This is a genomic window from Streptococcus australis ATCC 700641 (genome assembly GCF_000186465.1).
Taxonomy (GTDB): Bacteria; Bacillota; Bacilli; order Lactobacillales; family Streptococcaceae; genus Streptococcus; species Streptococcus australis.
Genome location: NZ_GL636091.1, coordinates 830,952 through 886,848, shown reverse-complemented (window position 1 = coordinate 886,848; position 55,897 = coordinate 830,952). Strand labels below are relative to the sequence as shown.

Genomic DNA, 55,897 nt, shown 5'->3' with positions numbered 1-55,897 from the left:
CAACAGCCCAGCATCTTTTTTATAGAATTCCTTTTTCTTTTTGAATAATGAAGTCCTTTAGAGTGATCAAGAGGACCGCTAACAGAATCATGCCCATACCCAAGAAGTCAATAATAAAGAAATGCTCCTTCATAATGACAAAGGCAAAGAAAACTGCCGAAATAGGCTCAAAGGAAGCCAGCAAACTTCCTTTAACGGCTCCGACCAAAGAGGTGCCTTTCAGAAAGGCTGTATAGGCAAAAATCGTTCCAATAACCACCAAGCCAAAAAGGGCCATCCAGGTATCGAGTCTGTAGTTTCCAGAAGAAGAGAGAAGGCCACTAAAAGGGATCATTAGGATTCCTGGAATAGCCATCCCAACTCCAATAACCAACATACTTCCCCATTTTTGAATCAAGTTCAGAGGTAGAATGATATAAAGGGCATAGGCAAAGGCAGACACCACTCCCCAAGCCAAACCTTTTGGATTGATGGCCAGGTGGTTGAGCTGACCATGTGTTGCAATTAAGAATGTGCCTCCAATCGCTAAAAGCATCGAAACTACTTCCGCTAGTGTAGGGGCCACCCTATCCTTGACACAGGTATAGGCTAAAATTCCCACTGGACAGAGATACTGTAACACCGTAGCTGTCCCAGCATTTGTTTCAGCAATCGCCTCTAAATAAGTCAGCTGAGTCAGTAACAATCCTAAAAAGGAAAAAGTAAAAGGGGAATGTAGGAAGATTTATCATTGACAAAGGCTAAAGCCTTCTCCTTATCCGCTACGTAGGAAAATATAATAAGGACAATACCTGAAAAAAGTAGACGAAGATTTGTTAACCCGATAGCCGAAAATCCATGAGCCATTAAATATTGCCCGCTAACTCCGGATAGTCCCCAAGCAATCCCTGCTATTAAAGTGATCAAAGTCCCTTTTAGAGTTGTAGACATACTGCCTCCAAAAATATTATTTACATCCTCATTGTAACACAAAAACCAGCCCAAATGGGCTGATTTTATGCAGGATTTAAAAAGTATTTTTAAGGTCCTATCTAGAAGAGCTTAGTCTTCTTCTCTCCCTTTCTTAGCCATTCCTAACCCGAGACTTCCTAAGAGAAGAAGTCCAGCCAGACTGGTGAGGTTGGAGCTCGCTTCTCCTGTTTCAGGAAGCGCGCGAGCTGTACTTGCTTCTTCTCCATGTTCAACTGACTCGGAGTCATGATGAGGAGCCAAATCTTGAACCTCTGGCTCTTCGTTCTTTTGAGCAAGGAGTTGTGGCGTCGGTTTAGCAGTTTGCGAAGGAAGGACTTTCTCTGGAGATGGAGATACCGGTGTATGGTATTCAGGTCGATCCGGAAGTGCTGGATTTTCAGCTTCTTCCTTAGCAGACAAACGCAAAACAGTTGCAGTCAAAGCATCCAGTCGAAGTCCTCTTTCTGTCCAGCTAAGACCTTTTGGATCCGTTAAATTGATAACACCTGCGCGTTCCCCATCCACTAGAACATCTGCATTTCTAAAGCGTTCTAGGTCAGTTCCTAGAGCAAAGTCACGCGCCTTGGTATCTGCATTTACCAATACCAAGTATACTTCCCCATTGCTTGCAGTGATTTGGTAGCCAATCACCTGATCCTCTTCTTCCACACCATTCTCACCTGGAATCGTCAAGGGCTTGACACGACTCTTCACTTCATCCATATTATCCATCCGGAAGGCATCTGTCGACTTACGAAGGGCAATTAACCCTTTGGTGAAGGCCCGAGAGCGCGTATTCTCTGGATAGAGGTCTTCATTGGTTGCTTTTTCCCAATCAAAGTGGTTGATGGCATCACTTGAGTCATAGGAATCATGGATAAAGTAAGGGTAGTCGAATGGTTTTCCGTTTTCATCGACCAACAAATGAGATTTGTTTGGAATCTTGTCATCGGAAACAGGCGTGCGGTAAGCTGGATCCTTGAACTGCTTGGTCCGACCATATTCTTGACCAGAATGAAGGAAAGGTGTCCCTTGAGCTGTCAAGACAAGCAGATTTCCGAGACGCAAGCGACGATGGATCTCTGCATTATTTGCTGGAATGTTTGGATCCTTCTTGATAGACAGAGCGATAATATCAAAGAGGGTCAAGTTATCATGGGCTGCAATGTATTGGATAACATCACCTGGACTATCTGCCTCAAAGTTGGTTGGTTGTGCGATGAGATTCTTAAAGATAGTCGCAATTTTCCGTTTTCCATTGGTGATAAAGGCAGGTTGCCCCTCATTTGGATAGCCAGATTTTAGATTGTTTCGAACATCATCTGAGAATACTGCAACAGTATCTGTTTTCTTCATCCAAGATTGGTCAGCTGGTTGTACTGGGCTGTTTTCATCACCTGCATAGGTCACCCAGCCTTCTCCCAACATGATGAGATTTGGATTCAGAGCCCGGGCTGCCTTGTAGGCTTCTTCGATAGAGGCTGCATCATGGTCTCCCATCATGTCAAATCGGAAACCATCCACCTTATATGTATCCACTAAATACTTGATTGAATCAACCAAGACCCGTTTGGACATGTAGTGGGTTGTTCCCAAGCGTCCACCACCAAAGCTTGTCCGAGGCGTACCGTCCGCATCCATGAAATGATAGTAATTCGGCTCGATATACTCAAAGATATCCACATTAGCTGTGTGGTTATAGACAACGTCTAGTACCACTCCCATTCCACGTTTGTGGATTTCATTGACCAAATTCTTGAATTCTTCAATCCGTTTTTGAGGATTGCTTGGATCTGTTGAATACATCCCTGACAAGGCGAAGTAGTTCTGTGGATCATAGCCCCAGTTGTAGTTGCTATTGCTTGATGCATACTCTAACAAGCGCTCGCTATTTTTTAATTCATTGACATGGTAATAAGACAGAACTGGTAAGAGTTGAACGTGCGTTACACCAAGATCTTTGAGGTAATCCAATTTTTCAACAAAGGAAGCAAAGGTCCCAAACTGGCTCTTAAGCTCTGACGCCAAAGCCGGATCAGAAGTGAAGTCGCGGACATGGGCTTCATAGATGATGGCATCTTCCCTTTTCTTGAAGTTTGGAATGGACGCATAGGTTAAGTCACTCGGACCTAATTTACTTGGATCTACAAAGGCTGCTTTTGCTACCTTATGGACATCATCTGTCTTGGCCAATTCACTGTTCCAAGCGGCTAACGATTTGGCATAAGGATCAAGGACTGTGAAGGTTTTCCCTTGGCGTTCAATTTCATACTGGTAGAAATAGCCCGTATAATCTTGGATATCCAGTCCTGAATCAGCAGAAAGGGTCTGCTTCCAAGTACCTCTCTCCCCTTTTTCTAAAGCCACACGACCAACTAGTTTTTCAGAATCATTCTTATCATAGACGACAACGGATACTTTATCCGCACTTGGTGACCAGAGGGTAAGATCCACTTTTTTCCCAGCTTCATGAAGATGAGCTCCGAGAGTTCCATCATAGCTATAAGCTTCATCCTTGAGGCGCCAGTTCATTTTGGTTGTGAAGCGATCATTGTCGTATTGAACCGTATAGGATTGATCAACCTGAGAGAAATCCCCTGTATAGGTTACTTTCTTCCCTGCTTCATCTAGAAGAAGGTCCGAGATGGTGACAGGATTTCCCTGAGCATCTGTGATCTTGGTCCGCTTGAGCAACTCCTCTTTCTGTGCTCCTGCCAAGGTCGAGAAGCTGGCTTCAATCTTTTCCTTACCAACATGCTGGGCACCTGTCATACGGATATCGTTGACATAGTATGGGTTAGTATAAACGGTCGGATCATCGTCCCGTAAGAAAATCTGGCTGTGGTTCTTCAAATCAGCAAATTTATAATCTTCTTGTCGAATCTTCACATCGTCTCCAGACTTGCTTTCATCCAATAATAAGAAACCAAATTCTTTTGCAGCTTCCTTTAGGGGGATATCGATGTAACGACCGTATTTCCCTGTCGCTACAAAATCTGTCCCATCCGGCCAAGCAGCACTGCTCGGATTTTCTACATCTCCCCAATACCAGAGAGATTTTTTGTCATAGTTGCCATCTGTCCGGTAATAATTCACTCTGACAGTCCCCTCTGCTTGAGGCTGATAAGAATAGACCTTAAATTTGTCGTCCAACCAAGCTTCATTCATTTTTGGAGAGAGCAATTCAATGGACTTGTCGCCTGTGATATTGTCCCCTTTAACATTGTTGATAAGGAAGCTAATCTTCTTAGCCTGGTCATTTTTGAGCTTGACATCTAGATAATAGCCGTAGTCATCCGTCTTAGCGTCCTTAAAGGATTGGGCACCTGTCGGCCAGTTTTCCGATGGTTTTTCAACATCATCCCAGGTCCAGAGACCATGCGTTTCCTTGTTTTCTTCTGGTAGCTTTTTCACGTGAATCCGGATAGTCTGATCAGCAATCGGCTCTTCTGCCTTCTCAGCCTTAGGGGATACCACCTCTTCAGTGAGTGCGCTTACATTTTCGGGCGATGTGACACTTTCATCCGCCACTTTTGGGGTTTCACTTGTCTCAGTGGTCGTAGCTGGTTTCGCATCAGATGAAGAACTAACCTCTTCATTAGAAGGGGCTGTCACCACTTCTGAGGCTTGTGCAGGGGTGTTGATCCCTTCATCCGCACTGACCGGACCAGCAAAGGCTGTTAATAAAGCCAAGCTCGTCGCAATCGCCACCGAACCAACGCCATTTTTCAATCGACGAATCGCATAGACGACTTGTTTATCGCCTGTCACAGAAGGTTTCTGTTTCATATCTGTCTCCTTAAAATAATCAGTGTTCAACCAGTATAGCATGTAAAAATTATTTATGCAAGCGTTTTCGTAATTTATACTATCTTTTTATATTGTTCTCTCTCATTAAAAAAAACCAGCCCATATGGACTGGTTTCATACTATAAGTTTGGTACATTACGGCTCAACTAAAATCTTGATTTGAGATTTATCTTGCGTCAATTCGATAAAGCCATCTTGAACAATATTTTCCAATTTGATTTTCTTGGTAACCAATTTTTCAGCAGAGAAGTAGCCTTGTTCCATTAATTCCAATACTTTAGGGAAGATGTGGCGATAAGCGATAATCCCTTTGAGGGTCTTTTCTTGAATAGCGAATTCATTTGGATTGATGCTCGCTTCACGTTCCCAAATGGATACGACCATACATTCACCAGCCTTATGAACAGCTGCCAAAGCTTGTCCAAGAACAACAGGAACCCCTGTTACTTCATAAGACACATCGACGCCACCACCTGTTAAACGATGGATCGCTTCAACGATTGATTCACCTTCTTCTGGACGAACCACAATGGCACCCAATTCTTCAGCCTTAGCTTGGCGTTCCGGAGACAATTCAACTGCATAAATTTTTGAAGCACCAGCCGCACGAAGGGCTTCCACAATCAAGAGACCGATTGGCCCCAAACCAAAGATAACGGCTGTATCCCCAGTTTTCAATGCAGATTGACGAACGGCATAAACAGCAACGGCAGCAGGTTCTGTAAGCGCTGCTTGTTCATAGCTCAAGCTATCTGGAATCACATGCACAAGATCACCATCAAGCACACAATACTTCGCAAAACCACCATCTGCCGCAAGGCCGACGAAGTTCAAGTTTGGATCAAGGTTGTAGTCACCGATTAGGTTATGTTTTGCCAAAATTGGTTCAATCGTCACGCGATCCCCAACTTTGACACGAGTCACATCGCTTCCAACCTCAACAATTTCTCCAGCAAACTCGTGACCGAGGGTAACGGGTGCTTTTTGACCAGAATAAACATGCTCTTCTGTTGGAATGAAGATTGGCCCATCCAAGTATTCATGCAAGTCTGTTCCACAGATTCCTGTGAATTTAACCGCAACCTTTACTTGATGAGGTTGTACTTTAGGGACTTCCACTTCCTCGATACGAACGTCCTTCTTGCCATGCCAGCGGGCAGCTTTCATTGTTTCCATGTGTTTCTCCTTTGTATTTCCATGAATTGCATTTCCCTTTCAGGAAACCCGACAACTATATTGTAAGCCTTTTCACAAACTTTGTCAAGAAGAAACAGATAGTTAATATCTTAATTATCGGTCCGAGATGACTCTAATTTCCAACCGACAATCCAGCCCAGAACAAGAAGATAATTTTCAAAAGCTCCAATTGCATTTACTGGCAAATGATAGTTGAGATAAGCAAATAAATGATTGGTCCCAATCCCAAGCCCACCAATGATCAAGGCCAATAGTACTGTTCGAAGATAGAACCAATCATATTTGAGATTGACAGCAATGAGAATCACAAGAACTGCCACATTCCAAATCCCAATCTCTCGCTGTCAACCGACAGAAACACCATATCCCGAATGACTTCCCATATAGGATGGAAAGAAGAGCTGAAAAATAATGGCTCCAGACATGGCGATGATAACTAGGACAAATAAGGCTCTTAAAAATTTGTTCATGTAACTTCTCCTAATGCTAGTTGATATGTAATGGTCTTTCCTATTCTAACACAATTTTATGGATAGAAAAAACCAACCTCTCGGCTAGTTTTTCTCTATTACTCTTCTTTCAACTTCGCCAATTCTTGGGCAAGTAACTTGAGGGCTACTTGTGGATTGGCTTGGCCTTTGGTTGCTTTCATAAGGAAGCCGGTGAAGGCCTTGTCCGCATTCCGCTTCCCGGACTTGAAGTCGGCTACGGCTGCTTCGTTGTCTACAAAGACTTGGTGGATGATAGGGATCAAGACTTCCGGATCTGAAATCTGTACCAATCCAGCTTTTTCGACGTAGTCACGAGCACCGCCACCGTTTTTCGCTAAGTGAACGAAGACTTTCTTAGCAATCTTAGATGAGATGGTTCCATCTTCGATGATGGCAATCATTTCGACCAAGTTTTCTGGTGTCAATTGGATTTCTTCCAGTGTTTTTCCTTCAGCATTCAAGAATTGTGCCACTTCACCTTGGAGCCAGTTTGACACTTGTTTGGCATCGCCTCCAAGGGCTACCGCTGCTTCAAAGAAGTCAGAAGTAACTTTCGTCGCTGTCAATTGGTTGGCATCATAGTCAGATAAGCCAAGCTCCGCCACGTAGCGAGCACGGCGATCTTTTGGAAACTCTGGCAACTCTGTACGCATTTCCTCGATCCACTCATCTGAGATTTCAAACAAGGGAAGGTCTGGTTCTGGGAAGTAACGGTAATCTGCCGCTCCTTCTTTGACACGCATTAGAATCGTGCTCTTGTTAGCTTCATCATAACGACGTGTTTCTTGACGAATGACCCCACCTGAGCGCAAGATTTTCGCTTGACGCTCCACTTCGTATTCAAGCCCCTTACGGACATTTGAGAAAGAGTTCAAGTTTTTCAACTCCGTCTTGGTACCAAATTCCTCTTGACCATATGGGCGAAGGGAAATGTTGGCATCGACCCGCATCGATCCTTCTTCCATCTTGACGTCTGAAATACCTGTGTATTGGATGACTTCTTTGAGAGCTGTCAAATAAGCATAAGCTTCTTCTGGAGAACGCATATCTGCTTCAGATACAATCTCAATCAGTGGTACCCCTTGACGGTTGAGGTCTACATAAGAGAAGCCGTCTGTACCATGCGTGTTCTTACCAGCATCTTCTTCCAAGTGGGCCCGTTCAATCCCGATTTTCTTAGTTGAGCCGTCTTCTAGTTGCACTTCAATCCACCCATTGTAACCGATAGGCTCATCAAATTGCGAAATTTGGTAAGCTTTTGGATTATCAGGGTAGAAATAGTTCTTACGGTCAAAGTGCATGTGCTGGTGGATATCCATATTTAAGGCCAAGGCAGCCTTGATTCCAGCGTCCACAACACCCTTGTTCAAGACAGGAAGTACCCCTGGGAAAGACCAGTCGATCACATTGGTATTGGCATTTTGCTCGTTCCCAAAGTGGGCAGAGGTTGGTGAGAAAATTTTTGAGTTTGTATTCAATTCAACGTGGACTTCAAGTCCGATGACTGTTTCAAAGTTCATTAATTGTCACCTCCGAAAATAAGGGGTTGTTGCTTGTGGTAATCCGTCGTTGCTTCAAAGGCAGCTGCGGCTTGGTAGATGGTCTCTTCCGAATACTTAGGACCAATCAACTGCAAACCAACTGGAAGACCTTGAGCAAATCCTGCAGGAATCGAAATCCCTGGAAGACCCGCCAAGTTAACTGGAATGGTCAACAAGTCCGCCAAGTACATGGCAACAGGATCATGGTTGAGCGAATCCAAATCAAAGGCCACGCTTGGAGCTGTAGGACCAAGGATGAGGTCGTAATCCGCAAAGACTTTTTCGAAGTCTTGGATAATAAGTGTCCGGACCTGACCAGCTTTCTTGTAGTAAGCATCGTAGTAACCAGATGACAAACTAAAAGTACCCAGCATGATACGGCGTTTGACTTCGTCACCAAAACCTTGGCTACGAGTGTTCACGTAGATATCATCCAAGTTCTTGGCATCTTCCGCACGGAAACCATAACGAATCCCGTCAAAACGTTGCAAGTTTGAAGAAGCTTCAGATGAAGCGATGATGTAGTAGACAGCAACCCCGTATTTAGAATGAGGCAGGCTGACTTCTTCGACAGTTGCTCCCAATTTTTCAAAGTGCTTAGCAGCGTTGAGGATGGTTTCTTTGACTTCTGGGTCAATCCCTTCCCCAAGGTATTCTTTCGGAAGGGCAATCTTCATGCCTTTGATATCTTGACCGATCTTAGAAGTAAAGTCTGCTACGCGGACGGGCGCTGAAGTTGAATCTTTGACATCTTCACTGGCAATGACATTGAGCAAGAGGGCATTTTCCTTAACGGTTGGTGCAAAAGGACCAATTTGGTCGAGTGAGCTACCAAAGGCAATGAGACCGAAACGAGAAACTGTTCCATAAGTTGGTTTGAGACCGACGATTCCGTTGAAGGCAGCCGGTTGACGGATAGAACCACCGGTATCTGAACCAAGGGACAAACGGACTTGTCCTGAAGCTACAGCAGCTGCTGAACCACTAGAAGATCCACCGGGCACTTTGCTGTGATCCCAAGCATTCTTGGTTGGCCCATAGTAAGAAGTCTCACCAGATCCACCCATGGCAAATTCATCCATGTTGGTCTTACCAACGACAATCATACCTTTAGATTTGGCGTTAGCAACCGCTGTCGCATCAAAGATAGGTTCGTAGTTGTAAAGCATTTTTGAAGCTGCAGTTGTCAAGATGCCATCTGTTGAGATATTGTCTTTGACGGCGAGTGGAATCCCTGATAAGAGGTTATCTGCATCGATCCCTTTTTCATCAATGACCTTAGCTTGCGCAAGAGCTACTTCTTCTGCCACCGTTACAAAGGCATTGACGGCTTCTTCACGCGCCTTGATATCATCAAGCGTCGCTTGGGTCAATTCGGTTGCTGAAATTTCCTTAGAGACAAGGAGGTCGTGCAACTCTTCAATGGTTTTATGGTTGAATGACATTAGGCATCTCCTCCATCTTCTAGGATAGCTGGCACCTTGATGTAGTAGTTATCTTTTTCAGGTACATTTTTAAACAAACGGTCGCGGTCAGTGCCTTTTTCAGCGACATCCGGACGCAATACGGTCTTACGATCCGCCATGGTTGTTGTTGGGGCCACATCGGTTGTGTCCACTTCTTCCAACAATTCCACCATATCAACAATCTTCGATAAGGTTGTCGCAAACTCAGCTGTCTCTTCTGGAGAGAATTTCAATTTTGAAAGATTGGCAACGTGGGTTACCTCTTCTTGCGTAATTTTCATCTTGCTTCCTTTCGTGAAATGATGATTTTTCAATACCCTCTATTTTACCATATTTTTAGTATTTATGCGGTAGTTTGGCAAGAAAATAGAGTCCGAGGAATGGGAGGCACTAGGCCTTTCTCCTCGAACTCTAATCTTACAATTCTTCTAATTGTTCATTCACCAGTTTTGCTCCTAAAACATGTTTGAAATGATTTAAAGCAAACTGGTGATTTTCAGGAGTAAGCGACGCCACTGCAGGCGCTACCACTTCAATCTGATAGCCCAGATTATAGGCATCCACTGCTGTATGGAGGACACAAATGTCCGTTAAGACTCCCGTTAAAATAACGGTATCTACGCCACGTTCCCGGAGGCGGATATCCAAGTCCGTTCCTGAAAAAGCAGAATAATGACGCTTGTCCATCCAAAAGACGCGTGGATCCGCTTTGTGCTCCCGATAAAAATCAGCTAAGGGACCGTACAAATCCCGTCCACTAGTCCCAATAATATTATGGGGTGGGAAGAGCTTGCTTTCTGGATGAAAGGGGTCGTCTATATCATGTGCATCAATAGCAAAAAAGACATAGGCTCCTTGATCAAAGGTTAATTGGGTCACCTGGGCAATGCTCTCAGAAATAGCTTGGGCGGGAGCTCCTGCCGTTAGCTTACCTTCATCCGCTACAAAATCAACGGTGTAGTCAATCGAAATTAATGCTTTGCTCATTAGTAGTCTCTTTTCTTAATTTCTTCAAAAATATCTGGGATCAAAACTTTGAGATAAGTTCCCTTCATCCCGAGTGAACGACTTTCAATAATACCAGCTGATTCCAATTTCCGAAGCGCATTGACAATCACAGAGCGGGTAATACCGATTCGATCCGCAATCACAGAGGCAGTTAACTGTCCTTCATTCCCCTTCAATTCCCCAAGGATGGCAGAAACCGCCCGCAGTTCAGAGTAAGATAAGGTATTAACAGCCATATTGACCGCTGTCCGGCGACGAATGTTTTTCTCGTCTTCCTCTCGTTGGAAGTTCAACATTTGAATCCCAACAACGGTACTAGCAATCTCAACCAAAATCAAATCATCATCCGCAAATTCCTTATCATTGCGCCAAATAATCAAAGACCCCAAACGAATCCCAGATACATGGATGGGAGCAATGGTCGTCAAGCCTTCTGGAAAATCAGACTTTGTCTCTACTGGAAAGATACTTAAATCGTGATCTACATCTAAATTCGCCTCTGTATCATAGACTAAACTGGCCGCTTTCGCATAATCTTCAGGTAATTTTTTATTGTCAAAAAAAGCCTCAACCCGGTCATTATTGGTTTTATAGCGCATGAAATAACCTAGAAGAGTTCCCTTGCTATTAATAATACAAGCGTTACAATGAATGATATCAGCCAGTTGACGGGCAATTGCATTATAAGGCATTTCATCTTGCAACTGTTCTTCAGAACGCTTCAAGATAGACGTAATTTTTCTTGTTTTTTCTAATAATTTAGCCATAATAAACCTCGCATATAGTCAGCTAAAGTATATCATATAAGAGGGGGAATTTCAATCGAATTATCTGAAAATTATTTATTTTTTCTACAATTATATGCAATTCAGAAAAATTAGCCTTACGTAACAAAATATTCGCTGGATCCATTCAAAAAAGAAACCGCCTATTAGCGATTTCTCTTCTATTATCGTTTGTATTGTTTTAAGAAACGGGTCATCTTCTCTTGAATTTGAGCCAATTCTTCCACTCGTGGAAGGTAAACAATCCGGAAATGATCTGGCTCTTTCCAGTTGAATCCACGTCCGTGAACCAAGAGAACCTTTTCTTGTTTTAAGAAATTCAAGACAAACTGCTCATCATCATCCACTCGGTACATTTCGCGATCAATCTTAGGGAAGATATAGAGACCAGCTTTTGGTTTGACAGCTGAAAGTCCTGGAATATCATTGATGGCCTTGTAGATAAAGTTCCGTTGTTCGTAAATTCGACCACCTGGGAGCAAGAGCTCATCCACTGACTGGTAGCCTCCCAAAGAAGTCTGTACCACTTGTTGGGCCAAGACGTTTGAACACAGGCGCATATTAGAAAGCATGTTCAAACCTTCGATATAGCCCTTCACGTGGTGTTTTGGTCCAGACAAGACCATCCAGCCGACACGGAAGCCCGCGATGCGGTGTGATTTGGACAAACCGTTCATGCTGACACAGAATAAATCTGGCGCGAGACTAGCAATGGCTGTGTGTTTGGCACCATCCATGACCAAGCGATCATAGATTTCATCTGCAAAGATAATCAAGCCATGTTGGCGAGCAATCTCGACAATTTCCAACAACACCTCATCTGGATAAAGCGCTCCGGTCGGGTTGTTAGGGTTGATCACGACGATAGCCTTAGTGTTCGATGTGATTTTTGACTTGATATCATCAATATCAGGAAACCACTCAGCCTCTTCATCACAGACATAATGCACTGCATTACCACCTGCTAGGCTGACCGCTGCTGTCCAAAGAGGATAGTCTGGCATTGGTACAAGTACTTCATCCCCATTATCCAGCAAGCCTTGCATAGACATCACAATTAGCTCACTAACACCATTTCCGATATAGATATCATCAATCTCAACATTCGGAATCTTTTTCAATTGGCTATACTGCATAATGGCCTTACGAGCAGAAAAAATTCCTTTTGAATCCGAATACCCTTCACTATCCCGAGCATTCATAATCAAATCATGAATGACTTCGTCGGGAGCTGTAAACCCAAATTCAGCCGGATTTCCTGTATTTAAGCGAAGGATTTTCTCCCCGTTTGCCCGCATGCGCATCGCTTCTTCTAAGACTGGACCACGAATATCGTAAGCGACGTGCTCCAGTTTGACGGACTTATTGTATTCTTTCATGATTTTTTCCTCACTTTATCAAACTGCTTCCATTATACCACTAGTTAATCTCGAGTACAACTAAGCAACCTCTTTCATTCTCGATGAAATCCTATAGATATCTGATTTGACCTTTACTTTCTATGGTAAAAGGTTTAAAATATAATTATAGGTAACATAAATGGGTTCATCCATTTCATTTTCACGTTTTTCAAGCAGTAAAGGAGGACGGAACATGTCTCAAAAATACGAAAACATCATGGTTGCAGTTGATGGATCTCGCGAAGCTGAACTCGCTTTTGAGAAAGGGGTCAATGTTGCGTTGCGAAACGGTTCTAAACTTACCCTTGCTCATGTCGTTGATACACGTGCTTTACAAAGTGTCTCTAGCTTTGATGCCGAGGTGTATGAAGGATTCCAAACAGAAGCCAATGAACTATTAGAAGGGTATATCAAGCGTGCAAAAGAAGCTGGCGTCCAAGATATTGCTTCGGTGGTTGAAATGGGAAATCCAAAAGTTCTCTTAGCAACTGATATCCCAGAAGCAGAAGGTGTTGACCTCATCATGGTTGGGGCGACTGGTCTAAATGCTTTTGAACGTTTACTAGTTGGTTCTTCTTCTGAATATATCCTCCGCCATGCCAAAGTCGATTTGTTAGTGGTTCGTGAGTCAGAAAAGACCTTATAAACTTTATAAAAAACAAAAAGGTGTGAAGGAAAATGAATTTCCTCACACCTTTTTAGTTTCTTCAGATTCTACTATTTTTTCAGAGCAATGTTTTTGATAAGCTTTGATTTGCCGTTCCAGCTCTTTTTGAATGGCTGGCTCAGGTGCATACTTTTCTTCCCAGTCGTCTGGTTTTAAAATTTTATGCGTGACTTCATCAAAGTGTGCCTGACCATCTGGGAAAATTTTCCCCATATTGGCGCGGTGAACAATCTCAAAGACCTCTTCAGGATCAACCCCCATTAGAACAAAACTACCATAAGTCAGATACAGCGTATCAATCAAGGCATCAACCTGCCCCACCACGGAGATCTCAGCTGGATGCTTGCTACGAACCTTATTAGCTGCCTCATCTAGGGCTTGATGCAAGCTTTCAATTGAACGATCAAAGGTTGCTTCGTCTTTGCTAGCCGCGCGGATAAATTCAACCAGTTCTTCCTGCTTAAACATGGTTCGGTAAAGAGCCTCTTGATTGTCCCAGGCCTTTGGTTCTTCCTGGGTTTGACCATCCATGAGTTGATGAAAGGCTTTGACCTTATTAAAGTGGTCATCGCGACTAACAAAAAGTGACTGATCCGTGATAATACCAAAATGTTCCAGCGCTTTTTGGATCCCATCTTTGGTATTACTGGTCGTCGTATGCTGAGCTACTTCTTTAACCTTGCTTGTCCCATTCCCCATCGCAATCGACAGACCGACACCCGAAAGCATCTCTAAGTCATTATCCGAATCTCCAAAGGCCATAACTTGGTCCATCGAGAAGCCAAATTCTTCTCCTACAATCCGAATCCCCTCCATTTTTGAGTTACCAGGGTTGATAACATCTGCCGCAAAGGGACTGGAACGCGTAAATTTTAAATCAGGAAAAGCTTGCTCAACTTTTTGAGTATCTTTAGGACTAGCTAATAAGAGAACCTGATAAACTGGTCCTTGAGCAATTTGTTGCAGTTGCTTTTGGTCCTGAGGAACAACCTTGCTGACCACTTTGTTGAAGCCTTGACTAACTGCCTTCGAAAAGCCTTTTGGTACAAATCGTGCAGACCATAGAGAAATCGGACTCAGACCAAAACTCATAATGCGCGAACCTTCAACTCCATCTTCTGTTCCTAAGGCGATTTCGATGCGATGATTCTTTGCATAGTCAATCAAGTCATGCAGATTCTTCTTATCAATTGGAGAAGCAGATAAGACCTTGTCCTTGGTGAAAATATACTGACCATTATAGGTGACCGCAAAATCAAAGTCATAACGCTCGATAAAAGGACGGACAAAGAAGGGTCCTCTCCCTGTTGCCAAACCAACAAAAATTCCTTGTTCCTTTAAGGCGCGAATGGCTTTTTCGGTCGACTTTAAAACCATTCGACTATCGTTGACTAAGGTTCCGTCAATGTCAAAAAAGACCGCTTTTATTTCCATGATAACTGCTTTCTTTCCGTTTTATGATACAATAAATTATAACACACATTCTAAGGAGACACACATGATTAAGAAAATTTTGGCCCTTCATACAGGAGGGACCATCTCCATGCAGGCGGATGCCACTGGAGCTGTCGTGACCAATTCATCCAACCCCATGAACCATATTGATTTGCCACTGGCAGGGATTGAGCTTACTTCAGAAGATTTTTTAAATTTACCTAGCCCTCATGTAACTCCTCAGCACATGTTGCAACTCTATCATAAGATTCAGAAAGAGGCTTCCCAGTATGATGGAATTGTCATCACCCACGGCACCGATACTCTTGAAGAAACAGCCTACTTTCTAGATACCATGGACTTGCCAATTATTTCGGTAGTCCTGACAGGAGCCATGAGGAGCTCCAACGAATTAGGGAGTGATGGCGTCTATAACTATCTGACTGCCATCCGGGTCGCGGCAGATCCCAAATCACAAGACAAGGGTGTTTTGGTCGTGATGAATGACGAAGTCCATGCAGCCAAGTACGTGACCAAAACCCATACAACCAATGTCAGTACTTTTCAAACACCAACTCACGGTCCTCTAGGCTTGGTCATGAAAAAAGAAGTTCTCTATTTCAAAACAGCTGAACCTCGTGTTCGATTTGATTTGCAAGAGATTAAGGGAGTCGTCCCCATTGTTTCTGCCTATGCTGGCATGAAGACAGACCTTCTTGATATGCTCGATGTCCGACAAATGGATGGCTTAATTATCGAAGCTTTTGGTGCAGGAAATCTTCCTAGGGAGGTTGCGGAAAAACTATTTGTGTTTCAAGAGTCTGGCCTCCCCATTGCTTTAGTTTCTCGTTGCTTCAATGGGATTGCGGAACCAGTTTATGCCTACGACGGTGGCGGAGTTCAACTTCACGAGCACGGCATCTTCTTTGTCAAAGAGCTCAATGCCGCCAAGGCTCGGCTAAAACTCTTGATCGCAATCAATGCTGGCTTAAAAGATAAAGAATTAAGAGATTATATGGAAGGTTAAAATAAGAATAGAAGGCGTGAAGATTGATACATCCGCCTTTTGAATTTAAAAATAGCTTTGATGGACTGAGATAATGACTGACAAAATAAATTTCAACATGGTTCGCATAGCTAGGACCTCTTTTCTGTTTTTTACGATTATAGGTCCACAAACTTAAAAAAAGATAAAAAGAGAGTGGGACAGAAATCAGTAATTCGTTAGAATTCGATTTCGTCGTCCCACCTCCGCACAGTTGAGTAAGGCTGTAAAAGCTGATGAAATCAGCGTAGTAGAGCCCGCTCAACCACTGCAGCTTGCTCGACAATCCAAAGATAATTGAGAGGCCGGACTTTTGTCCTAGCCTCTTTTTCTTATCACTTCTTAATCCAGGTGTTCTTTCTGTTCCAAATGGAGAGACAGACAGTGCCAATCTGGATGCTCTCGCCAATTAGGAGTTGTCACCACTTGAACAGCTACCTTTCGCGCTTCCTCTAAAATCGGATAATCTTCAATGAGGTTGGCCACTTGAAATTCTGGTATACCTGATTGACGCGTTCCAAAGATTTCCCCAGAGCCTCGTAGCTTGAGGTCTTCTTCTGCCAAGACAAACCCATTGGTTGTTTCGGTCATGATTTTCATCCGACACTTACCTGATTCTGTTTTGGGATTGGCAACTAATACTGCGTAAGACTGCTTATCACCACGCCCTACCCGACCTCTCAGCTGGTGCAATTGGCTCAAACCAAAGCGGTCTGCATCCATGATAATCATGACGGTGGCATTGGGAACATTGACGCCGACCTCGATTACAGTTGTAGAAACTAGTAAGTCAATTTCTCCCTGCTTAAAGGCCTGCATAATGGCCTCTTTTTCTTCTCCCTTCATCTTACCATGAAGGAGAGCAATACGGGCTCGGTCTCCAAAATAAGCAATCAATTCTTCCTCTAAGGCAATAGCGTTTTTGAGGTCCAAGGCTTCAGATTCTTCAATCAAGGGAGAAATAACGTAGGCTTGGGAACCTTTTTCAATTTCTTTAACTAGCCAATCCAAGACTAAATTTAACTGTTGGTGCTTGACCCAGCGGGTGATAATCTCTTTTCGACCTGCTGGCATTTGGTCGATAATCGAAACATCCATATCTCCAAAAGCAGTGATTGCCAGGGTCCGGGGGATTGGGGTCGCTGTCATCATCAAGACATCCGGATTTTGGCCCTTTTCACGCAGGATCCGTCTTTGGGCCACACCAAAACGGTGCTGCTCATCAATAATGACCAAGCCTAAATCATGAAAATGAACCCCCTCCTGAATCAAGGCATGGGTTCCCACAACAAGGTCTACTTGCCCTGTCTGAATCAATTCCAACCGTTCTCGTCTCTCCGCAGCTTTTAGGCTTCCTGTCAAAAGAAGGATTCTAAGATTAGAAAAAAGAGAGGTCAAACTTTGTAAATGTTGCTCGGCCAAAATTTCTGTCGGTACCATCAAAGCTGCTTGCTTGCCAGCTGTCACAGCAGCATACATGGCTAATCCAGCAACGACGGTTTTTCCACTTCCAACATCCCCTTGCAAGAGACGATTCATGTGGTAAGGAGAACGCATATCTGCTAGAATTTCGCTCAGACTTTTCTCCTGGGCTTCTGTCAAAGCAAAGGGAAGACTAGCTTGAAGAGCTTTTAGCTTCTTCTCATCCCAATCCAGCACGATTCCCTGTCCGACGGAACGATTTTCTTCCTTCAAGACCTGCAGTTGCAATTGGAAAAAGAGCAGTTCTTCAAATTTTACTCGTCTCAGAGCCTGCTTGTATTCCTCAAGATCCTTTGGAAAATGCATGGCTCTGACTGCTTGTCTGCGAGAAAGCAGATGATACTTGTCCATTAAGATTTGGGGGAGATTTTCTTCCAATAGTTGATCCAATCCGGCTTCAAAAGCCGTTTTAATGACCTTTACCAGGGCAGACTGACTCACCCCTTGAGACAAGCGGTAGACCGGTTGGAGGTCATCTTCGACTTGCGCTAACAGTTTCATTCCTGTCAAGGCCCCCTTGGCTTTGTCCCATTTACCAAAGACAGCCACCGTTTGCCCCAGTTCAATCTTGTCCGCTAGATAGGGCTGGTTAAAGAAACTAACTGCTAGGACCAGCTCCCCTTGTTTAATAGTGAAGCGAAGACGGTTACGCTTGTAACCATAGTATTGGACATTGGCTGGAGTAGCGACAAGTCCAGAAACAACTGCTTTTTCTCCATCTTCCAGGTCTAAAACATTTTTTGATTTAAAATCTTCATACCGAAATGGGAAGTAAAGTAAGAGATCTTCAACCGTTTCGATACCCAATTTCTTGTATTTCTCTGCTGATTTTGGTCCAATTCCTGGTAGGACAGATAGTGATTGGTGTAAGTTCATTCATTCCTCCTAGATAAGAAAGGAGGCTGGGACATTCGTCTTCAACCTCTTTCATCTCGAACTTTTTATGAAAGGAAGCTAGGAAAAGACAAACAGCTTACTTCCCACTATCTTCCTTTGTTGGACGATAAACTCTTGGGACGCGATCGCTCAAGACACAAACAACCTCATAGTTGATCGTGCCTCTATAATCTGCTACGTCCGTTATCGTTATAGCTAAATCACCATCCACTCCGATCAATACTACCTTAGTCCCAATCGGGTAGGCCTTCGGTAGACGAATGGTGATTTGGTCCATGGATACGCGACCGACAATCGGGCAGAATTGCCCATCAACAAGGACATGAAAACCTTGCATATCTCTGGTCCAGCCATCTGCATAGCCAATCGGAATGGTCCCAATCCACTCTTCATCACTAGTCTGATAGGTCGCTCCATAGCCAACTGTCTGCCCCACTTCTAGTGGCTTGACATGCACCAATTCTGTTTCCAAACTCAAAGCAGGACGGATGTCATAGGGAAGTTCTAACTCTCTTCCACTTGGATTGAGGCCATACATGACATCGCCAAGTCGGACCGCATTAAATATGGTATCAGCATGCCATAAAGTTGTTGCTGAATTGCTAGCATGAACGATTTTCGGAGTAAAGGGCAAGAGCTCCAACAAGCACTTAAATCGTTGCAATTGGTTTTGAAAATGGCGGTCATCTTTCTCATCAGCTGTTGCAAAATGAGTAAAGATCCCTTCCACTTCTGCTCCATGGTCTCTTAATAAAATCATGGCTTCTTGCAAGTCTTCTGCTGAACGGAAACCAATTCGTCCCATTCCTGAATCCACTTTTATATGAACCTTCAACCCACTCAAATCAGTCTTTTTAGCTAACAAAGCTTTCAACCACTCGAGACTAGCCACTGTATAGCGAATTCCCTCTTTGATGGCGATCGCAACGTGTTCCACTGGTGCAACACCCAAAATTAAAATCGGCTTTTCACCTGCTACTTGGCGAACTTCCAAGGCTTCATCTAGGTTGGAGACACAAAAAGCATCTACTAGTGGCAATAAACGTTCTACCACTGGCACAACCCCATGGCCGTAGGCATTAGCCTTGACAACTGCAAAAGTCAAGGTCTCTTTCGGAATATGGGCTTGTATTTGTTGAACATTATAGGCAATAGCCTCTACATCCACATATGCTCGCGTTGGTCTATGTATACTAGCTTTCATTTCTTTCCTCCAAAATGACACTGGTCGAAACTAAATCGCCTGAGTGACTAATCGAAACCCAAATCTTTCCACTAAAAGGAGCTTTTGAAAAATAAGGAGCTCCTTTTTGATTGGTTAAAATTTCCAAATCCTGAAATCCTACTGGACCAATTCCTGTTCCCCAAGCCTTGGAAAAGGCTTCTTTGGCAGACCATCGACCTGCCAGGTATTCCATTTTCCGTTTTCCAGATAATTGGTCGAACCGTTCTCGTTCCGTCTCTGTCAATACCTTGGAAGCAAATCTCGGATGTCTCTGGTAGGCTTGTTCAATGGATTGGATCGATTCGATATCTATCCCATGTCCAACAATCATATCTTTTCCTCTTTAATGATTCTCTATCAGCCACTCTATTTAAGAAGGAAAGGGCTGAGAATGTTTTCTCCAGCCCTCTCCTCTTATTCAGCTACATACTGATAAATTTCTCGTACTAAGCTTTCTGTCTTTTCCCAACCCAAGCATGGGTCTGTGATCGATTGACCAAATACTTCTGGTTGATCTTGACGACCGTCCTCTAGATAAGATTCAATCATAAATCCACGGACTACATCATGGATAATTGGATTCCAGCTACGATTTGTAAGGGTTTCTCTGACAATGCGAATCTGCTCAGCAAATTTTTTCCCTGAATTATCATGATTGGTATCAACCAGGATAAATGGATGTTGCAATCCCAAGGCTTGGTAGCGATGCGCAGCTTCTAACAGATCTTCATAGTGGTAGTTTGGAATATTTTTCCCATTCGCATCTAAGGCCCCACGCAGAATAGCGTGTCCAAATGGATTTCCGCTTGTCTCCACAGAACGACCATTATAGAAGAAATGATGCCCATGCTGTGCAGCATAAATCGCATTAAACATGACAGACAGATTTCCAGATGTCGGATTTTTCAATCCAGTTGGGACTGAAATTCCACTCGCTACAAATCGATGGCCTTGATCTTCTACAGAACGTGCTCCAATAGCAACATAGGAAAGTAAATCCTCAACAAATGGGTAGGTCTCTGGATACAACAATTCGTCTGCTGTTGTCAATCCGGTTTCTGTAATCACTCGATGATGCAAGCGACGAACAGCCTTTAAACCAGCTACAAAACTTGGTTCTGAAGCAGTATCTGGCTGATGCATCATGCCTTTATAGCCATCTCCATTGGTCCGAGGTTTAGCAGTATATACCCGCATCACAATGAAGACCCGATCTTTGACTTCTTCTTGAAGGGCTGCAAGTCGACGAGCATATTCCATCACCGCTTCCTCATTATCTGATGAACACGGTCCCATCACAAGCAAGATCCGCTTGTCTTCCCCCTTTAAAATAGAGGCTAGTTCACGATCACGCGCTTCTTTGCGAGCCAAATGTTCCCCTTCTAAGCGGTAAAGAGAAGTCACCGTTGTTTCATCAATGATTGGGCTAGTAGCTGTAAAAGACATAGGCAAATCCTTTCATACGATTAGAGTTTTTTACCGTGACAGTTTTTAAATTTCTTACCAGATCCACATGGACAAATGTCATTGCGTTTGATTTGACTCAAATCAAGATCTTCTGGTAAATCAGTTTTTTGAGCGGCAATGTTGCGAGTCGCAGTCGTTGAAATACTGTGTTCTGTACGTGGACGCTCTTGTTCATGAATTTGAGCTTTCATCATCAAACGAGTCACATCAAACTCGATAGAACCAATCATATCGTTGAACATACGGAATCCTTCAGATTGGTATTCAACTACAGGATTGTTTTGTGCATAGCCACGAAGACCGACAGCATTACGCAATTGATCTAAAGCATCGATATGATCGGTCCATTTGCTATCCACAACACGAAGGATCAAGACCTTTTGGAATTCTCTGACTGCTTCTTCATCACGTAGTTTCGCTACTTGGTTTTCATAAACCTCTTCAGCGCGTTTATACAAGTAATCAATCACATCTTTATCCGATTTGCCTTCAATATCGCTCTCTGAAATCGTATCTTCAGGGACCAAATTGTATTTGGCAAAGTTCAGAATAGCTTCGATCCGTTCTTCCTTGCTTGAGTGGCTTGCTCCTTCAACGATCCGTTTAATGGTCCGTTTGATCATGGCCTTGATTTCTGGAGCTAAATCACGATCTGCTGTAATAACATCATAGCGTTGAGAGTAGATAATCTCGCGTTGTTCCCGCATAACATCATCATACTGAAGGACTTGCTTACGAGTGTCATAGTTGTTCCCTTCCACTCGTTTTTGAGCTGCTTCAACTTGGCGTGTAAACATGTTGGATCTGATGACAGATTCTTCTTCGCTTAGTTTGAAACGGTCTAGCAAGGCCTTGATGCGCTCTGAACCGAAACGACGCATCAACTCATCTTCAAGAGAAAGGTAGAATTGAGATTCACCTGGATCCCCTTGACGTCCAGAACGTCCACGCAACTGGTTATCAATACGACGGCTTTCATGACGCTCTGTACCAATGACACAAAGTCCACCGAGTTCACGAACTCCTTCGCCGAGCTTGATATCGGTACCACGTCCGGCCATGTTGGTCGCGATAGTAACGGCACCACGTTGACCAGCGTTCATGATGATTTGTGCTTCTTTGTAGTGGTTTTTCGCATTCAAGACTTCGTGAGGAACGCCTGCTTCGACCAAAAGGCGAGATAGGTAGTCACTGGTTTCAACAGCAACAGTACCCACCAAGACTGGTTGGCCTTTTTCATAGCGAGCCTTTACATCTTCTACTACAGCTTTAAACTTCGATTTCAAGCTTGGATAGAGAAGGTCTGGATGGTCAATACGTGCAATCGGACGGTTGGTTGGAATTGGAATGACGCGAATGTTGTAGATTTCACGGAATTCTTCTTCTTCTGTTTTACCAGTACCTGTCATCCCTGAAAGTTTCTTGTACATACGGAACAAGTTTTGGTAGGTAATAGAAGCTGATGTTTTGGTTTCTTCTTGAACCGGCACACCTTCTTTGGCCTCAATCGCTTGGTGCAAGCCGTCTGAATAACGACGACCTTCCATGGTCCGACCTGTAAATTGGTCGACGATCAAGATTTCTTGATCCTCACTGACCACATAGTCAATATCCAAAATCATGATGTAGTTGGCACGGAGAGCATTGTCAATGTAGTGCGTTAAAGCAACATTTTCAATGTCATACAAGTTTTCAAGCTTAAAGTAGCTTTCAGCCTTATCAATTCCAGAATCTGACAAACCAATCGTTTTTGAAGGGACATCAATAATGTAGTCTTCTTCTTCCAAAGATTTCACAAAGGCATCCGCCATGTGATAAAGTTGGCTAGTTTCTGTAGAAGTCTGACCTGAAACAATCAATGGAGTACGGGCTTCATCTATTAAGATGGAGTCTACCTCATCGACCAATGCGTAGTTCAAAGGACGTTGTACCATGTTTTCGGCACGAACAACCATGTTATCACGCAAGTAGTCGAAACCGATTTCCGCGTTGGTTGAATAGGTGATATCACAGGCGTAAGCTTCTTGTTTTTCAGAAGGTGATTTTGCAGCTAGGTTGATCCCAACTGAAAGACCTAGCCATGAGTACAATTCCCCCATCTCTGTCGCGTCACGTTCTGTCAAGTATTCGTTGACAGTAACAACGTGAACTCCTTTACCAGATAGGGCATTCAAATACACCGGCATGGTCGCGGTCAAGGTTTTCCCTTCCCCTGTACGCATTTCTGGAACGTCACCATGGTGAAGAACAATTCCCCCCATGACCTGTACTTTATAAGGGAACAAGCCCAAGACACGTTTAGCACCTTCACGAACTACTGCGAAAGCTTCATAGAGGAGATCATCCAATGATTCACCATCTTGGTAGCGTTGCTTGAACTCTTCTGTTTTCGCTTTCAGTTCATCATCTGACAAGGCAGCCATTTGATCTTCATACGAGAAGACCTTATCTGCCATCTTTTCCAATCGTCTTAATTCACCTTTATCATTTTCGATAATTGTTTTTAATAAATTAGCCATTAGTTTCCTTACTTTTCAAATTTCTTAAATTTTAAACGTTCTTTTTATTATAGCACACTGTAGCTTATCCATCAAGAAATTCCATTGATTAGAAGATGGTTTCTCCCTCTTTTTCTCTTATCAATTTCACCTCCCAACCATCCATTAGAAAATTCCTAAAAACAACAAAAGGCTGAGCACTTGATGACTCAACCTTCTTTCTTCTTTATGGATGACTGACAATTAATTCCATCTCTTCTCCTGACAAGGTCCAATTCTGGATATCACTCGTTAAGATAAAGTGGTCCCCTTTTCCAATCGGATAATTCTCCCCATCTACCTGAAGACTTCCTTGCCCTGAGAGAACGCTCACCAAGCTATAATCATGGGTCTTTTCAAATCGAACTTCCCCATTAACTACCCACTTGTGAACACCAAAGAAGTCATTGGCCACTAACAAAGTCGATGACAAGTGATCAACTTTTTCCTCAACTGGTCGGCTATTTGCCGGAGCACCTAAGTTCAGTACATCAATGGACTGTTCAATATGCAACTCACGTAGATTCCCTTGATCGTCTTTACGATCAAAGTCGTAAACCCGATAGGTCGTGTCGCTCGATTGCTGGGTTTCTAAAATCAAGATACCTGAACCGATCGCATGCATGGTTCCACTTGGTACATAGAAGAAATCTCCCGCTTTCACAGGAACCCGTGCTAAAAGATCATCCCATTCTTTGGCTTCGATCATTTGGCGCAATTCTTCCTTGGACTGGGCGTGATGACCATAGATAATCTCTGCCCCCTCATCAGCAGCAATAATATACCAACATTCGGTTTTTCCAAGTTCTCCTTCATGCTCCATTCCATAGGCATCATCTGGGTGAACCTGAACACTGAGCCAGTCATTTGCATCTAGAATCTTTGTCAACAAAGGAAAAACCGGTTCTGTTCGATCTCCAAATAATTCGCGATGCTCTGCATATAGTTGGTCTAAGCCCATTCCAGCATAAGGTCCATTCTTAACAACAGAAACACCATGTGGATGGGCCGAAATAGCCCAGTATTCACCAACATGGTCGCTCGGGATTTCATAGCCAAACTCATCTCGTAATCTAGTTCCACCCCAAATCTTTTCCTGCATAACGGATTGTAAAAATAACGGTTGTGACATACCTGCCTCCATATATCCTTGTATTCAATACCTTATTATACCAAATTCTACTCATTTTTGAAAGCCATGCTGAGCTGTTTAGACCCTTTTTAATTTTTTGCACGTTTTTCGCATTTTTACCAGCTTTCCGCTATAATAGGTATATGAATCTCAAAGAATCTATTATTGAATTGGCTCACTCCATTGGTATTTCAAAAATTGGCTTTACCACGGCAGATGATTTTTCCTATTTAGAAAAATCCCTCCGTCTAGCTGTGGAAGAAGGCCGAAATTCTGGTTTTGAGCACAAAAATATTGAAGAGCGAATCCAACCACGCTTAAGTTTAGCTTCTGCTAAAACGATTATTTCCATTGCCGTTGCCTATCCCCACAAGTTAAAACAACAACCTCAGAAGACGGCCTATAAACGCGGAAAATTCACCCCCAACAGCTGGGGCCTTGATTATCACTATGTCTTGCAGGATAAATTAGACCGGCTAGCACGAGGAATTGAAGAATTAACCGCCGACTTCGAATACAAGGGCATGGTGGATACCGGTGCCTTAGTAGATACCGCGGTTGCTCAACGAGCTGGGATTGGCTTTATCGGAAAGAACGGCCTCGTCATCTCAAAAGAATACGGTTCTTATATGTTTCTAGGGGAGCTGATCACCAACCTAGAAATTGAACCCGATCAAGCAGTCAACTATGGTTGTGGAGATTGCAACCGCTGTGTAGAAGCCTGCCCGACTTCTTGCTTAATCGGAGATGGCACCATGAATGCCCGACGTTGTCTATCCTTTCAGACCCAAGACAAGGGCATGATGGATATGGAATTCCGTAAAAAGATTAAAACGGTCATCTACGGCTGTGATATCTGTCAAATCTGTTGTCCCTACAACCGTGGTTTGGATAATCCACTAGCCACTGATATTGATCCGGAACTCGCTCACCCAGAATTAATCCCCTTTATCGAGCTATCCAATGGACAATTCAAAGAAAAATTCGGAATGGTCGCTGGTAGTTGGCGGGGGAAAAATATCCTTCAGCGCAATGCCATCATTGCATTGGCCAATGCTAACGACCGGTCTGCCATCCCTAAACTTTTAGAAATTATCGAAACCTCGCAAAACCAGATTCATATTGCAACCGCCATTTGGTCACTGGGAGAGCTGATTCGAGAAGTCACACCTGACTTGGTTGATTTATTAACTTCCCTCAAAAACCCTAGTCCAGCTATTATAGAAGAACGCGAACGATTTTTCCAAAAATTCCAACACCAAATCTCACATAATTAAAACTGCCTAACTAAGTTAGGCAGTTTCAGATTTAAGATAAAGTCTTCAGAAAAACTTTCCTTAGGTGAGTACGGACGTTAGGTGAAATTATCCAGTGGATGATTTCAGCAATCTAGGAAGTTCCATGACTAATTATTGAGCCTAAGGTCTCAATAATTCCGAATGCCTGAAACAATTATGTTTCAGGCATTTTCTCACAGCGGAAAGTTTTTATCTTCTTAAATAACTAAACAATAAAAGTCATTTTTTGGTAATCATCTAACTGTTTTATGTAAAACACTAGTTTGTCTACATTCAAAAACTTCTCTCATACAGCCTCTATCAGAAAATTCCTAATAGAGAAAAACTGACGATCCCCCATAGGAGTGCAACGACAAATCCGACTACGACATCACGGACAAAATGGAGTCCCGCCAGAACACGAACTCCTGCCAATAGCAGAGCCAAGAAGAGACCTAGGCTCGATAGAAGAGGATTCACACCCCAAGCTACCGTCGAAATGATTGCCGCCGAAAAAACATGCCGACTAGGCATGGAACTCCCCTTGCCTTCTCTCTCTAAAAGAGGGGGTAACGCGCCAAGCTCATAGGGACGGGGCCAATTGATTGCTTTTCGAATGACACTCAATAACATAAAGCCAGAGGCTGGAACCAACAGATAGGCAAGAACAACCCAAATCTCGGAAGCTTTCAGATAGGCTACCCAAAGAACATAAACATAAAGTAGTGGCATCAGGAGGGTGACGAGGCGGTTAGCCCACTTTAATAAAGAAAGATAATAGGGATGGGACACAAAAAATGGTCTAACCCGTTCATAGAACAAATATTCTTTTTTCATCAACAATTTCTCTTCGATCGATTCCTTAACAAGCAGCAACTGGACCTAGATCAAAATCCCTTCCAGGTGATCTAGCTCATGCTGGCAAATCTGGGCCGCAAAACCTTCTAAGCTTATGAGCTGAGGCTTCCAATTCATGTCGCGATAGGAGACTTGAATCTTTTCAAAGCGGCTCGTTTTTCGGCTCCCTGCCAAAGAAAGGCACCCCTCTTCTGTCTCATAAACTCCTTCTTTCTTGACTAGAACAGGGTTAAAGAGAACCAAGGGCATCAAACCAAATTGGATAATGATCACTCGCTTGCGTACCCCAATCATATTAGCCGCCATGCCAACACAGGAATCCTGGTGAGCTCGTAAGGTATCTTGTAAATCTTGCGCCAGATACAAATCCTCTTTTGTCGCTTCTTCAGATATTTGACTCAAAAAGAAGGGATCCTTCATAATGGCTTTTTCCATCATTTCTCCTCTCTTGCTTAAAAAAGAGAAGGTCATTCATCCATCTTCCCGACGAAGAACTCCCTCCCCTAGCATTCCATGCTTTCTGTTGTTTCAGCCTTAACTGATTAGTCTTTTTTGCTGACTTGTTTTGCTAAGACAAAGTTACCCAAGGTTGCTGAACCATTTCCAGCTACCGCAGGAGTCACGATGTAGTCACGAACATCTGGAACTGGTAAGTAGCCGTTCAATAATACTGTGAATTTTTCACGAACGCGATCCAACATGTGCTGTTGTGCCATCACTCCTCCACCAAATACAATCACATCTGGGCGGAAGGTTACAGTCGCATTGACAGCAGCTTGAGCAATATAGTAGGCTTGGATATCCCATACAGAGCTATTGAGTTCGATATTTTCCCCACGAATACCAGTACGAGCTTCCAAGCTTGGACCAGCCGCAAGACCTTCTAAACAGCCTCTGTGGAATGGGCACACACCATTAAATTCTTTTTCAACATCCATTGGGTGTTTGGCAACATAGTAATGGCCCATCTCAGGATGTCCTACTCCACCAATGAATTCACCACGCTGGATGACACCTGCACCAATCCCTGTACCAATTGTGTAGTAAACTAAGTTTTCAATCCGTGCACCCGCATTATTACGAGCGACAACCTCACCATATGCTGAGCTATTTACGTCCGTTGTAAAGTAAATCGGTACATTTAATGCACGACGAAAAGCACCGACCACATCAATATTCGCCCAATGTGGTTTGGGAGTTGTTGTAATAAAACCATATGTTTTTGAATTTTTATCAATGTCAATCGGTCCAAATGAACCAATCGCTAAACCAGCAAGAGTTTCAAATTTAGAGAAAAACTCAATACATTTATCAAGGGTTTCAATAGGGGTTGTTGTTGGAAACTGTGTCTTTTCAATGACATTATTATTTTCGTCACCTACAGCACAAACAAACTTTGTTCCACCAGCTTCAAGACTTCCATATAATTTAGTCATATCAATCCTCTTCTTCAATTCTCTTTTTTTCTATTATATCATAAAGGAAAACGGTTCACTTCTATTCCTTAAAGAAAAAACTACTCTTATTTATGTTTCAACATTAGGTGAGAAACTTTTTTATTCCAAACCTCATCTCCAAACAAAATTCAAGGACTGGAGGATACCCTAACCAGTCCTTGAGCAATCATATTTTAAATTATGCTTTTACTTCAATAATCGCATCGCCTTTAGCAACTGCACCAGTAGCTACTGGAGTTACTGAAGCATAGTCAGCTGTGTTTGTGACGATGACCATTGTTGTATCATCAAGACCAGCTGCTGCAATTTTAGCAGAATCAAATGTTCCAAGAACATCACCAGCTTTAACCTTGTCACCTTGTGCAACTTTTTGCTCAAAACCGTCACCATTCATTGAAACAGTGTCAATCCCAACGTGGATCAAGATTTCAGCACCATTCACTGTCTTCAAACCGAAGGCATGTCCAGTCGCAAAAGCAATCGTTACTTCAGCATCTGCAGGAGCATAAACGACACCTTCAGATGGCTTCACTGCAATCCCTTGACCCATAGCACCGCTTGAGAACACTGGATCATCCACTTTAGACAAAGCAACAGCTTGACCAACGATTGGTGAAATAATGGTTTCGTCTTGAAGAGATGCTGGAACAGTTCCAGTCACAGCTTCCTCAACAAAACGATCTGTTGTAGCACTTTCAGCAGCAACTACTGGTTCTTCATCTTTAAAACCAAACAAGTAAGTGAGTACAAAACCGAGAGCAGTTGTAACCAATACCATGAAGACATACTTCAAGAGTTGTCCGTTGATGTAAAGAAGCGTTCCAGGAATGATAGTGATTCCATAGCTAGTACCAGCCAATCCTAGAATGTTTGCTAACCAACCACCTGCTCCACCAGCGATAAGTCCCATAATAAATGGTTTACCATAACGAAGGTTGATACCAAAAATAGCTGGTTCAGTAATACCTAAACCTGCAGAAAGAGCTGCTGGGAAGGCAAGTGCTTTAATTTTTGGATTCTTTGTTTTAATACCAACAGCAAGAGTTGCTCCAAGCTGGGCAGTCATTGCTGCTGTAATGATCGCATTCAGCGGATTTGATCCTGTAGAAGTTACCAAGTTAGACTCTAAAAGGTTGAAGATATGGTGAACACCAGTAACGACGATGACTTGGTGAACACCACCAAGAATCAAACCACCTAGACCAACTGGTAGGCTGAGCAACCAAAGAGTAGCAATTTTTACGTATCCTTCAACTTCGTGGAAAATAGGACCAATAATAAACAAAGCCAAAATAGACATAATCAAGAATGTCAAGAATGGTACAACTAGTAGGTCCAATACATCTGGAATACGCTTACGAAGCCATTTTTCAAGTTTGGCACCAGTTAATCCGACGAAGAAGGCTGGTAATACAGAGTTCTGATAACCGACAACTTTGATAAATCCAAAGAAGAGGATTGGTTGCGCATCGCCAGAAGCTACTGCCCAAGCATTTGGTAAGGATGAGTTTACCATCATCAATCCTAGAACCAAACCAAGCAATGGATTTCCACCGAAGACACGGAATGCTGACCAACAGATCAAGGCTGGGAAGAAGGCAAATGCTGTATCTGTCAATACAACTGAATAAGTATAGAAGTTTGTTGCTTTAAAAGCTTCTGCGGTTGTTCCAAACAAGGCTAAAACTTGGTCTTGAACAATCGCACCACGAATCCCCATAAAGAGACCTGTCGCTACAATCGCTGGCAAAAGCGGTACAAAAACATCCCCGAAGGTACGGATGGCACGTTGGAACCAATTTCCTTGTTTCGCTGCTTCAGCTTTCATTTCATCTTTTGATGAAGTTGGCAAACCTAGAGCTACTACTTCTTCATAAATCTTGTTCACAGTACCAGTACCAAAGATGATTTGGTATTGACCTGAGTTAAAGAAAGCACCTTGAACTTTTTCAATATTTTCGACAGCATCTTTGTCGACTTTCTCTTCATCTTTCACCATCACGCGAAGACGAGTCGCACAGTGAGCAACACTGTTGACGTTCTCAACTCCACCGATCGCATCGATGACTTTTTTTGCAATTTCTGTATTTGACATTTGCAAAAATCTCCTTATTTTTATTGTTTTGAAAACGGTTCACCCGTCTCTACGCATTTAATTGTACCACGTATTAAAAATATGTCAACCGTTTTGCAGAAAGTTTTTGGCATTTATTTGCAATTTTTGATGGTTTGAAAATAGTGATTTTTATTTTCATTCACACTAACGCCTGCCTAGTGTAGAAAATAGACTTTATTCGGTTTTTTAATTTTCAAAAACTTTCATTCTTTCATTTGTTTTCACAAATCAAATCTAGCCTCCACCTCGATATTTTATGATGAACGTTTGACATTTTTTCTCAATTCTTTGACCAAAGTCTTGCTTTTTTTTATAGAAATCGGTACTATGGAAGTAAGAAAAATTTTGGAGGAGTCAAATGGAATGGACAACAGAACTTCGGTACAAACGGTATGAAGACTGGACCGAAGAAGAAAAGAAACAAATTAAAGAAAACATGGCTAATTCTCCTTGGCATACTCATTACCATGTCGAACCCAAAACTGGCCTTTTAAATGACCCGAATGGTTTCTCCTATTTTAATGGTAAATGGATTCTCTTTTACCAGAATTTTCCCTTTGGAGCCGCTCACGGATTGAAGTCTTGGGTACAACTGGAAAGTGATGATTTAGTTCATTTTAAAGAAACTGGTCTTAAGGTTTTACCAGACACACCTTTGGATAGCCACGGAGCCTATTCTGGTTCGGCTATGCAATTCGATGACGAACTTTTCTTATTCTATACAGGAAATGTACGAGATGAGAACTGGATCCGTCATCCCTACCAAATCGGGGCCCTTTTAGACCAGGATGGAAATCTTAAAAAAATCGACCAAATCCTCATTGATCAGCCAGAGGATGCTACCGATCATTTCCGCGACCCACAAATTTTTAAATTCAAAGATCAATACTATGCCATCGTCGGTGGTCAAGACCTTGAGAAAAAAGGATTCGTTCGCCTTTACAAAGCGGTGAATAACGATTATACCAACTGGGTTGAGGTAGGCGATCTTGATTTCAACAATGATCGTACAGCTTATATGATGGAGTGTCCTAACTTGGTCTTCGTCGGCGAGCAACCTGTTCTTCTTTATTGCCCTCAAGGTTTGGACAAAGCAGTCCTCGACTACGACAATATCTATCCAAATATGTATAAGATTGGGGCTTCCTTTGATCCTGAACAAGCTCGTCTCGTTGACGTATCTGAATTGCACAACTTGGACTACGGCTTCGAAGCCTATGCAACGCAAGGCTTCAACACTCCTGATGGAAGAGCCTTAACGGTTAGCTGGTTAGGTTTACCAGATGTCGCTTACCCATCCGATCGCTTTGACCACCAAGGAGCCTTCTCTTTGGTCAAAGAGCTAACTATTCAGGACGGTAAACTTTATCAATATCCGGTCGAAGCTGTAAAAGAGCTCCGCTCCACTTCTTCCGAGTTTACAAACAAGGAAACAACCAATAATTGCTACGAGTTAGAATTAGCCTTTGAAGCCAATAGCAAAAGTGAGATTATTCTCCTAGCTGATAAAGAAGGCAAAGGACTTTCTATTACTTTTGATATTGCAAATGGTCAAGTCATTGTCGACCGTAGCCAAGCTGGCGAACAGTATGCCCAAGAGTTTGGAACTACTCGTACTTGCCCAATCGAAAATCAAGCGACAACTGCTACAATTTTCATCGATAACTCGATTTTTGAAATCTTTATCAACAAAGGAGAAAAGGTATTCTCTGGTCGCGTCTTCCCGCATGCTGATCAAACTGGTATTTTGATCAAATCCGGAACACCTACTGGAACATACTACGAACTAGACTATGGTCGCAAAGCTCACTGATGTCGCCAAATTAGCTGGCGTCAGCCCCACGACAGTTTCACGAGTCATTAACAAAAAGGGCTATTTATCTGAAAAAACTGTCTCAAAAGTTAAAGAGGCCATGAGAGAATTGGGCTACAAGCCGAATACGATCGCTCGGAGCCTACAAGGAAAATCAGCCAAGTTAATCGGCTTAATCTTCCCCAAAATCAGCCATGTCTTCTATGCAGAATTAATCGATAAACTGGAAGAAGAACTGTTTAAACATGGGTATAAAACCATTATTTGTAATAGCGAGCATGATTCGGAAAAAGAACGTGAATACATCGAAATGCTAGAAGCCAATCAAGTGGATGGTATTATTTCTGGTAGTCATAATCTAGGGATTGAAGATTACAACCGGGTCGCAGCTCCTATCATCGCCTTTGATAGGAACCTCTCCCCTGAGATCCCTGTCGTCTCGTCTGATAACTACGCTGGTGGCGTTCTCGCTGCGGAAACCCTTGCCAAGACGGGGGCAAAAAAGATTATCATGCTCACAGGGAATGATAACTCCAATTCCCCTACTGGCCTCCGGCATGCTGGCTTTGCTTCCGTCCTACCAGAAGCACAAATTATCAATGTTTCCAGTGATTATTCACCCATTCGCAAAGAAATGGAAATCAAGTCCATCTTGACCCAGCAAAAACCGGATGCCATCTTTGCGTCTGACGATCTAACGGCTATTTTGGTGATGAAAATCGCTGACGAACTCGGCATTGCCATTCCAGAAGACCTGAAGATCATTGGCTATGACGGGACCTACTTTATCGAAAATTATTTCCCCCGTCTCACCACCATCAAGCAACCCTTACAAGAGATTGCTCGCCTGACAGTCGACCTTCTTCTTCAAAAAATCGAAGGAAAAGACGTAAAAACAACAGGCTATTTTCTCCCTGTTAGTGTTTTACCCGGCAAAAGTGTTTAAAAGAGAGTGGGACAGAAATCGGTAATTCGTTAGAATTCGATTTCGTCGTCCCACCTCCTCACAGTTGAGTAGGGCTGTAAAAGCTGATAAAATCAGCGCAGTAGAGCCCACTCAACCACTGCGTCTTGTTAGACAATCCAAAGTCAATTGAGAGGCCGAACTTTTGTACCAGTCTTTTTCCTTATCATGATCAAGCGAAGCTCTATACTCAAAAAGAAACCACCCTCAAAGGTGGTTTCTTTTCTATCTTATTCCGCTTCCGTTACGAATTGACTTAAGACACCATTCACAAACCGAGCAGATTTTTCATCTGAAAATGTTTTAGCTAATTCAATTGCTTCATTCACTGCAACCAACTGAGGGGTATCAAATGAAGTGATTTCAAACACACCCAAACGAAGAATGTTTTTCTCCACTAGAGTCAAGCGTTCGACGGTCCATCCAGTTTTCAAGTGTTGGGCAATCTGTTTATCCAATTCATCTTTTGATTGACGAACACCAGATACCAAATTGAGTAGAAAAGCTGGAATTTCCACTTCCTGGTCTGTTTCCTCTTTGTCATGAGTAAAAGCAAATCGACACGCTTCTACAACATCTCCTTCATACTCTAAACTCATTAGAGCTTGAAAGGCACGCTCCCGTAGATCACGACGTGATTCAAATAAAATATCAGTCATTGAGGAAATCCTCATTAAACAAATCTTTCAAATCAGGTTTCGCTGCTTTTTCAGTCACGATTCCAACCACATGGATATTGACATCATCCAAGGTCACATCTGCCATATTGTAGACAGCTGTTTTTACTGCCTTTTGGATCGCAACCGCTACTTTAGGGACTGCTACACCATACTCTAGATAGAGGTAAATATCAACAGAAATTTGACCATCTTCTTGTGTACGAAGGTAAACCCCACGTCCAAGAGCACGTTTTGAAAGGCTATCCGATACACTCTTATTTTCAAGAGAATGAACACCATCTACTTTTGCAGTCGCAATCGCAATAATTTTTTCTAGCACACGAGGTGCAATGACGATTTCGCCGTATTGTTCAGTTGCCATAGAAGTTCCTTTCTATCAGACCTATTTTTTTAGAGCTGATTAGGCACGAGAAACGTAAGTTCCTTCAGCTGTATTGATAATCAATTTTTGTCCTGCTTCGATGAAGTCTGGAACGTTTACCACAAGACCTGTTTCCATTGTAGCTGGTTTACCAGAACCTGTCACTGTAGCACCTTTAATAGATGGTTGAGTTTCAGCTACTGTCAATTCAACAGTTGTAGGAACCGTCACCCCAATCACTTCGCTTCCGTAGAATTGGATTTTCACTTCTGAGTTTTCAAGGATGTAAAGCAATTCGTTCTCAACATTGACAACAGGAATTTCATATTGGTCGTATGTTTCAGTATTCATGAAGTAAGCTGTGTCATCCATTTTATACAAGTATTGAGCTGGTACAGTTTCAATAATAGCTTGCTCAAATTTTTCTTCTGGACGGTAGCTTGTATCAAAAGTTGAACCAGTACGAACATCACGCAATTTCATACGCATGATGGTGTTTCCTTTACCTGGTTTGTGGTGGCTAGCTTCCAAAACGCGGATCAATTTTCCATCAGCTGTTTCAAAGGTCATACCAGCTTTCAACTTACTTGCTTCAATCATGTTTTCATACCTCTTTTTAAAAATATATTACTCTTTATTCTATCACAAATGCTCAGATTTCTCAAATCTGTCTCTGCAAATTTCCTTAGATCACAATCAATTCTTTCGGTGCCAAGGTCAAGACTTCACAACCGGTTTCCGTAATCAGGAGATCATCTTCAATCCGGACACCAGACAGGCCTTCAATGTAGATCCCTGGCTCATCTGTCAAGACCATGCCGGCCTTGATAACTTCTTTGGAAGTTTGACTGAAATAAGGCTCTTCATGGATGTCCAAGCCAATACCATGTCCAATTCCATGAGTAAAGTACTGACCGTATCCTGCAGCCTCAATAATATCTCGAGGAATTTTATCAAAATCACGGAAACCGAGTCCATCCTTGGCTTCAGCAATGAGAGCTTGGTTGGCTTTCAAGACCGTTTCATAAATTTCTCTTTCCTTGTCGCTGACATGACCTGCATAAATGGTCCGGGTCATATCACTGACGTAATGGTTGTAAAGACAGCCAAAGTCTAAGGTCAAGGCATCCCCAGCAGAGATGATGCGATCACTTGGAGTCGCATGGGGCATAGCAGAGCGTTCTCCCGCAGCGGAGATGATATCAAAGGATACACCTGACGCTCCCAATTCCCGCATTCTGAAATCGAGGAAGGTCGCCGCTTCTAATTCTGTTGTTTGGCCAACCTTGATAAACTCCAGCACATCTAGAAAGGCTTGATCTGAAATACTGCAAGCCTTGCGGATGGTTGCTACTTCTGTCTCATCTTTAATCAAACGAAACTCCATTACAAAATCAGACAAGGCTCTTAGAGCGACTCCTGAGAAAGCGGTCGCTAGACGGGTATGGTAGGCAACTGTGATCTCATCCTCAAAGCCAAGTTCTTGGATCGCTGCATCTTTGACTATTTTTGCCGCTTCTTCCAATTCATTGCGGGTTTCAACAATCTCAACAAAGGGGAAGCAAGTCGCATGGGCATGAATGGTGTAGCGCGAATCAGTGAAGAGGACCACGCGCTCTTCTGTCACCAAGACAGTCCCATTTGATCCCCAGAAATTAGTCAAATAGTAGACATTTTTCAAGTTGTTAATGAGGACAGCTTTTAGATCCTGTGCCTTCATTTTAGTTCGTAGATTTGTAATTCGTTGGTTCATTGTAATTTCCCTTTCAAATACTGTCCTGTAAAGCTAGCTGGGTTGCTGGCTACTTCTTCTGGTGTTCCTGTCGCAATAATGGTGCCACCACCGACTCCACCTTCTGGTCCTAAGTCGATGATATGGTCCGCTGTCTTAATGACATCTAAGTTGTGCTCAATAACCAAAACGGTATTGCCATCATCCACAAAGCGTTCCAAAACCTTGAGCAAACGAGAGATATCCTCTGTATGAAGTCCTGTTGTCGGCTCATCCAAGATATAGAAGGACTTGCCAGTTGAGCGCTTATGAAGCTCTGAAGCCAACTTCATCCGCTGGGCTTCTCCACCAGAAAGCGTCGTTGCCGGTTGTCCCAGGGTCACATAGCCCAAACCGACATCCTTGATGGTTTGTAATTTGCGATTAATCTTTGGAATATGTTTAAAGAAATCCACCGCATCATTGACGGTCATGTCCAAAATCTGGGAGATATTCTTCTCTTTATAGTGAACTTCTAAGGTTTCACTGTTGTAACGTCGCCCATGGCAGACTTCACACGGTACATAGACATCCGGTAGGAAATGCATCTCAATCTTGATAATACCATCTCCCGAACAAGCCTCACACCGGCCACCTTTGACGTTGAAACTAAAGCGGCCTTTTTTGTAGCCTCTAATCTTGGCTTCATTGGTTTGGGCAAAGAGGTCACGAATGTCGTCAAATACACCTGTATAGGTAGCCGGATTGGAGCGTGGAGTGCGGCCAATCGGACTTTGGTCGATATCAATCAGTCGATCAATGTGCTCGACACCTGAAATGGTTTTGTATTTCCCGGGTTTCTCTGAATTGCGGTTCAACTTTTGCGCCAGCGTTTTTTTCAAAATACTGTTGACTAAGGTTGACTTGCCTGAGCCTGAAACGCCAGTAACAGCAATGAACTTGCCCAGCGGGAAGCGAGCGGTCACCTCTTTTAAGTTATTTTCAGCAGCCCCTGTCAATTCGATAAAGCGACCGTTGCCCACCCGTCGTTCCGTTGGTACAGGGATAGCCCGTTTTCCAGAGAGGTACTGACCAGTGATGGATTTGCTATTGCGGGCTACCTGCTTAGGCGTTCCAGCCGCAACAATCTCGCCTCCAAAGACACCGGCTCCTGGACCGACGTCGATCAGGTAATCAGCCTCTCTCATGGTATCCTCATCGTGTTCGACAACGATCAAGGTATTGCCCAAATCACGCATCTTCTTGAGGCTAGCAATCAAGCGATCATTGTCCCGTTGATGAAGACCGATCGAAGGCTCATCCAGGATATAGAGGACACCTGAGAGGTTGGAGCCGATCTGGGTCGCCAAGCGAATCCGCTGACTCTCTCCCCCAGATAGAGTCCCGGCCGAGCGAGACAGGGTCAGATAGCTCAAGCCAACATTGTTCAAGAAGGTCAAACGATCCTTGACTTCTTTGAGAATAGGTCGAGCAATGGTCTCCTCATTCTTGGTTAATTTGAGATCAGCTACCACCTTAAGATGGTCCTCAATGGACAAGTCAGAGATTTGCCCAATATGTAGCCCCCTCTCTCCTCCTACTCGGACAGACAAGGCCTGGTCATTCAAGCGATACCCATGGCAGGTGACACAAGTCAATTCATTCATGTAGGACAACATCTGATTGCGAGTAAAGTCGCTAGACGTTTCGTGGTAACGGCGATTAATATTGGTAACGACCCCTTCAAAAGGAATGTCAATATCGCGAACCCCACCAAATTCATTCTCATAATGGAAATGGAATTCCTTGCCCTCAGAACCATAGAAAATCAAGTGTCGGTCTTCTGGGGACAAGTCTTCAAATGGCTTGTCCATATCAATCCCAAACTGGATCATGGCCTGCTCCAACATCTGAGGATAGTAGTTAGAAGAAATCGGATTCCAGGGTGCTAGTGCTCCTTCACGGAGAGTCTTGCTAGAATCTGGAACAACCAAATCCAAGTCCACCTCTAGCTTGATCCCTAGTCCATCACAATCTGGACAAGAGCCAAAGGGGGCATTAAATGAAAAGAGACGAGGTTCCAACTCAGGGACGGTAAAGCCACAAACCGGGCAAGCATAATGCTCTGAAAAGAGCAGTTCATTTTCGTCCATGGTATCGATGACCACGTAGCCATCTGCGATCCGAAGGGCCGCTTCGACCGAATCAAAGAGACGGGACCGAATGCCATCTTTGATGACAATCCGGTCTACGACAACCTCAATTGTGTGCTGTTGGCTTTTGGATAATTCTGGGACTTCTGTCACATCAAAGATCTCGCCATCCACACGCACCCGGACATAGCCGTCTTTTTGCACCTTTTCGATGATATTCTTATGTTGGCCTTTTTTCTTACGAACGATGGGCGCTAGAATTTGCAGGCGTTGGCGCTCTGGCAATTCCAAAACTTGGTCTACAATCTGCTCGACCGAAGAAGCCGTAATCGCTCCATGGCCATTGATACAGTAAGGAGTCCCCACACGAGCATATAGAAGGCGTAAGTAATCGTTAATTTCTGTTGTCGTTCCAACCGTTGACCGCGGATTTTTGCTGGTTGTTTTTTGGTCAATGGAAATGGCTGGACTTAGGCCATCAATCGAGTCCACATCGGGTTTTTCCATATTTCCTAAAAACTGACGAGCATAAGCTGACAGGCTCTCTACATAACGTCTTTGTCCTTCTGCATAGAGAGTGTCAAAGGCTAAGCTCGATTTCCCAGAACCTGATAGACCAGTGACCACGACCAGCTTATCTCGAGGGATTTCAACATCAATATTTTTTAAATTATGAGCACGCGCTCCATGAATGACAATTTTATCGAGCATTTCTTCCACTTTTCATCAATTTATTTATCCTTCATTATATCAAATTTTTCAGTATTCTTTTATCCAAAAGCGTGCTTTTTCTGTTATAATGTTAAGGTGTAAAAAAACAAGGGGAGGCACCATGAAACAGGTCTTTTTATCGACAACGACTGAATTTAAAGAAATAGAGACACTGGAACCCGGTAGCTGGATCAACCTTGTCAATCCTTCCCAAAGTGAATCGATGGAAATCGCCTCTGCTTTTAACATCGATATTGCCGACTTACGAGCACCACTCGATGCGGAAGAAATGTCCCGTATGACCATCGAAGATGAGTATACCTTGATCATCGTAGACGTTCCCATCAAGGAAGAGCGGAACAATCAGACCTACTATGTCACCATCCCTTTGGGAATTATCCTAACAGAAGAGGCTATCATCACCACTTGCTTGGAAGAGTTACCTCTCCTAGACACCTTTATCAATCGTCGCTTGCGGAATTTCTATACCTTCATGCGATCCCGCTTCATCTTCCAGATCCTTTATCGCAATGCCGAGCTCTACTTAACCGCGCTTCGTACCTTGGATCGCAAGAGTGAACAGATTGAAAGTCAACTGCACAAGTCAACGCGTAATGAGGAGCTGATTGAACTGATGGAGCTAGAAAAGACCATCGTCTACTTCAAGGCCTCTCTGAAAACCAATGAGCGCGTGATCAAGAAATTGACCAGTGCCACTAGTAACATCAAGAAATACCTGGAAGACGAGGATCTGTTGGAAGATACCTTGATCGAGACCCAACAGGCCATTGAGATGGCGGATATTTATGGAAACATTCTCCACTCTATGACCGATACCTTCGCATCGATCATCTCCAACAACCAGAATAATATCATGAAGACCTTGGCCATGGTGACCATCGTCATGTCCATCCCAACTATGATCTTCTCGGCTTATGGCATGAACTTTAAAAACAATGATCTCCCCCTCAACGGAGAACCTAATGCTTTCTGGCTCATTATCTTTATTGCCTTTGCCATGACCGGATCGCTCGTTGTCTACCTCATCCATAAAAAATGGTTCTAACACCTACTAATAACACTAAGGAGTATTTATGTCTCAATTTGATTTGACCCAATTAAGTAAAAAGAATCAAGAATTCGTTCGCATCGCTAAACACCAATTGATTGAAAACGGCAAAACAGAAGAAGAGGCTACTAGCCTGATTGAAGAAATTCTTCCAGCTATCTTTGAAAACCAACCAAAAGGAGTAACGGCGCGAACTCTCTTTGGAGCGCCAACTGTTTGGGCCAATGCTTTTAGTGATCAGGAACGCTACGAAAAAGAGCATCCAAAAGAGAATGATGCTCCTCATCTTATGATCACAGATTCTTTCCTTCTCGTCTTTGGTCTCTTTGCTGCTATTTCAGCCTTCATGAACTTATTTGCTCCTCAGGGAACCACTTATGGACTCCTCACATTGGCTCTTGGTAGCTTGGCTGGTGGGGTTGTGCTCTATTTGATGTATTACTACTTCTACCAATACTACGAAGTTTCTAAACGTGGAATGAAACGGCCTGCTTTAACCAAGTCACTTCCTATCCTAATGTTAGCCATGATCCTTTGGGTTGTGATTCTCATGGTCACTGCTTTACTCCCACAATTCCTCAACCCGCGTGTACCAAACTGGTTCATGCTCTTACTCGGTGGTGGGGCTCTTCTCCTCCGCTACTATTTGAAGAAAAAATACAATATCAAGAGCGCCAATACAGCACCTCAACGACGCTAAAAATAAACGGATGAAGTTTTCATCCGTTTTTGTTTTACTGCATGTTCTTGTTCAATCTTTTTGAAAAATAGAGGACTAAGTCATCATTGTTTTCACAAGAACTGTAAGGGGCCAAGGGCTGATCCCTAAACCAAACTCCCGAACCATCTGGAATATAACCTCGTTTGATGTACAATCTCTGAGCAGGTCCATAACCTGAGTGGAGCCCAACACCAAGCGTCACCTTATCCGATACGAGTTTAACTCGTTTTTCCGCTTCTTCCATCAAGAGATTTCCAATACCTTGATTTTGAAAAGGCTCAAAGACATTGAAATCTGAAAGTTCTGGATAGACTCCCACGAAAGGGCCGTGCTTAGCAGCAGGCAATATAGTGATATAACCTGCCACAAATCCATCCGACTCAGCTACTAATACGTCTCTCTTTCCGTTCTCCTGATCCTGAAAATAGCTGGCCAAGATATCCTCTCTACCCGGCCACCCTTGGTGGATAAAGGCTTGAGAGATCCCTTCAATATCATACTCCATCATACTTCTGATGATTGTGCTTTCCTTCATGTTGCGCTCCTTGATACCTTTCTCCCCCTCATTATAGCATAATTAGAGCTTGGGAAAGGTCAAAGAGGGCCACCCGGACCTAACTCACTATCACATTTCTATGCTCGCAAAAAAGATCCAAAAGGGTCTGAAAAAGAGGTCCACTGGACCTGAAAAAAAGACCCATAAGGGTCTTTTCTTTAATCTTCGTTTACGAAAGGCATCAAAGCCATTACGCGAGCGCGTTTGATAGCTGTTGTTACTTTACGTTGGTTCTTCGCTGAAGTTCCAGTTACACGACGAGGAAGGATTTTCCCACGTTCTGAAACGAAACGGCTAAGAAGCTCAGTATCTTTGTAATCAACATATTCAATTTTGTTTGCTGCGATGTAATCAACTTTTTTACGGCGTTTGAATCCGCCACGACGTTGTTGAGCCATGTTTATTTCTCCTTTATAGTTTTAATTCGTTAAACCCATTCTTAGAATGGTAGATCGTCATCCGAGATGTCCATTGGATTAGCTCCGAATGGATTGTCATCACGTCCAAAGTTTGGTGTTGCATTTGATGGTTCAGATCCTCCAAAGCTTGGAGCTGCATTTCCTGCAAATCCTCCAGCTGAAGCATAACCACCACCTGCTTGTCCTTCACGATTCGCGCGGCTTTCCAACAATTGGAAGCTGTCCGCTACGACTTCAGTGACATAAACACGTTGACCTTGCTGATTCTCATAATTACGAGTCTGGATACGACCTGTAATCCCAACTAAGGCACCCTTTTTAGCCCAATTCGCTAAATTTTCAGCTTGTTGACGCCAAATCACACAGTTGATAAAGTCCGCATCTCGTTCACCATTTTGGTTTTTAAAATTACGGTTAACCGCGAGTGAGAATGTCGCAACAGCCTGATTTTGAGGGGTATAACGAAGTTCAGCATCTCGAGTCATACGACCTACAAGTACAACATTGTTAATCATTAGTCACCTTCTTTATTCGTTAGGGCTTACGCATCAACTTTTACGATCATGTGACGAAGAATGTCACCGTTGATTTTTGAAAGACGGTCGAACTCGTTAAGAGCTGCATCGTCGTTCGCTTCAACGTTTACGATGTGGTAAAGTCCTTCACGGAAATCTTGGATTTCGTATGCAAGACGACGTTTTTCCCAATCTTTTGATTCAACAACAGTTGCACCGTTGTCAGTCAAGATAGAGTCAAAGCGTGCTACCAAAGCGTTTTTAGCTTCTTCTTCAATGTTTGGACGAATAATATAAAGAATTTCGTATTTAGCCATTGATATGTTCCTCCTTTTGGTCTAATGACCCCAAGTCTTTGCAAGGGGTAAGTGAGGTTTGCTCACAAGAAACTATTATACCAGACTTTAGGATAGATGGCAAGTAAAAATACCTTCTCTTAATTCTTTTTGAGAAGATTTATCTTTCTTCTATTATTTTCTCTAGTTTTTATACAGCAAGGAAATCTCTCCCTTTCCTTAAAGAAAACTGATATCAGTTAGCTTTAAGAATGGGCCGTTATACTACCTTCATCACAAACAAGAAACGAGGAACGGTTATGAATTATTTAGTCATCCCCGCTTATCAACCTGATCAAAAACTTCTCAAACTGGTGAAAAAACTGAGAGAAAAATGTGACTTCTCCATTATCGTTGTGGACGATGGTAGTTCTGAGGAGTGCCAGGCTATTTTTGAAAAATTAGACGGATTAGCCACAGTCCTTCACCACGAAGTGAACCTTGGAAAAGGAGGGGCTCTCAAAACAGCCTACACTTACATTCAAGAGCAAGGGCAATACGGTACAGTCATCACTGCCGATGCCGATGGCCAACATAAGGTTTGGGATATCTTCCGCGTGGCCAACCAGTCGCAAGATAATCCGAATCAATTGGTTCTAGGGGCACGCGCCTTTTCAGGCAAGGTTCCTTTGCGTTCTGCTTTTGGAAATAAATTGACCCGCTTCTTGTTCAAGCAACAAACAGGGGTCGCTGTGACAGATACCCAGACTGGCCTTCGAGCCTTTACAACCAACATGATCCCCTTTATGTTAGAAATTGAGGGTCAACGGTATGAGTACGAAATGAATGTACTTCTTGCAGCTAGCAAGGCCTTCCCCATCTTGGAAGTTCCGATCGAAACAGTCTATATCAATGACAATGAAGGGTCCCACTTCCGCCCTATTCGAGACGGCCTTATGATCTACAAGGACATGTTTAAATTTGCCCTCTCTTCCCTGAGTAGCTTTATCGTTGACTATCTGGTCTACGCCTTCTTCCTTTTCGTAATGATGGCTGTGCCGATTAGCCTTCGGATCCTCCTTGCCAACGGGATCGCTCGTGTGGCTAGCTCTATCTTTAACTACTCGACCAACAAACGTTTCGTCTTTAAGAACAAAGACAGCCTGGCTCGAACCGGAAGTGGTTACTTGGGACTTGCGATTGGACTCTTTATTCTCGATACCCTCTTGATTCGACTCTTCTATACAAGCTTCGGTCTTCATTTGCTCCTCAGCAAAGTGATCGTCGGACTCTTGCTTTTCGTCGTCTCATGGCTGATTCAGAAAAAAATCATTTTCAAGGAAAGGACTGCACCTACTCATGAAATTCTTTAAAAAATCGTATACCTATGCTGCTTGTTTTGGTATCCTGCTAACAAGCTCCTTCAGCTATTCTATGCTTAAGACCTTCGTCTTATCAGATGCCATCCAAACCGTTAGTGCGACCACATCGGATACCACGGCGGCCAAAAAAGCAGCTGCTTCAGCTACAACAACCGATACTAGCTATACGGATGACAATATCCAGGTAAACTTGACAGAAAAAACAGTTGAAAACACTCAGGTTTACATTGCAGATATTACGCTTAGCTCCTCAGACTATCTCAAGACGGCTCTAGCCCAAAATACCTATGGAACAAACGTGACAGCTAAGACCTCTGTCACTGCAGCTGAGAATAATGCCATTCTAGCCGTCAATGGAGACTACTACGGAGCCAATAGCACCGGCTATGTCATCCGAAACGGAGTGGTTTATCGCGATACGGTTCGTGAAGACTCTAGCAATGGCGACTTAGCCATTTACAAGGATGGTTCCTTCAAAATTATCTACGAAGACGAAATCTCTGCGGATCAGTTGGTCAAAGACGGGGTTGTTAATCTCCTTGCCTTCGGACCTTCCTTGGTTGAAAATGGGGAAATAACTGTCGATACTAACTCAGAGGTGGGGCAATCCATGGCCTCTAATCCACGAACAGCCATTGGGATCATCGATGAGAATCACTACATCATCGTCGTATCAGATGGACGGACTTCTGAAAGTGAAGGGCTTTCTCTCTACCAATTAGCGGAAGTGATGAAATCGTATGGCGTTAAAACAGCCTACAACCTGGATGGTGGTGGATCTTCTACCCTCTACTTCAATGGCCAAGTTATTAACAAACCAACTACAAATGGTACTATCTCAGAAAGGGCGGTGAGTGACATTGTCTACATCGGTTACTAATCCTATCAAACAACGGTTGAAAAAGACCATCCTCTGGTACATTCTTATCTCGGCTTTCTTCTTCGTCGGGAGTCGCATCTACGAACACTTTAGTTTTGGCGAAACCTCTGCCTTCATGCACTACCTCTTCTTGATCCCTTTGATTGGTGGCGCCCTGCTCGTAGCTCTGCAACTAGTGGTAAAAGGCCTTTCTCGAATCACTCTTAATCTTTGGAACTCAGCTGTCGCCACGGCAACTGCTGGAGCCCTCTACCGAGGTATTGTTAACCTCTCTGGTCGTTCAACAACTCTCGACCAACCCTACTATTATGTTGCAGGGATCCTTCTAGCCCTTGCCCTCATCAGCCTCTTCTTTGTCCGCAGTGTCTGGGTGGAGAAAACAGCTTAAAACATTCAAAACGTCCGTTTCTAAAATTAAACGGACGTTTTTTAGAGTAACCAAATACATGAACGACTTAATCTTGCCGTTTTTTGCTTGCTACAAACCCTGCTACAGCCAGTGAGGTCATGCCAAAGAGGCTAAGGACTGTTGAAGTCAAGGCTTCTTGTCCTGTTTTGGGAAGGCTAGTTGTCGGCGTTGATGCAGCCACTTCTGCTTGACCACCAGTATGATAGGCAACAGCGACTGGTTTGTTTGTTGCAACTTCTTTCGTTTCAGGTGTAGTTGGTTGAGCTGGGGTAACTGGGCCTTTGGATACCGCTGGTTGGACAGGCGTCACTGGAGTTTCCGGTATCACTAGTGTCGGATTTTCTGGTTGAATCCATGGCGCTACAATCGCTCCACTATGCACCTCTGGGTTTGGCTTGATAACGTCTTTGACCAAAGAAAGAAGGTGGAAATTGATCTGATTGGTCACTTCATAAAGGAAATCATTTTCCGATGCACGGTAGCCTGCTGGGAGTTCCACATGGACACGATAGGATCCGTTCATCAGCATGGTCTCAAAGCGCTGCAAATCATAGATGCTTTGTGGGAGAAGACGGCTATTTCCGTCATTCCCCACCACCTTTACAACTGTTCCCGCCGGAACTGGCTGGTCAAATCCAATAGTGAGTTTGTTTTCATCTAAATAATGGAAGGCAAAGGTCACTTTCGGATGTGGGTTTTCAGGTGAAACCGTCACCTGCTTCACTAACTCTGTTCCCCAATCATAATGGTAATCCGACAAGGTGATTTTGACTGTATAAGTGCCGAAAGGTAGGTCTGGGAAGCTGCCGCCATTGTAGGAAGCATTGAATTCTCCTTCCACAACCCGCCCTTGGTCATCCACCACTTGGTAACGAACGACAGATGGATAATAAGAAATCACTTCTCCACTACTATCTGTAAAGACGACCTCTAAGCTCCTCTTTTCAGCTGTTGGTTTTTCAGTCTCTGTCTCGGTTGGTTGTTCATCTGAGTTGGCTTCATTCGTTGGGGTCGTTGCCTCTATCTTCTTCCCTTCGATGTCCATCTCAGTGGTATTGTAGACCTTATCCCAAATGCTATAACGGACAGTAGAAAGGTCCACCCCTTCTGGAAGCAGATAACTGCCATCCTCTTGAGGTTCTAAGGCTACTGTTTCCCCGTCCTTGACATAGGACAGATAAGTTCCTGCTAGTCCACTGCCGGTTTCAATCACCTTTCCTGGACGGAAAATCCGAGTCTGCGGGTCATAGTGAGCACTTCCAGTCTCAATGCTTGGAGCCGTGTTGTCAATTTTAACCTTGAAGTTAAGTTCTTGTTGTTTGGCTCCTGAAGCAGTCGGACGGTAGGTAATCACAAATTGGTATTCTCCATCTGGGAGTTGTTGGCCATCTTTGTCCAAGCCTTCCCAAGAGATTTCATAAAACTCTTCACTGCGATTCCCAATTCGGTAACTCCAGTCGGTCTTTCGATGCACTTCATTTCCAACCTCGTAAATCGGATTGGTCCGTGCCGTATCCTCCTTATTGTAAACTGATAGGTGGACATTTTCAACATTGCGAAGCATGACGGCTTTGACCTTGATGCTATCAAAGCTGGAATCATTGTTTGGAGAGAAGTAAAGTTGGTCCCCATCAAAGCGATCCCCATCCTGCCCAAGAGTTTTGGCTACAGACTCCCCATTCTCATAGACATAACTAATCAAAGAAGTAAAGTGGTTATCTGGATGACGCTCTGGCGTTTCTGGGACCTTTTCATCTGGATAGTCTGTCTTGTCCTTATAGTAGTAAAATGGCTTGTCACTACCTGTATATTCGTAGATAGGCTTTTCGATCCCGCGAAGATTTTGGTAATCTCCATGGAAGCCAACATAAGGAAGGCTGACCAGATGTTTGTTGTTGCTGGCATCTTTGACAAGTACAAAACCTTCTAAGAAATAACCATTTGGCATTTGCTTGCTGAGCTCTTCCTTGTATTTGCTCGCGTCAACGGACACGTGGATCGTCCGCTGACCATTGGCTGGAATCGTGATGCTTTCCTTGCCATCTAGGGTTTCTAACAGACGAGGATGAAGGGTGAATTTGCCATCCTGGACTTGGTCTGTCTGAAGGGTGGTTTCATAGCGGACAGACTTCTCTTGATTGGAAAGATTGTGGATGGTTACGTCAAACTCAAAGGTATCAGTGACATTGCCAAGTGTTAGACTGCTTTTCGCATCTTTTGCAGTCACATAGAGATCTCCTAGAGCTGCAGCTGTGACATCCATGACCCCTGCGCCTTGCTGACGTACAGAGGAATAGGCATGTGTCTCCTCATCAACATGCGGAACAGCTGTACTCATGGTCATCTGTTTGACAAGAACTTGCAATTGTTCTGGACTGAGATGAGGGAAGCGCTCCTTCAGGGCTTGTTTCACCAGTACAGTGGCTCCTGCTGCATGAGGAGAGGCCATACTGGTTCCCCTATCCATATAGTACTCTCCATTATTAACAGATGAGTAGATCATCCCTCCAGGAAGGGTGACATCTGGTTTGAGGTCGCCATCAGCTGACAGCCCCCAAGAGGAGAAGTCAGATAGTTGATTGGCTGCATCGTAAGGAACACGTTTAAATTTGTTGGCAATATGGAGCTGGTAATCTTTGGCATGTTGAGCTAGGACACTTCCAGCACCGTGGCCAATGACCCCAACTGGGAATCGTTCTCCCAATCCTTCCAGGTCAAATGATGTCGGTGTATCCCCCTGCTCTTTAGTTTGATAGAAGATGATGCCTGTTGCACCTGCACTTTTTAGTTGTTTAATCTTTTCGAGATCAGAAACTTGGCCTCCTCTTTCTGTTAATACCAAACGACCATTTACTTGATTTCCCTGATAATTTTCTAGTCCTCCATTCTCAACATGGAGATAACTTTGAGGGATGGTTGTCCGAAAGGCGTCTCGTTCTACAAAGGAGTGCATTGGAATTTTTCCATCTGGGAAGTCTTTTGAACCTTCTAACTCTTTAACGCTTACACTAGCCTCGGTCGACTCATGCTTAGTTAGACTATTGATAGAAGCAACTGAAATGACATTTGGATTGACGGATGGGGTCCCTGTCATTCCATAATCTGGTGTGCTTGCAAGTGGCTTGCTGTGCCAGAAGCCATTGGTGGCCATATTGGTAGATGCGACCGTAATGGTTACTCCAGCTTTTCTTGCAGCATCAAAAGTCTGGCGCGTAATTTCTCCCACATCATAAATCGAACCAGATGCAGTTCCCAAACTCATATTGATGGAGTCAGCACCTAATTTAACCGCATCTTCCACAGCCTTGGTATAAATAAAGTTCTGAACTTGTCCCCCCTTGGTATCTGAGAAGACTCGTAAAAACATCAATTGAGCTTCTGGGGCAACTCCTCGAATAATCTCACCATTTGGGGAAGGTTGAGAAGCATTTCCCACTGCTGTTCCTGCTACGTGGGTACCGTGAGAGATTGGATCGTCTTCCTTGACATTGTCATTCATATCACTATAATTGTGAACGTAGACAATCTTATTATTATACCACTTACCATAAGAAATTCCAGCCTTTTTCTTGGCCTCCTCTATGTCCGCTTCACTCTTGAATTTTGCCTTACTAATATCTGTTAGGCGGAAAATGTCGTGTGCTGGATCCACCCCCGAATCGATAACCGCTACAACCTGTCCCTGGCCTTTGATACCTTTATCCCAAAGAGGTTGCAAGTTAATCAAGCTATTTTCTTCACTGACCTTGGTCACACTTGAAGTTGGGGAGGCAGGAACAGGCTGGGGATCCTCTACTCTGGACCGGTGAAGCGGAGCAAAATCCACTGCATCCACACGCGCCAGTCCCCGAATTTTCTTAGCATCACCGTAAGTTGTTTCTAAGGCTAGTCCACTAAATAACAGATTGATATCATAGAGTTTTTTAAACCGAATCGATTGTTTCTCTAGTTCTTTTAAAAATTGCTCATGCTCTTGATTGGTCTTCTCAATCCGCCTTGCCTTATCAAGTTCAGAAGAAGGGATCCCTTCTACAGACTCTTTTCCTTCTTTTAGTCGAACTAAAGCTTCGACAGGAGTCGCTTCATCCAATTCATTAGGAGAAGGAACTTCTGAACTGTTCGCTATAGTTTCCTCTGATTTTTCTTGAACCGATGTTGGATTTGTTACCAAAAGCGTGGGCGAACTGACAGGTTTAGAAATCTTCTCTGTTGGTGTTGGAAGATCGACTGTTGGTTTTTCTTTGGGGGCGATAATCGCAGTAGCTTCTACTGCTCTTTCTTCATTGAATTCTTGTCCCTTATCAGATGTAGTTGTTTCTCTTATCTCTTCTGATAGAAGCGACTTACTACTTGATTCTGTAACAAGATCGGTTTTCTCTTTTTCAAGATCCACCTTGGCATCATCTACCACGGAGACTGTCTGTACTTGCTCTTCTGGACTTACTGTATCTGCAGCTACCATTGGTCCAACAAAAGTAAGCCCAATGAGGACTGATGCTACTCCAACTGCATATTTTCGAATAGAAAAACGTTGTTTACGATGAAACTCCATATAATACTCCTTTATCTAAAGGAAGGAGGCTACCCAATTGGTCACCTCCCCCTATCCTTTACGATTCTTTAAAGATTCAAGAATTAGTCCTGACCTTCTTTTCCTCTTTGACGAATAAAACCTACTCCACAGAGGGATAAGAGGAGACCTAGTAAGCCAAGGGCGTCTCCAGTTTGACCTGTATTTGGTAAGGTCACCTTCTGATTTGGAAGAAGAGTGACCTGTGTAACCTTCTCATCCTTTTCATCTGGCCGAACGTACATCGGACGCAAGTCTGCTTTCTTCTGAATTGGTTGATGAGGCTGTCCCAGCGCCGTCACTTTTTCACTAGGATGAGGTTGCTGATCCGGAGAAAATGGACTAGGAACTGGACTTGGAGAAGGTGTAGGATCTTCCTTTACCTCTACAAAACTGGTTAGGTATCGATTCATTTTTTCCCCTACAGAATAGTAGAAATTATTCTCTAGGGCACGATATCCCTCAGGTAGGTCAATCAAAATACGATAATCACCATTTAACAAAATCTTTTCAAAGGTCTTAGGTTCATAAATCGTTTGCTCCAGTTCGTGCTGTTCTCCAGTTTCTTTATGGATTGCAAATACACGAGTTCCAGATGGCAATTCCTTGTCAAAGACGACATCAAAGCGATTCTTATCGCGATAGCGGTAAACGAAGTTGACAACTCCTTCTGGATGATCTTTAGATAATTCGACTGTTATAACAGTTGGAGAAACCCATGAATAGTTTTCATCCTGTCCCGTGATCTTGACGGTGTAAGTTCCGAAAGGTAGTCTTGGCAACTCACTTTCATAATAGGTATTAAACTCTTTATCAATGCGATTGCCCTTGCTATCAAACACCTGATATCGCATCATTTCAGCATATTGAGAAACTGCATTTCCTTCCTCATCAACAATCCGAACCTCTAAGCGACCATCCGTAGCTGGTTTGTTTGTTTCAGAGCCTGTTTCTTCTTTCGGTTTGGTATTTTCTTTCTCTGTTGAAAAAGGAGCTGGTTTCCCTTCAAGTGTTAAGATATTGGTATTGTGAACCTTGTCCCAAATAGAGAAGCGAACCGTAGTCAAATCAACCCCCTCAGGGATACGATAGTTGCCATCTTGATTTGGAGAAAGTTCAACGGTTTCCCCATCCTTTTGGTAGGTCAAGGATTTTCCAGCTAAACCGCTACCTTCTTCAATGATAGCTCCTGGCTTAAAGACGCGAGAAGTAGGGTCATACAAATCTTTTGTCGAAGCTAATTGAGGAACTTGGTTATCTACCTTCACCTGCAAGATAATTTCTTGTGGTTTTGCACCAGGAGTGCTTGGTCGATAGGTAAGGACGTATTGATATTCTCCATCAGGAACTACTTGACCATTTTGATCTGTTCCTGCCCAATGGCTAGCTGAGAGGAGTTTGCTCCGTTCATTAATTCTCCATCCATAGTCCGATTTTTTCTGACTTTCATTGCCTTTTTCAAAAATTGGATGTTCCCGTTTCAAATCATCTGCCTTATAGACAGCTAAGTGAATATTATCAACGTTTCTCAAAACGACCGCATTTAAATTAACCGAATCTAAGTTTCCATCCTTATTTGGAGAAAATGCGAGAGCTTTTCCATCATAACGATCCTCTGTTTCTCCCAGAACCACCTGTTTATCTTCCCCATCTTTACGGACGGTGCTGACTAAGGCAGTAAAATGATTTCCGGGATCCTTAACCGGATTGTCGTCTTTTTCATTTTTGTAATAGTAGAAAGGTTTTTCACTTCCAGTAAATTCATAAACTGGTTTTTCAATACCAGGTAAATCTTGGTACTGCCCTTTAAAACCAATATAAGGAATGCTAACTAAATCCTTTTGGGTCTTGGCATCTTTAAAGAAGACAAAACCTTCTAAAAAGTAGCCGTTTTTCATTTGTTCCGAAAGTTCTTTTGTGAAGCTACTTGTATTAATCTTAATTGGAACAGTGACACTACCTGAAGCAGGGACGACAATCTTCTTATCCCCCATTTGATCAAGTAATTGGCGCATTTGCAAGGTAATCCGTCCCTTTTCAACCTGATCCGTATTGACAACTGTATGGTAAGTCAGCTCTTTAGCTTCCTGGCTCAAGTTATGAACCGTTACCTCAAATGTGAAACTATCCTTCACATTGCCGAGCGTCAAACTACTGTCTGTTCCTTTTCCTGTAACAAAAAGATCACCAAAAGCAGCGCCAGAAGCGTCCATTAAGCCAGATCCCTGTTGGCGAACAGAGGCGTAGGTATTGCTTTCCGTATCTTTGTGAGGTTTAGCAGTACTCATGACCAGCTGACGTAGCAAGGTATGGATTTGTTCTGGACTATAGTGAGGGAAACGTTCTTCCAAGGCTTTCTTAATCAAAGCTGTCGCACCTGCCGCATGTGGCGTGGCCATACTCGTACCTGCATCTAAGTCGTAAGAGCCATCTGGAATAGCAGAGTAGACATTTCCACCCGGCAAGGTTACATCTGGCTTCAGCATACCTTCAGCTGTTAGACCCCAACCTGTAAAGTAGAGCATTTTATTCGCTTCGCTATAAGGTACTTTTTTCACTTCTTGATGGAAGGTTAGTTGGTACTCTCCAACGTGCTTCGCTAACTCCTTCCCTAGGCTATGTCCTAATACACTGACAGGAAAGAAGGATCCCCAATAACCCATCGGAAGTTTTTGCACTGTATCTCCTTGATCTTCCGTCTGATAAACCAAAATCCCTTTGGCACCAGCCTGTCTTAGGGCATTAATTTTATCCTCATCTGAAACATCACCACCACTTTCAACCAAGGCGATTTTCCCCTTGACAGTCGGAGTCCGATAAGCATTCTCCCCACCTTTTGGAACATAGACATAGGATTGTGGTCCCTCAACAGGGAAGATCAAACGATAGACAGGAAGGTCGACCAGACCATTTTGGAATTCTTCCTTATTCTTTAAGGCAGGAACTTCTAGGCGAATTTTTGTCTCATGAGTGATACTGTTATTGAAGGCTCCAATTGCTAAAACTCCCTTTTCAACAGCTGGTTCATCCATGGTTCCAGTGTCTGGTGCATCCGATTTTGGCTTAGCTTGCCAATAGCCACTGACAGCATAGTTCCCTGCTGCAGCATTGATGACGACACCTGATTTTCTAGCAAATTCAAAAGCCTTACGAGTCAGTGGATGGGTATCTGCTTCTGCACCATTAACTCCCCCAAAGCTCATATTGATGGTATCTGCCCCTAATTTCACTGCATCTTCTACAGCCTTTGCAACAACAAAACCTTGTTCCGTCATCCCTTTTTTATCAGAGAAGACCCGCATAAAGATCAGTTGTGCTTCAGGAGCTACACCCTTGAGCAATTCTCCTGTTGGCACTGGTTTTGTTGCATTTCCGACGGCAGAACCTGCAACGTGAGTTCCGTGCGAACGTGGATCATCTTCCTTGATCTCATCATTCATATCGGAATAGTTATAGGCATAAATCACCTTATCGTTGTACCACTTACCATAAGTGATGCCAGCCTTTTTCATGGCCGCTTCCATCTGCTCTTTATTCTTGTATTTAGCCTTACTTTTATCTGTTAAACTAAAGAAGTTATGGTCATAGTCCAGACCAGTATCTAGGACAGCAACAACACTTCCTTGACCCTTGATTCCCTTATCCCACAATGGTTGAAGATTAATCAGTTCATTTTCATCACTAACCTTGCTAGGGACTAGGGTCGTTTGTTTCTTAGGAAGGTTTTGGGTTTCTGATGCTGCGGAAAGAGGCGTAATGTCAACATTTTCAACGCGGGCCACCTTTCGTATCTTGAGGGCATCTTTGTAGCTAGTCTCTAAGACAAAACCATTGAAGAGTAAATCAAAATCGGCCAACTTCTTATACTGAATTCCCTTTTCCTCCAGTTCTTTTAAAACCGCAGATTTGACTGGAAGATTTTCATTCAGTCGCTCTTTGATTTTTTCAGCCCCAACTGGAGTTTCAGAGTGTTTGGATTCTAAGCGAACAAGAGCTTGAACCCGCGCTTCTTCTTTGGCTGAATCTATGACTGATGAAGTTCCTTCCTTTTCAGGTTCAGAGACTTCCTGGGCTCCTTTCTTTCCTTCAAGTCCTTCATCTTTAGTAGCTACAGCTTCTGGTATGGACTTTTCTTCACTGGATTTATCATAAGTAGAAGGCACATCTCCGATTTTCTTATCCGCATTTTCTGATTCCGTCAGAGAACTTTTACTATCTGGCGCTTCCGGCAATTGAAGCTTCTGATCAATCACTGAAACAATTAGATTCGAATCCTGAGAACCTGTCTCCGCTTCTGCTACACCTTCCGTTCCATGTTCAACCCTGGCTGGTAGATTCTGCTGAGGAGTCCCTCCTTGCTCCTGCGCTAATACAGCAGGACCATAAAAAAGGCACCCGACTACAACGGATACTAAACCAACTGCGTATTTACGGAAAGAAAACCGTTGTTGTCTGTCACTTCCCATAACCTGACCTCCTTAAGTTTTTGTAAGCGTTTACCGCTCCTTCATTTTAGTCCTTATCTTATGTAAAGTCAATGTATTCTAGAAAAATCTAAAAAAAGTATAACATTTTGTTGATTTCTGACAATTTTTCCAAATGAAGTGGGATTGAATGAGGTTGACTTAAAAATTGAAGGCTTCGTGCAAAAATAAAGTTAGACTTTTTTCAATTATATAAAAGAAAAAGGAAGCCCTCCTAAAGAGGAATCTTCCTTTTTTATTAGTTTTCTTCACGTTTTTTGCTGACAAATATTCCTGCCAAGGCAAGGGAAGTCATGCCATACAGGCTAAGAAGATGGGTAACAAGCTCATCTTGTCCTGTTTTTGGAAGGGGACTGCTTGGTTCTTCCTTGACGCTAGCTCCAGTATGGTAGCTCACTGCGATGGTTTTCACACTTGCTTCTTCAACTACTGGACTGCTTGCGACAGCCGAACTCAGAAGTTGATCAGATTATTTCTCTTCATGAACAGGAGTTTCTGGTACAAGCGGAGCAGGCTGTGGTTGTGGAATCGGCTGTGGTTCTGATGTTGGTTGTGTTTTTTCTTCTTCCACTTTTTCCACAAACACTTTATTTCCCAGGATAGAGGCGGTTAATTTCCTACCAGCTTTTTCCATATCCTGGATATATTGGATAAAGACTTGTGACCATATCTTAATAAAGCGTTTTCTATATGAATTAATCGCTAGTTAATAGGCTTCAAAATAGATAAATAGCAAGCAGGTTTAAAAATGGTATAAAAAAAGGCTGGGACAAAAGTCCTAGCCTCTCAATTGTCTTTGGATTATCAAGCAAGACGCAGTGGTTGAGTGGGCTCTACTACACTGATTTTATCAGCTTTTACAGCCCTACTCAACTGTGCGGAGGTGGGACGACGAAATCGAATTCTAACGAATTACCGATTTCTGTCCCACTCTCTTTTGAAATAAACTTATTTATTTACATTTTCCCATTTCCAGTTGTGTACTTCTGGAATATCATCACCATGTTCACGGATGTAAGCATTGTGGAAGGCAATTGTTTCGTCCATTTGAGCTGCAAATTCAGCTGCTTCTGCTCCAAGAGCTGCATTAGCTGCATCTTGCGCCAAGTGGAAGCGATCCAATTCAGACATGACACGCATATCGAATGGTGTTGTGATATCACCGTTTTCACGGTAACCATGCACACGCAAGTTGTGGTTGTGACGGTTGAAGAAGATATCACGGATCATTCCTTCGTAACCGTGGAAGGCAAAGATCACTGGTTTGTCAGCGGTGAAGACTTTGTCAAACTCTTCATCTGAAAGTCCACGCGCATCGACTGATGGGTGACGCAATTTCAAGATGTCTACAACGTTGACAAAGCGGATCTTCAATTCTGGGAAAGCCTTGTGCAAGATTGTGATGGCTGCAAGAGCTTCTAGGTTCGGCTCTGTCCCTGCAGCTGCAATGACAAGATCTGGCTCTTCATCTGCTGAAACAGTTGATGCCCAATCGATCACCTTGTATCCTTCACGAACCAATTCTTCTGCTTCATCAGCTGAGTAGAATTGAGGACGTGGGTGTTTTGAAGTAACGATCAAGTTTACCTTGTCTTCTGCCTTGAAGGCTTTATCCATCACTGCAAGCAAGCTATTGGTATCTGCTGGCAAGTATTCACGGATGTATTCAGGAGTTTTCTCAGCCAAGTGAGTCAAAATACCTGGATCTTGGTGAGTATAACCATTGTGGTCTTGTTGGAAAACAGTTGAAGTCGCAATCAAGTTCAAGGCTGGGTAGTTTTTACGCCATGTCGTGTGAGTCTTCGATTTACGCAACCATTTGAAGTGTTGAGTAATCATAGAGTCTACGACACGAAGGAATGATTCGTAAGATGCGAAGAATCCATGACGACCTGTCAAGACATATCCTTCGAGCATTCCTTCTGCTTGGTGCTCTGACAATTGAGAGTCAATGACACGTCCAGCAGGGCTCAAAGCTTCA

43 protein-coding genes and 2 pseudogenes (1 of these 45 running past the window's edge) are annotated in these 55,897 nt (G+C 43.3%); 10 read left to right on the top strand and 35 right to left on the bottom strand.

Translation table 11 applies throughout. The features are described from left to right. Positions 1-19: 19 nt before the first annotated feature. The 10 genes and pseudogenes from HMPREF9421_RS04050 to HMPREF9421_RS04005 form a co-directional block, all read right to left on the bottom strand. Positions 20-930, bottom strand: a pseudogene (locus HMPREF9421_RS04050) (DMT family transporter). Between the two features lie 111 nt (positions 931-1,041). Next, positions 1,042-4,740: a pullulanase gene (locus HMPREF9421_RS04045; RefSeq protein ID WP_006597174.1), complete on the bottom strand. Its 3,699-nt coding sequence runs from the start codon at positions 4,738-4,740 to the stop codon at positions 1,042-1,044. 156 nt (positions 4,741-4,896) lie between these two features. Further along, the gene (locus HMPREF9421_RS04040; protein WP_006595713.1) at positions 4,897-5,937 is read right to left on the bottom strand and encodes a 2,3-butanediol dehydrogenase; all 1,041 of its coding nucleotides are present in this window, start codon (positions 5,935-5,937) and stop codon (positions 4,897-4,899) included. Between the two features lie 110 nt (positions 5,938-6,047). Further along, positions 6,048-6,428 (bottom strand): annotated as a pseudogene (locus tag HMPREF9421_RS10675) (hypothetical protein). Between the two features lie 98 nt (positions 6,429-6,526). Continuing rightward, positions 6,527-7,969, bottom strand: a complete 1,443-nt coding sequence (gatB, locus tag HMPREF9421_RS04030) for an Asp-tRNA(Asn)/Glu-tRNA(Gln) amidotransferase subunit GatB (protein ID WP_006595710.1) — start codon at positions 7,967-7,969, stop codon at positions 6,527-6,529. Continuing rightward, positions 7,969-9,435 (bottom strand): Asp-tRNA(Asn)/Glu-tRNA(Gln) amidotransferase subunit GatA, encoded by a 1,467-nt coding sequence (gatA, locus tag HMPREF9421_RS04025; RefSeq protein WP_006595709.1) that lies wholly within the window; start codon positions 9,433-9,435, stop codon positions 7,969-7,971. The genes gatB and gatA overlap by 1 nt, the downstream gene beginning before the upstream one ends. Continuing rightward, a complete protein-coding gene (gene gatC, locus HMPREF9421_RS04020; protein ID WP_006595708.1) occupies positions 9,435-9,737 on the bottom strand; it encodes an Asp-tRNA(Asn)/Glu-tRNA(Gln) amidotransferase subunit GatC in 303 nt (100 codons plus the stop codon). Before gatC ends, gatA begins: the two co-directional genes overlap by 1 nt. A gap of 136 nt (positions 9,738-9,873) precedes the next feature. After that, positions 9,874-10,443, bottom strand: coding sequence for a cysteine hydrolase family protein (locus HMPREF9421_RS04015; RefSeq protein WP_006595707.1), 570 nt, complete (start codon positions 10,441-10,443; stop codon positions 9,874-9,876). Further along, complete coding sequence (gene codY / locus HMPREF9421_RS04010) at positions 10,443-11,231, bottom strand: GTP-sensing pleiotropic transcriptional regulator CodY (RefSeq protein WP_006595706.1); 789 nt, start codon at positions 11,229-11,231, stop codon at positions 10,443-10,445. Before codY ends, HMPREF9421_RS04015 begins: the two co-directional genes overlap by 1 nt. Positions 11,232-11,413: 182 nt before the next feature. Beyond that, positions 11,414-12,628 (bottom strand): pyridoxal phosphate-dependent aminotransferase, encoded by a 1,215-nt coding sequence (locus HMPREF9421_RS04005; protein WP_006595705.1) that lies wholly within the window; start codon positions 12,626-12,628, stop codon positions 11,414-11,416. A 214-nt stretch (positions 12,629-12,842) separates the two neighbouring features. Between HMPREF9421_RS04005 and HMPREF9421_RS04000 the strand changes: the two genes are divergently transcribed. Beyond that, positions 12,843-13,295, top strand: a complete 453-nt coding sequence (locus HMPREF9421_RS04000; RefSeq protein WP_006595704.1) for a universal stress protein — start codon at positions 12,843-12,845, stop codon at positions 13,293-13,295. A 42-nt stretch (positions 13,296-13,337) separates the two neighbouring features. Here the strand turns inward: HMPREF9421_RS04000 and HMPREF9421_RS03995 are convergent, their stop codons facing one another. After that, positions 13,338-14,750 (bottom strand): Cof-type HAD-IIB family hydrolase, encoded by a 1,413-nt coding sequence (locus HMPREF9421_RS03995; protein WP_006595703.1) that lies wholly within the window; start codon positions 14,748-14,750, stop codon positions 13,338-13,340. A 64-nt stretch (positions 14,751-14,814) separates the two neighbouring features. On the opposite strand from HMPREF9421_RS03995, the gene HMPREF9421_RS03990 reads away from it, so the two are divergent. Continuing rightward, a complete protein-coding gene (locus tag HMPREF9421_RS03990; protein WP_006597164.1) occupies positions 14,815-15,777 on the top strand; it encodes an asparaginase in 963 nt (320 codons plus the stop codon). Positions 15,778-16,137: 360 nt separating this feature from the next. Here HMPREF9421_RS03990 and recG read toward each other — a convergent pair whose 3' ends face one another. The 6 genes from recG to manA all read right to left on the bottom strand — a co-directional run bounded on the left by recG (position 16,138) and on the right by manA (position 24,535). Continuing rightward, positions 16,138-18,153, bottom strand: coding sequence for an ATP-dependent DNA helicase RecG (recG, locus tag HMPREF9421_RS03985; RefSeq protein ID WP_006595701.1), 2,016 nt, complete (start codon positions 18,151-18,153; stop codon positions 16,138-16,140). Positions 18,154-18,250: 97 nt separating this feature from the next. After that, positions 18,251-19,378, bottom strand: coding sequence for an alanine racemase (alr, locus tag HMPREF9421_RS03980; protein ID WP_006595700.1), 1,128 nt, complete (start codon positions 19,376-19,378; stop codon positions 18,251-18,253). Then, positions 19,368-19,730: a holo-ACP synthase gene (acpS, locus tag HMPREF9421_RS03975; protein WP_006595699.1), complete on the bottom strand. Its 363-nt coding sequence runs from the start codon at positions 19,728-19,730 to the stop codon at positions 19,368-19,370. The genes alr and acpS overlap by 11 nt, the downstream gene beginning before the upstream one ends. Before the next feature lie 83 nt (positions 19,731-19,813). Beyond that, positions 19,814-20,845 carry a 3-deoxy-7-phosphoheptulonate synthase gene (locus HMPREF9421_RS03970; protein ID WP_006595698.1) on the bottom strand — a complete coding sequence of 344 codons (1,032 nt, stop codon included), beginning with the start codon at positions 20,843-20,845 and terminating at the stop codon, positions 19,814-19,816. A gap of 20 nt (positions 20,846-20,865) precedes the next feature. Further along, complete coding sequence (gene secA, locus HMPREF9421_RS03965) at positions 20,866-23,385, bottom strand: preprotein translocase subunit SecA (RefSeq protein WP_006595697.1); 2,520 nt, start codon at positions 23,383-23,385, stop codon at positions 20,866-20,868. Between the two features lie 205 nt (positions 23,386-23,590). Beyond that, positions 23,591-24,535 carry a mannose-6-phosphate isomerase, class I gene (gene manA / locus HMPREF9421_RS03960; protein WP_006597150.1) on the bottom strand — a complete coding sequence of 315 codons (945 nt, stop codon included), beginning with the start codon at positions 24,533-24,535 and terminating at the stop codon, positions 23,591-23,593. Between the two features lie 143 nt (positions 24,536-24,678). On the opposite strand from manA, the gene queG reads away from it, so the two are divergent. Then, a complete protein-coding gene (queG, locus tag HMPREF9421_RS03955; protein ID WP_006595695.1) occupies positions 24,679-25,812 on the top strand; it encodes a tRNA epoxyqueuosine(34) reductase QueG in 1,134 nt (377 codons plus the stop codon). A 321-nt stretch (positions 25,813-26,133) separates the two neighbouring features. Here queG and HMPREF9421_RS03950 read toward each other — a convergent pair whose 3' ends face one another. The 4 genes from HMPREF9421_RS03950 to HMPREF9421_RS03935 all read right to left on the bottom strand — a co-directional run bounded on the left by HMPREF9421_RS03950 (position 26,134) and on the right by HMPREF9421_RS03935 (position 30,222). Then, the gene (locus tag HMPREF9421_RS03950; protein ID WP_006597151.1) at positions 26,134-26,649 is read right to left on the bottom strand and encodes a phosphatase PAP2 family protein; all 516 of its coding nucleotides are present in this window, start codon (positions 26,647-26,649) and stop codon (positions 26,134-26,136) included. A 45-nt stretch (positions 26,650-26,694) separates the two neighbouring features. After that, positions 26,695-27,105, bottom strand: a complete 411-nt coding sequence (locus HMPREF9421_RS03945) for a peptide deformylase (protein ID WP_006597161.1) — start codon at positions 27,103-27,105, stop codon at positions 26,695-26,697. 107 nt (positions 27,106-27,212) lie between these two features. After that, positions 27,213-28,106, bottom strand: coding sequence for a fructokinase ScrK (scrK, locus tag HMPREF9421_RS03940; RefSeq protein WP_006595692.1), 894 nt, complete (start codon positions 28,104-28,106; stop codon positions 27,213-27,215). Positions 28,107-28,305: 199 nt separating this feature from the next. Further along, complete coding sequence (locus HMPREF9421_RS03935) at positions 28,306-30,222, bottom strand: sucrose-specific PTS transporter subunit IIBC (RefSeq protein WP_006595691.1); 1,917 nt, start codon at positions 30,220-30,222, stop codon at positions 28,306-28,308. Between the two features lie 379 nt (positions 30,223-30,601). Between HMPREF9421_RS03935 and HMPREF9421_RS03930 the strand changes: the two genes are divergently transcribed. After that, on the top strand, positions 30,602-32,056 hold the full coding sequence (locus HMPREF9421_RS03930; protein WP_006595690.1) for a sucrose-6-phosphate hydrolase: 1,455 nt from the start codon (positions 30,602-30,604) through the stop codon (positions 32,054-32,056). Further along, positions 32,037-33,002, top strand: coding sequence for a LacI family DNA-binding transcriptional regulator (locus HMPREF9421_RS03925; RefSeq protein ID WP_006595689.1), 966 nt, complete (start codon positions 32,037-32,039; stop codon positions 33,000-33,002). Before HMPREF9421_RS03930 ends, HMPREF9421_RS03925 begins: the two co-directional genes overlap by 20 nt. Positions 33,003-33,250: 248 nt before the next feature. Here HMPREF9421_RS03925 and nusB read toward each other — a convergent pair whose 3' ends face one another. The 5 genes from nusB to uvrA form a co-directional block, all read right to left on the bottom strand. Further along, entirely contained in the window at positions 33,251-33,679 is a 429-nt protein-coding gene (gene nusB, locus HMPREF9421_RS03920; RefSeq protein ID WP_006595688.1) for a transcription antitermination factor NusB, read from the bottom strand. Continuing rightward, positions 33,672-34,061: an Asp23/Gls24 family envelope stress response protein gene (locus tag HMPREF9421_RS03915; protein ID WP_006595687.1), complete on the bottom strand. Its 390-nt coding sequence runs from the start codon at positions 34,059-34,061 to the stop codon at positions 33,672-33,674. The genes nusB and HMPREF9421_RS03915 overlap by 8 nt, the downstream gene beginning before the upstream one ends. A gap of 39 nt (positions 34,062-34,100) precedes the next feature. Beyond that, positions 34,101-34,661 carry an elongation factor P gene (gene efp / locus HMPREF9421_RS03910; RefSeq protein WP_006595686.1) on the bottom strand — a complete coding sequence of 187 codons (561 nt, stop codon included), beginning with the start codon at positions 34,659-34,661 and terminating at the stop codon, positions 34,101-34,103. Positions 34,662-34,746: 85 nt separating this feature from the next. Further along, positions 34,747-35,814, bottom strand: coding sequence for a M24 family metallopeptidase (locus tag HMPREF9421_RS03905; protein ID WP_006595685.1), 1,068 nt, complete (start codon positions 35,812-35,814; stop codon positions 34,747-34,749). Beyond that, positions 35,811-38,636, bottom strand: coding sequence for an excinuclease ABC subunit UvrA (gene uvrA, locus HMPREF9421_RS03900; RefSeq protein ID WP_006595684.1), 2,826 nt, complete (start codon positions 38,634-38,636; stop codon positions 35,811-35,813). Before uvrA ends, HMPREF9421_RS03905 begins: the two co-directional genes overlap by 4 nt. Positions 38,637-38,757: 121 nt before the next feature. Between uvrA and HMPREF9421_RS03895 the strand changes: the two genes are divergently transcribed. Further along, entirely contained in the window at positions 38,758-39,702 is a 945-nt protein-coding gene (locus HMPREF9421_RS03895) for a magnesium transporter CorA family protein (RefSeq protein WP_006597173.1), read from the top strand. Between the two features lie 28 nt (positions 39,703-39,730). Next, on the top strand, positions 39,731-40,405 hold the full coding sequence (locus HMPREF9421_RS03890; protein WP_006595682.1) for a DUF1129 family protein: 675 nt from the start codon (positions 39,731-39,733) through the stop codon (positions 40,403-40,405). A 34-nt stretch (positions 40,406-40,439) separates the two neighbouring features. Here HMPREF9421_RS03890 and HMPREF9421_RS03885 read toward each other — a convergent pair whose 3' ends face one another. From HMPREF9421_RS03885 to rpsF, 4 genes are all read right to left on the bottom strand, one after another. Continuing rightward, entirely contained in the window at positions 40,440-40,961 is a 522-nt protein-coding gene (locus tag HMPREF9421_RS03885) for a GNAT family N-acetyltransferase (RefSeq protein WP_006595681.1), read from the bottom strand. 179 nt (positions 40,962-41,140) lie between these two features. Then, positions 41,141-41,380 (bottom strand): 30S ribosomal protein S18, encoded by a 240-nt coding sequence (gene rpsR / locus HMPREF9421_RS03880; protein WP_000068664.1) that lies wholly within the window; start codon positions 41,378-41,380, stop codon positions 41,141-41,143. 41 nt (positions 41,381-41,421) lie between these two features. Next, entirely contained in the window at positions 41,422-41,916 is a 495-nt protein-coding gene (locus HMPREF9421_RS03875; RefSeq protein WP_006595680.1) for a single-stranded DNA-binding protein, read from the bottom strand. Between the two features lie 26 nt (positions 41,917-41,942). Next, on the bottom strand, positions 41,943-42,233 hold the full coding sequence (gene rpsF / locus HMPREF9421_RS03870; protein WP_006595679.1) for a 30S ribosomal protein S6: 291 nt from the start codon (positions 42,231-42,233) through the stop codon (positions 41,943-41,945). Between the two features lie 278 nt (positions 42,234-42,511). Between rpsF and HMPREF9421_RS03865 the strand changes: the two genes are divergently transcribed. The 3 genes from HMPREF9421_RS03865 to HMPREF9421_RS03855 are packed head-to-tail and all read left to right on the top strand — an operon-like array spanning position 42,512 to position 44,841. After that, entirely contained in the window at positions 42,512-43,564 is a 1,053-nt protein-coding gene (locus HMPREF9421_RS03865; RefSeq protein WP_006597154.1) for a bifunctional glycosyltransferase family 2/GtrA family protein, read from the top strand. After that, positions 43,551-44,453, top strand: coding sequence for a phosphodiester glycosidase family protein (locus tag HMPREF9421_RS03860; RefSeq protein WP_006595677.1), 903 nt, complete (start codon positions 43,551-43,553; stop codon positions 44,451-44,453). The genes HMPREF9421_RS03865 and HMPREF9421_RS03860 overlap by 14 nt, the downstream gene beginning before the upstream one ends. Continuing rightward, entirely contained in the window at positions 44,434-44,841 is a 408-nt protein-coding gene (locus HMPREF9421_RS03855) for a hypothetical protein (RefSeq protein ID WP_006595676.1), read from the top strand. Before HMPREF9421_RS03860 ends, HMPREF9421_RS03855 begins: the two co-directional genes overlap by 20 nt. A gap of 67 nt (positions 44,842-44,908) precedes the next feature. Here the strand turns inward: HMPREF9421_RS03855 and HMPREF9421_RS03850 are convergent, their stop codons facing one another. The 5 genes from HMPREF9421_RS03850 to HMPREF9421_RS03835 form a co-directional block, all read right to left on the bottom strand. After that, entirely contained in the window at positions 44,909-49,414 is a 4,506-nt protein-coding gene (locus tag HMPREF9421_RS03850) for an SGO_0316/SGO_0317 family LPXTG-anchored serine peptidase (RefSeq protein ID WP_006595675.1), read from the bottom strand. An 83-nt stretch (positions 49,415-49,497) separates the two neighbouring features. Continuing rightward, positions 49,498-53,898: an SGO_0316/SGO_0317 family LPXTG-anchored serine peptidase gene (locus HMPREF9421_RS03845; RefSeq protein WP_006595674.1), complete on the bottom strand. Its 4,401-nt coding sequence runs from the start codon at positions 53,896-53,898 to the stop codon at positions 49,498-49,500. Positions 53,899-54,154: 256 nt separating this feature from the next. After that, positions 54,155-54,328, bottom strand: a complete 174-nt coding sequence (locus HMPREF9421_RS03840; RefSeq protein ID WP_006595673.1) for an LPXTG cell wall anchor domain-containing protein — start codon at positions 54,326-54,328, stop codon at positions 54,155-54,157. A 57-nt stretch (positions 54,329-54,385) separates the two neighbouring features. Next, positions 54,386-54,550, bottom strand: a complete 165-nt coding sequence (locus HMPREF9421_RS10945; protein WP_006595672.1) for a hypothetical protein — start codon at positions 54,548-54,550, stop codon at positions 54,386-54,388. Between the two features lie 314 nt (positions 54,551-54,864). Then, a protein-coding gene (locus tag HMPREF9421_RS03835; protein ID WP_006595671.1) for a phosphoketolase family protein crosses the window boundary here: on the bottom strand, positions 54,865-55,897 show its 3' portion. Its footprint extends 1,352 nt past the window's final position; the window shows 1,033 of its 2,385 coding nt (coding positions 1,353-2,385); its start codon lies beyond the right edge, outside the window; it ends in the stop codon at positions 54,865-54,867.

Coding starts and splice junctions, on each gene's coding strand:
- HMPREF9421_RS04045 (WP_006597174.1), bottom strand. CDS start 4,740: ATGAAACAGAAACCTTCTGTGACAGGCGATAAACAAGTCGTCTATGCG.
- HMPREF9421_RS04040 (WP_006595713.1), bottom strand. CDS start 5,937: ATGGAAACAATGAAAGCTGCCCGCTGGCATGGCAAGAAGGACGTTCGT.
- gatB (WP_006595710.1), bottom strand. CDS start 7,969: ATGAACTTTGAAACAGTCATCGGACTTGAAGTCCACGTTGAATTGAAT.
- gatA (WP_006595709.1), bottom strand. CDS start 9,435: ATGTCATTCAACCATAAAACCATTGAAGAGTTGCACGACCTCCTTGTC.
- gatC (WP_006595708.1), bottom strand. CDS start 9,737: ATGAAAATTACGCAAGAAGAGGTAACCCACGTTGCCAATCTTTCAAAA.
- HMPREF9421_RS04015 (WP_006595707.1), bottom strand. CDS start 10,443: ATGAGCAAAGCATTAATTTCGATTGACTACACCGTTGATTTTGTAGCG.
- codY (WP_006595706.1), bottom strand. CDS start 11,231: ATGGCTAAATTATTAGAAAAAACAAGAAAAATTACGTCTATCTTGAAG.
- HMPREF9421_RS04005 (WP_006595705.1), bottom strand. CDS start 12,628: ATGAAAGAATACAATAAGTCCGTCAAACTGGAGCACGTCGCTTACGAT.
- HMPREF9421_RS04000 (WP_006595704.1), top strand. CDS start 12,843: ATGTCTCAAAAATACGAAAACATCATGGTTGCAGTTGATGGATCTCGC.
- HMPREF9421_RS03995 (WP_006595703.1), bottom strand. CDS start 14,750: ATGGAAATAAAAGCGGTCTTTTTTGACATTGACGGAACCTTAGTCAAC.
- HMPREF9421_RS03990 (WP_006597164.1), top strand. CDS start 14,815: ATGATTAAGAAAATTTTGGCCCTTCATACAGGAGGGACCATCTCCATG.
- recG (WP_006595701.1), bottom strand. CDS start 18,153: ATGAACTTACACCAATCACTATCTGTCCTACCAGGAATTGGACCAAAA.
- alr (WP_006595700.1), bottom strand. CDS start 19,378: ATGAAAGCTAGTATACATAGACCAACGCGAGCATATGTGGATGTAGAG.
- acpS (WP_006595699.1), bottom strand. CDS start 19,730: ATGATTGTTGGACATGGGATAGATATCGAATCGATCCAATCCATTGAA.
- HMPREF9421_RS03970 (WP_006595698.1), bottom strand. CDS start 20,845: ATGTCTTTTACAGCTACTAGCCCAATCATTGATGAAACAACGGTGACT.
- secA (WP_006595697.1), bottom strand. CDS start 23,385: ATGGCTAATTTATTAAAAACAATTATCGAAAATGATAAAGGTGAATTA.
- manA (WP_006597150.1), bottom strand. CDS start 24,535: ATGTCACAACCGTTATTTTTACAATCCGTTATGCAGGAAAAGATTTGG.
- queG (WP_006595695.1), top strand. CDS start 24,679: ATGAATCTCAAAGAATCTATTATTGAATTGGCTCACTCCATTGGTATT.
- HMPREF9421_RS03950 (WP_006597151.1), bottom strand. CDS start 26,649: ATGAAAAAAGAATATTTGTTCTATGAACGGGTTAGACCATTTTTTGTG.
- HMPREF9421_RS03945 (WP_006597161.1), bottom strand. CDS start 27,105: ATGGAAAAAGCCATTATGAAGGATCCCTTCTTTTTGAGTCAAATATCT.
- scrK (WP_006595692.1), bottom strand. CDS start 28,106: ATGACTAAATTATATGGAAGTCTTGAAGCTGGTGGAACAAAGTTTGTT.
- HMPREF9421_RS03935 (WP_006595691.1), bottom strand. CDS start 30,222: ATGTCAAATACAGAAATTGCAAAAAAAGTCATCGATGCGATCGGTGGA.
- HMPREF9421_RS03930 (WP_006595690.1), top strand. CDS start 30,602: ATGGAATGGACAACAGAACTTCGGTACAAACGGTATGAAGACTGGACC.
- HMPREF9421_RS03925 (WP_006595689.1), top strand. CDS start 32,037: ATGGTCGCAAAGCTCACTGATGTCGCCAAATTAGCTGGCGTCAGCCCC.
- nusB (WP_006595688.1), bottom strand. CDS start 33,679: ATGACTGATATTTTATTTGAATCACGTCGTGATCTACGGGAGCGTGCC.
- HMPREF9421_RS03915 (WP_006595687.1), bottom strand. CDS start 34,061: ATGGCAACTGAACAATACGGCGAAATCGTCATTGCACCTCGTGTGCTA.
- efp (WP_006595686.1), bottom strand. CDS start 34,661: ATGATTGAAGCAAGTAAGTTGAAAGCTGGTATGACCTTTGAAACAGCT.
- HMPREF9421_RS03905 (WP_006595685.1), bottom strand. CDS start 35,814: ATGAACCAACGAATTACAAATCTACGAACTAAAATGAAGGCACAGGAT.
- uvrA (WP_006595684.1), bottom strand. CDS start 38,636: ATGCTCGATAAAATTGTCATTCATGGAGCGCGTGCTCATAATTTAAAA.
- HMPREF9421_RS03895 (WP_006597173.1), top strand. CDS start 38,758: ATGAAACAGGTCTTTTTATCGACAACGACTGAATTTAAAGAAATAGAG.
- HMPREF9421_RS03890 (WP_006595682.1), top strand. CDS start 39,731: ATGTCTCAATTTGATTTGACCCAATTAAGTAAAAAGAATCAAGAATTC.
- HMPREF9421_RS03885 (WP_006595681.1), bottom strand. CDS start 40,961: ATGAAGGAAAGCACAATCATCAGAAGTATGATGGAGTATGATATTGAA.
- rpsR (WP_000068664.1), bottom strand. CDS start 41,380: ATGGCTCAACAACGTCGTGGCGGATTCAAACGCCGTAAAAAAGTTGAT.
- HMPREF9421_RS03875 (WP_006595680.1), bottom strand. CDS start 41,916: ATGATTAACAATGTTGTACTTGTAGGTCGTATGACTCGAGATGCTGAA.
- rpsF (WP_006595679.1), bottom strand. CDS start 42,233: ATGGCTAAATACGAAATTCTTTATATTATTCGTCCAAACATTGAAGAA.
- HMPREF9421_RS03865 (WP_006597154.1), top strand. CDS start 42,512: ATGAATTATTTAGTCATCCCCGCTTATCAACCTGATCAAAAACTTCTC.
- HMPREF9421_RS03860 (WP_006595677.1), top strand. CDS start 43,551: ATGAAATTCTTTAAAAAATCGTATACCTATGCTGCTTGTTTTGGTATC.
- HMPREF9421_RS03850 (WP_006595675.1), bottom strand. CDS start 49,414: ATGGAGTTTCATCGTAAACAACGTTTTTCTATTCGAAAATATGCAGTT.
- HMPREF9421_RS03845 (WP_006595674.1), bottom strand. CDS start 53,898: ATGGGAAGTGACAGACAACAACGGTTTTCTTTCCGTAAATACGCAGTT.
- HMPREF9421_RS10945 (WP_006595672.1), bottom strand. CDS start 54,550: ATGGAAAAAGCTGGTAGGAAATTAACCGCCTCTATCCTGGGAAATAAA.